This is a genomic window from Hamadaea sp. NPDC050747 (assembly GCF_040654195.1).
Lineage (GTDB): Bacteria > Actinomycetota > Actinomycetes > Mycobacteriales > Micromonosporaceae > Hamadaea.
Genome location: NZ_JBFAHM010000013.1, coordinates 115344 through 171766, shown reverse-complemented (window position 1 = coordinate 171766; position 56423 = coordinate 115344). Strand labels below are relative to the sequence as shown.

Below are 56423 nucleotides of genomic sequence, written 5' to 3'. Positions count from 1 at the left end.
ACGTCTTGTTGTACGACCCGAAATGGGCGACGTAGAAGGCGAACCCGGCGGACACCACGATCCACAGGACCACGGCGAGCAGACTGCCCGGGGTGATCCAGCGGAATCCGCCCTGGCGGGCGTTGGGGCTGGCCCAGTAGAGCAGCGCCAGCATCATCGTCACGCCGAGGATCAACGCGGGCCATTTCACCACGTCGAAGACGCGGACGCTCGCCTCCTCGAAGCCCAGCGCCTTACCGGTCTGCGCGGCCAGCCGGCCGGTGAAGACCACGGCCAGCGCGCTCGCGGCGAGGAACAGCCCGGTCACGGCGGTGATGGCCAGCTGCACCGGCACGGTCTTCCAGAACGGGCGCCCCTCCGGCACGTCGAAGATGCGGTTCGCCGCCCGCATGAACGATCCGATGTAGCCGGTCGCCGACCAGAACGCGATCACCAGACCCGCCACCGCCAGCACCCCGGCCGTCTGGCGGCTCTCCCGCAGGTTGTCGATACTGTCGGCGATGATCTGCTGAGCCGGGCCGGGCGTCAGCTCGCGGATGTTCGTCTCCACCGCGGTCGCGGTCGAGTCGCCCAGCAGGCCCACCCCGGCCACGAGGACGAGCAGACCCGGGAAGATCGACAAGATGCCGTAGTAGGTCAAGGCCGCGGCCATGTCGCCCAGGTCGTCGGAGACGAACTCGGCGACGGTACGCCGGAAGACGCGGACCCAGGCCCGGAAACCCAGGTCGGCGGGGCGTCGCGGCGCCCGTTTGAGCAGCCGGAGGAGGCGGTCGCGATGCAGCCGGCCGGGTTCGGTGCTGCGCGGCGTCTTGGGGGCCATGACCGTAGTTATACCCATGACTGCCCGCTTGCCATGCGCGCCGCGTCGTTGGCGCCGGCTCCTCCGCCGCGTCGTGGGCGCCGGCTCCGCCGCCGCCTCGTTGGCGCTGGATCAGGGTTCTCGGTCGAATCATGCGCCAAGATTCGACCTGGATCCCTGATCCAGCGCGGAAGTGTGCGCGGCGACGGCGGCGTACGTCGGGAGGATGAGGTCGGGACTGAGCGTGCGGTCAGGCGGTGGCGCGGTCGGCCCACGCCGTCCGCAGCGCTGCGACGGTCGCGCCGAGCGCTGGGCGTACCTCGGTGGCCTTGCGCCAGGCGACGACGACCCGCCGCGTCGGCCCGGGCTCGACGGGGACCACGGCCGTGCCCGGGACGGTGTGCGTACGCGCCAGCCGGGGAATCAGCGCGACGCCGAGTCCGGCCGCCACGAGGGTCTGCTGCGTCTCGAACTCGCCGACCAGGAAGTCCGGGCGTACGCCGGGCAGCACCCGCAGCAGCCAGTCGTGGCAGATCGTCCCGGGCGGCGACGCGATCCATCGTTCGCCGGCCGCGCGGGCCAGGGGTCCGGCGGGCGCACCGGCCAGCCGGTGTCCACTAGGGACGATGAGGTCGGCGCGATCGTGGCCAAGGGTCACATGTGCCACACCCTCGGGCAGCACGAGACCGATCTCCGGCCAGTCGTCGGCCACCACCACCTCGGCCCGGCCCCGCGTCAGCGCGTCCATCGCCTCGTACGGGTTGGTCTCGGCGATCCGGGTGGACAGCTGCGGATGCTTCGCCGCCAGCTCGGCCAGCGCGCGGGGGAGCAGCCCGCGGCACGCGGTCGCGAAGGCCGCGATGGTGATCGTGCCCGTGACGTCCTGGTGGTACGCCGCCAGCGCGGATTCGGCCTCGTCGACGGCGGCGAGCACCCGGGCGGCGTGTGCCGCGAGGATGTGCCCGGCATCGGTCAGCCGCAGCCCGCGCCCGTCCCGTTCGAGCAGCCGGGTGCCGGTCTCCCGGTCGAGCTTGGCGAGCTGCTGGCTGACCGCCGACGGGGTGATGTGCAGCGCGTCGGCGGCGGCGAGCACGCTGCCACAGGTCGCCACGGCGTCGAGGGCGCGGAGCCGTCCCAGATCCATGTAGCGAAGCTTAACTCAGCATGAAGAACAATTCGCTGGTGCTACATCGTGCGGTGAGCTGGGATGGGACCATGCGACCGCGCGACATTCTGCTGGCCGTCGGCATCGCCGCCGTCTGGGGCCTGAACTTCATCTCGATCAAACTCGGCCTCGACCGGATGCCCGCACTGCTGTTCTGCGCGCTGCGGTTGCTCGCGGTCGGCCTGCCGCTCCTCGTGCTGCGCCGGGGTCCGGGCGTGCCGTGGCGCTGGGTGGCGGCCTCGGCGCTGACGTTGGGCGTACTCCACTTCTCCCTGTTCTTCTGGGGCATCGCCGAGGGCATGCCGGCCGGGCTGACCTCGCTGGTCCTGCAGAGCCAGGCGATCTTCACCGTCCTGCTGGCCGTGCCGCTGCTCCGGGAGCGGCCGGGTCCCCGGCAGGTCGGCGGGCTCCTGCTGGCGACCGGTGGCATGGCCGTCGTCGCCGTCGGAATGGGCGGTGAACGTCCGCCGCTCGCCTTCGCCTTGGTCCTCGGGTCGGCCGCGTTCTGGGGGTTGAACAACATCGTCATGCGCAAGGCGGCCCCGCCGGACATGGCCCGCTTCATGATGTGGGTGGGCGCCGTCGGCGGGCTGCCGCTGCTCGGGATCTCGGTCGCCGTCGACGGCTTCTCCGCCGACCTCACCGCGATCCGCGGGATCGACGCCACCGCGCTCGGAGCGATCGCGTACACGAGTGCGTTGTCGACCATCGTCGGCTTCGGGCTGTGGGGCGTCCTCATCCGCCGCTACGGCGCGGGCACGGTCGCGCCGTTCTCGATGCTCGTCCCCTTCTTCGGGATGTCCAGCGCCGTGCTCTTCCTCGGCGAGCGCCTCGAAGCCACCGACATCCTCGGCGGTCTGCTTGTCGTGGGCGGCATCCTGCTCGGCGCGCTGCGGCGGGTGACGCGTTCGTCTCAGCGGCCGGACTCGGACCGGGCCGCGACGCCGGAACCTGTACTTTCGAGGACATGACGGTTGCCGTACGGGTCATCCCCTGCCTCGACGTGGACGCCGGCCGGGTGGTGAAGGGCGTCAACTTCGCCGACCTCCGCGACGCCGGGGACCCGGTCGAGCTGGCCGCCGCGTACGACGCGGCCGGGGCCGACGAGGTGACCTTCCTCGACGTCAGCGCCAGCTCCGAAGGGCGCGGCACCATGCTGGAGGTCGTCCGGCGGACGGCGGAGACGGTGTTCATCCCGTTGACCGTCGGCGGCGGCGTCCGCAGCGTCGCCGACGTGGATGTGCTCCTGCGCGCGGGCGCGGACAAGGTCGGCGTGAACACCGCCGCCCTGGCCCGCCCTGACCTGATCAGCGAGATCGCCGAGCGCTTCGGCAACCAGGTGCTGGTGCTGTCCCTCGACGTCCGGCGTACGCTCGACCGCCTGCCGCACGCGCCGAGCGGGTTCGAGGTCACCACCCACGGCGGGCGCAAACCGGCCGGGGTCGACGCCGTCGAGTGGGCGCGCCGGGCCGAGGAGCTGGGCGCGGGGGAGATCCTGCTCAACTCGATGGACGCCGACGGCACCAAGGGCGGGTTCGACCTGGAACTGATCTCCGCCGTCCGGGCGGCGGTCGACATCCCGGTGATCGCCAGCGGTGGCGCCGGACGGGCCGAGGACTTCCCGCCCGCGATCGACGCGGGAGCCGACGCCGTGCTCGCGGCGAGCGTCTTCCACTTCGGCGAGGTCACCATCGCCGAGGTGAAGGGTGCGCTCGCGGCGGCGGGGCACCCCGTCAGAATCTGACGTTCTCCGATCTTTCCTGGTGCGGTAGCGTGCCCGACGTGACCCAGACGAACACCGTGCTGCGGCCACCGGCGCCCGGCCCTCGCCCGCAGACGCTGCTGTGGGTGCTGCTGGGCGCGTTGCCCCTGCTCATCGCGGTCGGGTACGCCTCGGGCGTACTCCTGGCCAAGCGAGCCAACGCGATCGACGCAGCGGCGCGGGCGCGCCCGTCGGCCGCCGCGCTCGCCCCGTCGTCGTCGCCGTCGGGATCGCGTACGCCGAGCCCGCGGCCGGTGCCCGCGCCGACCTGGCTCACCTCGACGAAACCGCCCGCGCTTCGGCAGGTCTCCGGCAAGGCGGTGCTGGGACCGGTCTACGTCGCGCGGGACACCACCTACACGGCCGCCTTCCCGGGGTGGCCCTTCGCGTTCCGCCTGCCCGACGGGTGGAACTGCGTCAACGGCGACACGCTCCCGACCGCCCCGACGGCGTACCGCAAAGTCTGCGTGGACGAGAAGTCCGCGGAGAGCAAGCAGGCCGTGGTCCTGAGTCTGCTGCGCTGTGAGCGCGACTGCACCACGGCCCGGATGCGCGCGTGGGCGCTGAGCTGGCTCGCGCAGGCCGGCACCCCGGTACGCGACGACGCGCGGACCTGGCACGTGGAGACGCCCCAGGACGCGCGGGGGTTGTGGGTGCTGGACCTCGCGCACGTGTTCAGCCGGAACGGCGAGGACTACCTCGTGGTGCTGTACGCCCAGTCCCCGGCCGCCGACCGCGCTGCCCCGTTGAAGATCGCCAACGACATCGTCGCCCAGGCGGGCTGATCATTGCGTCAGGCATGCTGTTTCAACGGACATTCTGCCCCGCGAAACCGCATGGCTGACGCGATGATCACGCCACAGCGGAAGAGGGAGTGGGAGTCGGAGTGGGAGTAGCGGCGACAGGAGGAGTGCTGCGCACGGCGAACAGCGGGATGAACACCTGGGCGAGCGGGCCGATGGCGAGCGCGTAGAGCACCGTTCCGATGCCGAAGGTGCCGCCGAGCAGGAAGCCGATGGCGACGACCACGACCTCGATCGAGGTGCGCGCCACCCGGATGGACAGCCCGCGCTTGGCCAGGCCGGTCATCAGCCCGTCGCGGGGGCCGGGGCCGAAGTGGGCGCCGATGTAGAGGCCGGTCGCGACCGCGTTGAGCAGTACGCCCGCGAGCAGGTAGCCGATGCGCACCCACATCGCGCGGGGTTCGGGGAGCACGAGCGCGGTCAGGTCGACGAACGGCCCGATGAGCAACATGTTCGCGATGGTGCCGAGGCCGGGCTTCTGCCGGAGTGGGATCCAGCACAGCAGCACGACCGCCGCGACGAGGACCACGATGGTCCCGATCGTCAGCCCGGTCTTGGTGTGCAGGCCCTGGTCGAGGACGCTCCACGGCTGGTTGCCGAGGTGGGCCGCGATCATGAGCTGGATGCTCACGCCGTACAGCGCCAAGCCGGTCACGAGGCGGAACAGCCGGCTGACGGTCTTGTCACCAAAGCGCATGCATGCCACTCTAGGGCCAGGTGGCCTGTTGCAAAGCGGCCAATTGGCGGGAGGTGGCCCCATGAGTGGCTTGGTACGCGGTGGCCAGCTGGCCCGCCTGCTCGGCGAATGGCACGCGCTGCCGGCCCGCCGGCGGAGCCCGGACTACCTGGCGCTGGCCGGGGCGGTGCGGGGCCTGCTGACCGACGGCCGCCTGGCCTTGGGCGTACGCCTCCCGGCGGAACGCGAACTCGCCGAGGCGCTCGGGATCTCCCGGACGACGGTGTCGGCCGCGTACCGGGAGCTGCGCGACTCCGGCCACCTGGCGAGCCGCCGCGGCTCCGGGAGCTGGACGACCCTCCCCGAGGGTATGCGCGTCGGCGCGAGCGGCCTGTGGGGACCCTCCCCCCAAGCCGAGCCGGGCGTCATCGACCTGAGCTGCGCCGCCCCGGCCGCCCCGCCCGAGCTGGTGGAGGCCGCGCGGGCCGCCGTCGACGACCTGCCGGCGTACCTGGGGCAGGTGGGCTACTGGCCGTGCGGGCTGGACGTGCTGCGCGAAGTGGTCGCCGATCGCTACACCGCCCGTGGCCTGCCGACCCGGCCCGAGCAGATCCTCATCACCAACGGCACCCAGCACGCGCTGGACCTGGTCGTCCGGCTGCACGTGCATCCAGGCGCGCCGGTGCTGACCGAGTCGCCGACCTACCCGGGGGCGCTCGCCGCGCTCGCCGGAGCGCGGGCGCGGATCGCGACGCACGGGCTCGCCCACGACGGCTGGGACGGCGAGCTGCTGCTCGACACGTTGCGGCAGACCCGGCCGCGGTTGGCGTACCTGGTGCCGGAGTTCCAGAACCCGACCGGCCACCTCATGCCGGTCAAGCTGCGCGAACAGCTCCCGGCGGTGGCGCACAGCGCCGGGGTGGACCTCGTCATCGACGAGTCCTTTGTGGACATGCACTTGTTCGACGACCGCAGCGCGATGCCGCCACCGGTCGCGGCCTTCGACCGGCACAGCCGGGTGATGACGATCGGCGGACTGTCCAAACCGTACTGGGGCGGCATGCGGATCGGCTGGATCCGGGCGGCCGCGCCGCTCGTCCAGCGCCTCGCCGCGGTCCGGGTCGGCGTCGACATGGCCAGCCCCGTGCTCGACCAGCTCGTGGCGGTGCGGCTGCTGGCGTACGGGCCCGAGGTGGTCGACGCCCGCCGGCCAGGCCTGCGGTCGCGCCGCGACACCCTGGTCAAGGCGCTCGCGGACCGGTTGCCCGAGTGGCGGGTCAGCGTCCCGGAAGGCGGGCTGACCCTGTGGGCCGAACTCGACGCGCCCGTCTCCAGCGCATTGGCGCGCGCTGCCGAAAGCCAAGGGGTACGCCTCGCGCCGGGGCCGAGATTCGGCGTGGACGGCACGCTGGAACGCTTCCTGCGCGTCCCGTTCACCCTGCCCGAGGAAGACCTGGTGGACGCGGTCGACCGGATCGCCAGAGCGCGCTTCGACCTCGATCGCGCCCCGGATCAGGCGATCTACGCCACCGAACAAGCCCTCATCGCCTGACCCCCGTTACGTGATCGGCGCTGGATCAGGGACCTCGGTCGAATCTTGGCCCAAGATTCGACCCGGATCCCTGATCCAGCGCCGGTGGCGCGATCAGACCTCGGCGAGGCTGCCGGCGTACATCGCCTCGATCTCGTCCTTGAAATTGGCCTCGATGATCCGGCGCTTGAGCTTCAGCGACGGAGTGATCTCGCCGTCTTCGATGGTGAGGTCGCGCGGCAGAATCGCGAACTTCTTGATGGTCTCCCACCGGTTGAGGCGCCCGTTCAGGTCGGCGACGGCTGCCGCCACGACCTCGTTGGCCTCCTTCGACGCGACGATCTCGGCGTACGACTTGCCTTCCAGCGGGCCGCCGTGCGACCAGGTGGTGACGGCGTCGGCGTCGAGCGTGACGACCATCGTGCAGTAGTTGCGGGACTGGCCGATGACCAGGACCTGCGAGACCAGCGGGCACAGCGCCTTGAAGACGCCCTCGATGTGGCTGGGCGCGATGTACTTGCCGCCGGACGTCTTGACGAGGTCCTTCTTCCGGTCGGTGATCTTCAGGAAGCCGGCGTCGTCGAGTTCGCCGATGTCGCCGGTCCGGAAGTAGCCGTCCTCGGTGAACGCGGCGGCCGTCTCGTCGGGCAGGTTGTGGTAGCCGCGCATGATCGGGGCGCCGCGCAGCAGCACCTCGCCGTCGGTGTCGATCTTGATCTCCAGGTCGCCGAGGGCCGGGCCGACCGTGCCGATCCGCAGTGCGCCGGGCCGGTTGACGCAGTTGCCCGCGCTCGACTCGGTCAGGCCGTAGCCCTCCGAGATGGGCAGACCGGCGGCGGCGAAGAACTCCGCGATCGGGACCGACAGCGGAGCCGAGCCGGAGACGAGGTAGCGGATCCGGCCGCCCAGCCGGGCCTGGAGCTTGCTGAAGACCAGCCGCTCGGCGACCTTGTACTTCAGGGCCAGCCCGCCGGGGACGGGCTTGCCCGCCTGCTCGAGTTCGACCTTCTGCTTGCCGACGCGGACGGCCCAGCCGAAGATCTTCAGCTTCGCGCCGCCGTCCTCCTGCACGCCGGTGACGACCCGGTTGTAGACCTTCTCGAAGATGCGGGGCGCGGCGGCCATCAGCGTCGGGCGGACGATGCCGAGGTTCTCGACGATCTTGTCGACCCGGCCGTCCACATAGGTCTTCACGCCGACGTGGATGATGCCGCAGATCAGCGTCTTGCCGAAGGAGTGCGACAGCGGCAGCCAAAGGAACTGGAGGTCCTCGGGGATGAGGACGCCGACCTCACCCTGGACCACGCCTTCCCAGCACCAGCCCCGGTGCAGCAGCTCGACGCCCTTCGGGCGGCCGGTGGTGCCGGAGGTGTAGATGAGGGTCGCCAGGTGGTCGGGCTCGATGCCCGCGACGATCTCGTCGATCAGGCCGGGGTTCTCGGCGAGCACCTGAGCGCCCTTGAGTTCCAGGTCGGCCAAGGTGAGCTGCGGTACGCCCGCCGCCGGGTCGGCCTCGCCGTCGATCAGCACGACGTGGGTGATCGACGGGACCGGGGCGGCGGTGAGCTTCGCCGCCTGCGCCGGGTTCTCCGCGATCAGCACCTTCGAGCCGGAGTCGGCGATGATGTAGCAGGCGTCCTCCGCCTCCGTGGTGGGGTAGACGGTGGTGGTCGCGCCGCCCGCGCACATGATGCCGAGGTCGGCCAGAATCCACTCCAGCCGGGTGCCGGCGAGGATCGCCACCCGGTCCTCGTGCCCGACGCCGAGCGTGGTCAGGCCGGCGGCGATCTGCCGTGCCTGTTCGCCGACCTCGGCCCAGGTGAGGTAGTGCGGCTCGCCGTCCGGGCCGGGGCCGCCGAAGGCGTCCTTCTCCGGGGTGGCGGCCACCCGGCTCAAGAACATCTCCGGAATCGACCGGTAGGGAACCTGGGTCGTGGTCATGGCCGAGCTGCCCTCCGAAGTTTGGAACGTGTTTATGGGTGACGTGCGCCACGTTTCACTGGTGTTACCGAAGGGTAGCCGCCCGTGCTCGCCATAGCCATACCCGGCCGTCTCGTTTCGGCCGGGCCTAAATCCCTAGGCGCGCACGGCTCAGCCGCTCCGCGCTCCCGGCGTCGCCGCCCAGCTCCACTCGGGCGTACGCCTGGCGGCCGCTCACGAACAGGGACAGCTCGCCCGGATCTCCGGTCACGGTCACCCGCGGTCCGCCGGCGCCGGCCGTGACCGCTCCGAACTCGCCCGCGTCGAGGACGACGGTCGCCGGGAAACGGCGGAGCGCCAGCCGGGCCGTACGGCGTACGCGGTCCCAGAGGGCGGCCTGGTGCGCTGAGGCCAGGACGCGGGGCGACCAGTCCGGCTGGGCACGGCGGGCGTCTTCGTGGTGGATGAACATCTCCGTGACGTTGACCAGCTCGTCGAGCAGCGGGTTGCTGACCGGGCTCCAGATGGGCGGCTCGCGTAACTCGGCGATCAGGTCGGCGAAGTCCCGGGCGGCGAAGCGCTCCTGGACGGCCCGGGTATGCGCGGCGACCGGCTTGAGCACGATGCCGAGCGCCGCGTCTGGGCGGCGTTCCCGGGTCACGAGGTGCGCGGCCAGATCTCGGGTGGCCCATCCGTCGCACAGCGTCGGCGCGTCGGGGCCGACCTCCGACAGAAGGTCGGCGAGCGCCAGGCGTTCGCGTCGTGCGTACCGGCTCATAAGCCGATCGTACGGAGACTGAAGTGTGACGCCACCCACAGCGGATTCCGGATAGCTTCGGCGCGCACTCTCAGTAAGGATGAACACCGGGTTAGGAACTTACGAGGGACAAGCGGGGCGTGGTGGCCGAGAGCGCGGCAGGCAGAGGCACAACGGAAGACGGCCGAAAAGAGATCACCGGACGCGACGTCATCGGTCGTGGCCTGCGAGTTCTCTGGGCCGGCGTCAAGCACGAGCCGAAGATCTTCACGATCGCGACGATCGGGAGCATCCTGTTCGGCCTGCTGACCATCGGGACGGCGTACGCCCTCGGCTACGTGGTGGGACACGTGGTCGAGCCGGCTTTCGCTACGGAGCGTTACGAGTGGGGCACGCTCCTCCTGGCGGCGGGCGTCGTCCTCGCGGTCAGCGCCGGAAAGGTTCTCGGCATCTTCGGCCGGCGGCTGGGCTCCGGCTTCATGCAGTTCCGGCTGCAGGCGACATACCGGCGCAAGGTGACCCGCCGCTACCTGGAGCTGCCGCCGGCCTGGCATGCCCGGCACTCGACCGGTTCGCTGCTGTCCAACGCGAACTCCGACGTCGAGGCGACCTGGTGGCCGATCGCGCCGCTGCCGTTCGCGATCGGCAGCATCGTCATGATGTTCGCCGCCGTCGTGGTGCTCTTCTTCACCGACTGGGTGCTGGCGCTGGTCGGCCTTGCCGTCTTCCCGGCGTTGTTCAGCCTCAACGTGGTCTACTCCCGCCGGATGGCGCCCCGCCAGGCGAAGGCGCAGTCGCTGCGGGCGGCCGTCAGCGGCATCGCCCACGAGAGCTTCGACGGCGCACTCGTCGTCAAGACGATGGGCCGGGAGCAGGCCGAGACCGAGCGGTTCGCGGCCAAGGCCGGTGAGCTGCGCGACGCGTTGATCCGGGTCGGCCGGCTGCGGGGCGTCTTCGACCCGTCGCTGGAGAGCCTGCCGAGCGTCGGCACCCTCGCCGTCCTCGTCGCGGGCGCCTGGCGGGTCCAGTCCGGTGCGATCTCGCTGCAGGACCTCATCTCGGTCACGCTGCTGTTCACCGTCATGGCGTTCCCCGTCCGGTCGATCGGCTGGGTCCTCGGCGAGCTGCCGCGGTCGGTCGCGGGCTGGGACCGCGTCCAGCGCGTGCTGACCGCGACCGGGGAGATGACGTACGGGGAAAGCGGTGTCCCGGGCGAGGGGGCGGCCGAGATCGCCTTCGACCGCGTCGACTTCTCCTACGTGGCCGGCGAGCCTGTCCTGCACGACGTCACCTTCAAGGTGAAGCCGGGCAAGACGGTGGCCCTCGTCGGGCCGACCGGCTCGGGGAAGTCCACCATCGCCACCCTGGCCGCCCGGCTGCTCGACCCCGACTCGGGCGAGGTCCGGCTCGGCGGCGTACCGGCGACCCAGCTGGCGGCGGCCGACCTGGCGCAGACCGTGGCGCTGGTGCCGCAGCTCTCGTTCGCCTTCGACGACACGGTCCGGGCCAACGTCACGCTCGACCGGTCGCACGCCGACGGCACGCCGATCACCGACGAAGAGACCTGGGCGGCGCTCGCCACTGCGCAAGTGAAGCCGTTCGTGGAACGGCTGCCGGATGGACTTGACACAGAGCTCGGCGAACGCGGCACGACGTTGTCCGGCGGCCAGCGCCAGCGGCTCGTGCTGGCCCGCGCCCTGGCCGGGCAGCCGCGCGTACTGATCCTCGACGACGCGACCAGCGCGGTGGACCCCCGCGTCGAGGCGGCCATCCTCCGGTCGCTCCGATCCACCACCGACTCGGGAACGGGCGGGGCCACGATCCTCGTCGTCGCGTACCGGCGGGCGACGATCGCCCTTGCGGATGAAGTCGTCTATCTGGAACAAGGCCGGGTTGTCGCGCACGGCACCCACACGCAACTCTTGGAGAGCGTCCCCGGGTACGCGGGCCTCGTGACCGCGTACGAGAAGGCGGAAGCCGACCGGGACCGGTCCTACGAGGCGGAGGAGCCCGAAGACGACCTCGAGGAACCCGACACAGCGATGGAGATCGTTCGATGAGCGCAGCGGCCGTTCCTGATTCGACCGCGACCGCGACGACCTGGCAGACCCTGAAACGGGGCCTGTCGCTCTCGCCGGAGCTGCGGACCGGCCTGCTCGGCACCCTCGGGCTGGCCATCTTGTCGATGGTGGGCCGCGTCGCCGTGCCGATCGCCATCCAGCAGGGCATCGACGAGGGCTTGCAGGCGCCGGGCGGCCCCGACCTGGGGCGCATCACGATCGGGGCGCTGCTGACGGTGGCCATCCTGGTCTGCACGACCGCCTGCGGCTACCTCATGATGAAGCGCCTGTTCACGGTCTCCGAGACGGCGCTGGCCTCGTTACGCGTACGCACCTTCCGGCACATCCACGATCTGTCGATGCTGCACCAGCAGACGCAGCGCCGAGGTGTCCTGGTCGCCCGGGTCACCTCCGACGTGGACTCCATCACCCAGTTCCTCCAGTGGGGCGGCGTGATCCTGCTGGTCAACAGCGGACAGATTCTCGTCACGACCGCCGTGATGGCGTTCTACTCGTGGGAGCTGACGCTGGTCGTGCTCGCCGCGTTCGTGCCGTCGGCGTACCTGATCAAGAAGTTCCAGCCGATCCTGTCCACCTTCTACGTCGAGGTCCGCAAGCGGGTCGGCGCGCTCTACGGCGCGGTCTCCGAGGCGGTCGTCGGTTCCGCCGTCATCCGGGCCTACGGCGTCGGCGCGCGTACGCAGGAGAAGCTGGACGAGACGATCGGCACCTACGAGAAGGCCCAGAAGCGGGCGCTGCGGATGAGCGTCACCAGCTTCTCCACCGGAGAGCTGGCGGCGGGTCTGGCGATGTCGGCGGTGGTGATCGTCGGCGTGCTGCTGGGCGTCGGCAAGCAGCTGGAGCTGGGCGAACTGGTCGCCTTCCTGTTCCTGGTGACGCTGTTCATCCAGCCGGTGCAGATCGCGACCGAGGTGCTCAACGAGGCGCAGAACGCGATCTCGGGCTGGCGGCGGGTGCTCGACGTCCTCGACGAGAAGCCGGACGTCGCCGACCCGGCGCACGACGGCGTGGACCTGCCGTCCGGCGCCCTCGACCTCACCTTCGAGCACGTGAGCTTCAACTACCCGGAGGGGCCGCGCGTCCTGCACGACGTGCACCTGGAAATCCCGGCCAAGACGAAGGTCGCGGTGGTCGGCGAGACCGGCAGCGGCAAGACCACCTTCGCCAAGCTGCTCACCCGGCTCATGGATCCGACCGAGGGCCGGGTTCTGCTGTCCGGAGTGGACCTGGCGACCGTGCGGTTCGAGTCGCTGCGGTCCCACGTCGTGATGGTGCCGCAGGACGGCTTCCTCTTCGACGACACGATCGGCGCGAACGTGCGGTTCGCCCGGCCGTCGCTGACCGACGACGAGCTGACCGCCGCCTTCGACGAACTCGGCCTCGGCGACTGGCTGGCCGGGCTGCCCGAGGGCCTGGCGACGTCGGTCGGGGAGCGGGGCGAGGCGCTCAGCGTCGGCGAGCGCCAGCTCGTCGCGCTCGCCCGCGCCTACGTGGCCGATCCGGACCTGCTCGTGCTCGACGAGGCGACCAGCGCGGTCGACCCCGCCACCGAGGTCCGCCTCCAGCGCACGCTCGACGCGGTCACCCGCGGCCGGACGACCGTCGCGATCGCGCACCGGTTGTCCACAGCGCAGGCGGCCGACGAGGTGATCGTGGTGGACAAGGGTGTGATCGTCCAGCGTGGACCGCACGAGGACCTCGTGGCCCAGGAGGACTCGGTCTACGCCCGCCTCTACGCGAGTTGGCTCGAACAAACCCGATAGACATTGGTCGGATCTCCGCGGTGGTCCGGACCGTCCCTCCCGTGACGCCGTCACGTCCGCGCGGCGACGTCCGCGCGGGTTGATCATGCTCGTACGGAGGTGATCAGGCCGGTGGGGACACGACATGCCGGTTGATCACGACCGATCATGATCGTGCGGAAAGGCTGGGGCGGGGACGGCGGGCGGGGAGGGCAGCCGAGGGTTAGGCGAGGGGGTCGGCTAGGAGTTGCTCGAAGGCCAACTCGGCCGCGCCGAGCAGGGCCGCGTCGTCGCCGAGTTGGGGCGTACGCAGTCGCACGTGCTCCCGGCAGGCGGCGAGCGCGTTGTGGTTGAGGCGGCTGCGGACCTGGGCCGCTGAGGCGAGGTAGACGTCGCGGAGCGTACCGCCGAAGACGACCAGCTCCGGGTTGAAGATGTTGACGAGGTTGGCGACGCCGAACCCGAGCCAGTCGCCGACGTGGCGGACGGCCGCTTGCGCCTCCGCGTCGCCTCGGGCGGCCGCGTCGACGACGGCCAGGACGGCGTCCCGGCCGAGCTGGCCGGCGCGTCCCGCGTGCCGCAGCAGGGACTCTTCGCCGATCTCGGTCTCCCAGCAGCCCCGGGATCCGCAGCCGCACGGCCGGCCGTTCGGGTTGACGACCATGTGGCCGACCTCGCCGCCGTATCCGCCGTGCCCGGTGACGCGACGGCCACCGGCGATGATCCCGGCGCCGATGCCGACGTCGCTGTAGACGTAGATGATGTTCGAGCAGCCCTGGGCCGAGCCCCGGGTGTGCTCGGCCAGGGCGGACAGGTCCGCCACGTTGCCGACGACCACGCTGGGCAGCAGATCGGGCAGCTTCTCGCGCAGGGCCGCCCCGACCGGCTGGTCGAGCCAGCCCAGGTGGGGTCCGAGCCGGACGACGCCGTCCTCCCGCCGGACGAGGCCGCACACGGCCACGCCCGCGCCGATGCAGCGCGCGCCGGGTCCGACGCTCGCCTCCATCGACTCGATGAACTCCCGCAACGGGGTGACGACGTCCTCGGCGGGTCGTTCGCCTTCCCGGCGATCCATGATGACGCCGCCGAGTCCGATGCGGGCGGCGCTGATCCGGTCGACGCCGATGCTGGCGGCGTACGCGTAGACCTGCTCGGAGGACGCGCGGACCACAAGGGACGGACGGCCCGCGCGCCCGGTCTCCCGAGGCGCCTCTTCGCTGACGAGCCCGACGGCCGCGAGTTCCGCGGTGAGGGCGCCGATGGTGGAGCGGTTGAGACCGAGCTCGGAGGTGAGTTCGGCGCGGGAGATCTGGCCGCGCACATGCACGAAGCGCAGCAGCGCTCCGAGGTTCTGGCGCCGGATCTCCTCCTGGCTCGGTCCCGCCCGCATTCAGCGTCCTTTCCGGACAGTCGTCTCGGTGCTCGTCAGGAGGTCGCCGAGCGACGGCGGAACAACGCGTCCACGCCCGCGGCGGCCAACAGCACCGAGCCGGTGAAAACGTACTTCACCCAGGAGCTGAGGCCCAGTAGCCCCAGCCCGTTGACGATCACGGCCACGACGAGGCCGCCGAGGACGGCGTCGAAGATGCGGCCCCGGCCGCCGAAGAGGCTGGTACCGCCGATGACCGCGGCGCCGACGGCGTACAGGAGGACGTTGGAGCCGCCCGTGTTCGGGTCGACCGACCGCGCTTGGCTGACCGCGACGATGCCGCCGATCGCCGCCATCGACGAGCAGATGACGAAGGCAGCGATGCGGATGGTGTCGACTCGGATGCCGGCTCGGCGGGCCGCCTCCATGTTGCCGCCGACCGCGTAGACGTGGCGGCCGAACCGGGTGCGGCGCAGCACGATCGTCCAGAAGACGAGCAGGACCGAGATGATCGGGACGATGATCGGCAGCCCCTTGAGCGAGCCGAAGATCGCGGGGTTGCGCGACCGCTCCTCGTTCAGCACCGCGACGGCGACGCCCAGCAGGATGGCGAGACTGCCGATCCGCAGCGCGATGATCTCCCACGGGTCGGAGGCGAGGCCCCGGCCGGTGCGCTTGACCTTCGTGACGATCTGGACGGCGGCCAGGCCGAGCACCGCGACGGCCACGAAGGCCCACCCGAGCATCGGCGACAGGTATTCGTTCTCCAGCGCGATGATGACCGTCTGGTTGTCCCGGATGGAGATGTTGGTGCCCTCTTTGAGCAGCCGGAGCACGACGCCCTGGAAGGCGAGGAAGGCCGCGAGAGTCACCACGAAGGACGGGATGCCGACCTTGGCCACGAGGAAGCCGAGCAGCGCCCCGATCGCGGCGCCGGTGACGATCGCGACGCCGCAGGCCGCGTACCAGGGCCAGCCCTCGTTCGTCAGCAGGATCGCGAGGACCGCCGCGCAGACACCCGAGGTGAAACCGGCCGACAGGTCGATCTCCCCCAGGAGCAGGACGAAGACGAGGCCCATCGCGATGACCGTGATCGGCGCGGCCTGGGTGAACAGGTTCGCGATGTTGAGCGGCGCGAGGAACGCCGGGTTCAAGATGGTGAACAGGGCGCAGAGGAAGACCAGGCCGGCCACCGCGGGCAGCGCGCCCAGGTCGCCGCCGCGCAACTTCCGGCCATAGTTCTTCGCGTACGCGATGAGCGGGCTCTCGGCGCGCTCGGGCGTGGCCACCGTCGGGGTGGTCGTCGCGGTGCTCACAGTGCCTCCTCCGGCTGCAGTCCGAGGCTGCCGCTGCGTCCGGCGGTGATCAGCTCTACGACTTGGGCGTGGGTGACGTCGGTCGTCTTGACCTGGGCCGCCATTCGTCCCAAGTAGAGGGCGGCGATCCGGTCGGAGACGGCGAAGACGTCGTTCATGTTGTGCGAGATGAGCACGACCGCCAGGCCGTTGTCGGCCAGGCGGCGTACCAGTTCGAGGACCTGGGCGGTCTGCGCGACGCCGAGCGCGGCGGTGGGTTCGTCGAGGATGACCAGGCGGCTGTTCCACAGCACGGCCTTGGCGATGGCCACGGTCTGGCGCTGCCCGCCGGAGAGGCTGGAGACCAGCTGGCGCACCGATTTCACGGTACGCACCGACAGCCCGGCCAGCGTCTGCTGGGCGAGCTGCTCCATGGTGGGCTCGTCGAGGATGAGGCCGCTGCGCCGTTCCCGGCCGAGGAACATGTTCTGGACGATGTCGAGGTTGTCGCAGAGCGCGAGATCCTGGTAGACGATCTCGATGCCGTGGTGGGCCGCGTCCCGCGGACCGTGGATGTGCACCCGTTCCCCGGCGACCAGGACCTCGCCATGGTCGGTGGTGTAGATGCCGCTGATGCACTTGACCAGGGTGGACTTGCCGGCGCCGTTGTCGCCGACGAGTGCGGTGACCTCGCCGGCCCGCACGGTGAAGTCGACGTCGCGCAGCACGTGCACGGGGCCGAAGCTCTTGTTCACGCCCCGTAGCTCCAGCAGGGGAGGGGCGGTGGTCTCGCTCACGGGTGGTTCTCCTCGGGGTGGGGCGCCGCGACGGGGGACGGGCGGAGGAAAGGCTCGCCGACGTCAGCCGACGCCGGCGAGCCGTCCAGTCTTCCAGCGGAAGATCAGCTGATGCCGGCCTCGGCGCACTTGGCCGCGAACTCGGCCGTGCACAGCTCGGCCTTGGTCACGTAGCCGTCGGCGACGACGTCCTTGACGTTGGCGAAGGTGATCGCCTGGGGGTCGAGGAGAATCGCCGGGACGTCCTTCTGCGTGGTCGGGTCCTTGACCGTCTTGCCGGTCTCCTTCTTCTCCCCCTTGGCCAGCGCGATCGCCAGAGCGGCGGCGTTGTCCGCCTCCTTCTTGACCGCCTTGTAGACCGTCATGCACTGGTCGCCGGCGAGGATGTTCTGCAGGCCCTGCACGGTGGCGTCCTGGCCGGTGACCGGGACCTTCCCGTTCAGCTTGTTCTTCTTCAGGATGGTGATCGCCGCGTTGCCGAGACCGTCGTTCGCCGCGAGGACGCCGTCGATCTTGCCCTTCTGGCGGGTCAGCATCTGCTCGAACATCGTGCCGCCGGTGGCGTTGTCCCAGTCCGGCACCGACTCGTCCGGGCCCTTGACGTACTCGCCGCTGTCGTACTTCGGCTTGAGGATCGAGTCGTAGCCGTTCTTGAAGAGCGTCGCGTTGTTGTCCGTCGGCGAGCCGTTCAGCTCGGCGATGACCGGCTTGGTGACGTTCTTCTTGGTCAGGCAGTCGACCAGGCCCTGGCCCTGGAGCTTGCCGACGGCCTCGTTGTCGAAGCTGACGTAGTACTGCGCGCCGCCGCCGAGGGTCAGGCGGTCGTAGTCGATGGTCGCGACGCCCTGCTGGCGCGCCTTGTCGATGACGGCCTTGCCGGTGCCCGAGTCCAGGTTCACGATCATCAGGACGGTCGCGCCGTTGGTGATCATCTGGTCGGCGATCGTCTGGAACGCGGCCTTGTCGTTCTGGGCGTTCTGGATGTCGGCCTTGATGCCGGCGGCCTTGAACGCCGCCTCGAGGTACTTGCGGTCGGCGGTCTCCCAGCGGGCCGAGGACTTGCTGTCCGGAAGGATGACGCCGATCTTCGGCTCTTTCGTGGTGCCCGAACCGGTTTTGTCGTCGTTGCCGCCACAGGCGGCGAGGCTGCCGACCGTCATGACGCCGACGGCGGTCAGGGCAAGGAGGCTCCTGCGCATCTTCGCTCGGTTTCCTCTCGGGGGATGGGCGGGGCGCGGGTTAGGGACTGGTCCGACCGGGATCCGGAGCCCGGTCGGACCATACGTGCGACCGGTCACACGATGGTTTGTTGTGCCCGGCAACGTATGTTGTCGCGAGGCGTCCGCGCAAGGGCGAGGTTTGTTGCTGGCGATAACAATTCAGTCACGCAGTTTTAACCTGCGAAGAAACGCAGCTGGATCAGGGTTCTCGGTCGAATCTTCTGCCATGATTCGGCCGGGAACCCTGATCCAGCGCCCAAAAAGCGGCGGCTAAGCCGAGCCGGCGAGGGCGTCGCCGAGGGGCGTACGCCCATAAAGGACAGACCGCCCGTCCCGGGCGCGCCGGACGAGCCCGGCCCGCAGCAGGACGGCGAGGTGATCGCCGACGGCTCCGGTGGCCAGGCCGAGGCTGCGGGCGAGCTGGGTGGTGCTGGCCGGATCGTCGAGGGCCAGCAGCAACCGGGCCCGGGACCGTCCTAAGAGGTCGGCCAACGCTTCCGGGGCGGCCGGAGGCTGCCGCTCCCACAGCGCGGCCACGCCGCGGGCCGGGTAGATGATCGCCTTGGGCCACGGCGAGTCGGAGTACGCCGCCAGCCCCGGCCAGATATGTGCGCTCGGGATCAGGAGGAGGCCTTCGCCGTTGAGGTCCACACGGCCGCCACTGCGCAGCGCCCGGACGTCGATTCCGCCGTCGCGCCAGCTGACCTCGGGATGCAGCCCGTCGAGGGCGGCCGCCCAGCCTCGGCGGGCCAGCAGCCCGGCCCGGTGGACGACGTCTCGTTCGCAGATCGCCCGGAGCTGCGGCCAGTCCGGCGCGATCAGTTCGTGCCAGGCCGCGTCCAGGGCGACGGCGACCCGTTCGACGACGTCGGGGCTGTGCAGGATGGCCGCCGCCCGGGGATCGGTGGAGGTGCCCCGGTTCAGGCAGTCGGCGATGTCGGCGCGCGCGACGGACAGCGGGGTGGCCCGGGTGGCGGCGAGATCGTCGGCCCAGGTCTGTGCCAGCCCCAGTGGTGGCCAGGCGGTGAAGTTCGGCCCGCCCTTCTCGTAGTTCAAGGCCAGGACGGCGTCGATCTCCGTCTCCCGGCGCAGGCGTTCGAAGCCCGGCCGGAACCGGTCCAGTGGAGGGCCGGCACCGAGGTGGCGGTCGAAGCCGGTGAGCCGCCGCAGCACCTGAGCCAGCTCCATCGCCGGGGACAGGGCGAATCGGCTGTGCAGCAGGTCGTCCGGGCCGACCACGAAACGGAGCATCCGTCGACCTTACGTCCATCGGCGAATCATTCGAACCGGGCCGCCGCGCCCAGCAGGCTGTCCGCGTGACCACACTGCTCGAACCCGCGGTCCGGCGGGCCACCTATCGCGAGGTCCTCGCCGACCCCCTCTACCGCCTGCTGTTCGTGACGCGCTCGCTCGCGATCGCGGCCGACTCGCTGCGCATCCTCGCGCTGTCCGTGCTCATCTACACGACCACGTCGTCACCCCTGCTCGGCGCGCTTGCGTTCGGCGCGGGGTTCCTGCCCCAGCTCGTCGGCTCCACGCTGTTCGGGTCGCTCGCGGACCGCGTCCGCCCCCGCTTCGTGATCTTCCTCGGGTACGCCGTGGAATGCGTGTCGGCGGTGCTCCTGGCGACGGTGCCGCTCCCGGCGTGGGCCTGCCTCGTGCTGGTGGCGGTGATCGCGACGTTCGTGCCGGTGTTCGGCGGCGCTTCGGCGCGGGTCATCGCCGAGACGCTGACGGGCGACGCGTACGTGCTGGGCCGGGCGCTGTCGTCGATGTCGTCCTCGGCGGCGCAGCTCGTCGGCCTGGCCGGGGGTGGGGCGGCGATCGCCGCGTTGGGCAGCCCGCAGCACGCGCTCGGAGTCAGCGCGGTGCTCCACGCGATCTCCGCGATCATCATCCGCCTGCGGATGCCGAACCTGCCCGCCGTCCCCGCGGCCGAAGGGTCGACGGGTAACAGCGTGATGAAGCACAGCTGGCGGGCCAACCGGACGCTGCTCGCCGATTGGGCGGTACGCCGGCTGATGTTCGCGCAGTGGCTCCCGCCCGCGTTCTCCGTCGGCGCCGAGGGACTGCTCGTCGCGTACGCGGGGGAGCGGGGGTTCCCGGCGGGCGCGGCCGGCTATCTCATGGCCTGCCTGCCGGTGGGGATGTTCGCCGGAGACCTCGTCGTCGGGCGGTTCGTCGCTCCGCGTACGCGGGAACGGCTGGCCGCGCCGCTCGTGGTGCTGCTCGGACTGCCCCTGGCGCTGCTCGGCTTCGCGGTACCCGTGCCGGTCGCCGCAGCCTTGCTCTTCTTGTCCGGCGCCGGTTTCGCGTACACCTTGGGATTGCAGCGGAGCTTCGTCGACGCGTTGCCGGAAGCGATGCGCGGCCAGGCGTTCGGGGTGCTGGGCTCGGGAATGATGACCGCGCAGGGGCTGGGGCCGGCGGTCTTCGGCGCGATCGCGCTGGCCACCGGCGCGACCGCGGCCGTCGCGCTGGCGGGCGCGGCCGCCGCGGGCTGTGCGGTGATCGTCAGCGTGAGGAGAACTCGGCCACCAGCTGCTCGTCGCAGTTCGCGTTATCCGGGATAACGCGGGCTCGCACAGTGTTCGAGACAGCGTTATCCCGCATAACTCATGGCCGCTCCCGGTGTACGCCTGGGCGCTACGCGGGGAGCGGACCGGTGATGTAGCGCTGGATCGTCGGCCCGATCATCGCCACCAACTCCTCGACCGAGGCGCTCGCGATCGGTTCGAGTTTGATGATGTAGCGCATCATCGCGAGCCCGGCGAGCTGCGTCGCGACCAGCGCCGCCCGGGTCGGCGCCTCGGCCGGGTCGAGGCCCAGCTGCTTGATGACGCGCCGCAGGATTTGGGTGACCAGGAATTCGCGCAGCATCCGCGCGCCCAGTTCGTTGCTCATCCCCGAGCGGATCAGGGCCGCGCCGACGCTGCCGGCGGGCGAGTCCCACACTTTGACGAACATCCGGATCAGGGTCGCGCCCGCGTGCTCGACGCCGTTGCCCGCGATCCCGTCGATGATGGTCCGCGGGTCGATCGGGACCTTCATGGTGTCGAGGAACAGCTGTTCTTTGGAGCCGAAGTAGTGGTGCACCAGGGCCGGATCGACCTCCGCGCCGGCGGCGATCTGGCGTACGGTCGCGCCGTCGAAGCCGCGCTCGGCGAACGCCTGCCGCGCCGACGCCAGAATGGCCTCGCGCGTGTCCGGGCTGCCCGGGCGGCGGCCGGTTCTCTTCGCCATGATGATCCACCTTAGGTCGGGCCGTGCGGCCACCCACGTCGGGCGGCCGCGCGGCCGAACCGGTCAGGGCGTACGCCGTCGCAGGGTCAGCGAGGCGAGCACCAGGGCCAGCACCACGACCCCGGCGACGATGCCGAGGTCACGCCACATCGTCGCGGTGGCGTCGGCGTGCGCTCCGACTTCCTGGAGCGCCTCGACGGCGTACGTCAGCGGCATGACGTCGCTGATCGCCTGCAGCCAGCCCGCCATCTGGTCCCGGGGGACGAACAGTCCACACAGGAGGATCTGGGGCAGGGCGACGACCGGCATGAACTGCACCGCCTGGAACTCCGTCTGGGCGAACGCGCTGGCCAGCAGGCCCAGAGCCACGCCCAGGACGGCGTTGGTGACGGCGATGAGGATCACCAGCGCCGGGCTGCCCGCCGTGTCGAGATCCAACAGCCAGTACGCCAACGCACTGGCGATGGTCGCCTGGATCGCGGCGGCCACGCCGAACGCGATGCCGTAGCCGAACAGCAGGTCGGTCCGGCGTAGTGGGGTCGTGAGCAGTCGTTCCAGCGTCCCGGTGGTCCGTTCGCGGAGCATCGCGATGCTGGTGACCAGGAACATGATGATGAACGGGAACAGTCCCAGCATGATCAGGGCGACCCGGTCGAAGATCATCTCCTGGTTGTCGTACATGAAGTAGAGCAGCGTCAGCAGCAACGTCGGCACCACGACGAGCAGCGCGATCGTGCGCTTGTCGTGCCGCAGCTGGCGGAGGATCCGGGCGGTGGTGTGCAGCAGCGTCATCGGTCGCCCCCTTCCGAACGTCCGTCCGGGCGAGCTTCCGAACGAGGGCGGGCGCCCTGCTCCGTGCCGTTGCCGGCGGCGTCGCCGTGGCGGCGGATGAGCGTCAGGAACGCCTGGTCGAGGTCTTCCGTTCCGGCGGAGGCCTTGACCGCCGCCGGAGTGTCGTCGGCGATGAGCTCGCCCCGGCGGATCAACAGCAGGCGGTCGCACCGGTTGGCCTCGTCCATCACGTGGCTGGAGACCAGCACGGTCGCCCCGTCGGCGGCCAGCTGCCGGAAGCGCGCCCACAACTCGTCGCGCAGGACCGGGTCCTGCCCGACCGTCGGCTCGTCGAGGACCAGGATCTCCGGCTTGCCGACCAGCGCACACGCCAGCGAGGCGCGGCTGCGCTGGCCGCCGGAGAGGTCGCCGACCAGCTGGGTCGCCGCGCCGCCGAGGCCGACGTCGACGACGACCTGATCGGCGTGCGCGCTGTCGAGCCCGTGGAGGGCTGCGAAGTATCGCGCGTTCTCCCGGACCGTCAGGTCGGCGTACACGCTGGGGGCCTGGGTCAGGTAGCCGATCTTGTGGCGCAAGGCGGCCGACCCGGCGGGCTGCCCGAGCACGGTCACCGTGCCGCTCCGCACGACCTGTACGCCGACGACGGCCCGCATCAGCGTGGTCTTCCCCGAACCGCTCGGGCCGAGCAGCCCGGTGATGCTCCCGGTCGGGACCGAGCAGGTGAAGCCGTCCAGCACTCGCAGTTTGCCCCGATCCACCACGAGATCCTTGACCTCGATCATCGTTCCTCCCAGATTTCATTGTCCGTTGAATTCAACGCTAGATGAGTTCCGGAGAGTGGTCAAGCGAACCCCTGTTTCGGGTTCGCGACACGGCGCGGGAGAATCGTGGGATGCCCGACTCGACCCTCGACCCCGCCATCGCACAGCAGCTCAAACGCGACGAACACGGCCTGATCGCCGCGATCGCCCGGCGGCACGACACCGGCGAGGTTCTGATGCTGGCCTGGATGGACGACGAGGCGTTGGCGCGTACGCTCCGGACGGGCCGGGCCACTTACTGGTCCCGCAGCCGCCAGGCGTACTGGGTCAAGGGGGAGACCTCCGGGCACGTGCAGCACGTCAAGGCGGTGCGGCTCGACTGCGACGGCGACGCCCTGCTGCTCGACGTCGACCAGGTCGGGGCGGCCTGCCACACGGGCGAGCCCACGTGTTTCTTCACCGAACTGCCGTTGGGGGCCTGATGCTGTCTGGTGCCGTTACCCCGGACCTCGACGACTTCGAGAAGCGGGCGCAGGGACGGCGGGTGCTGCCCGTCGCCCGGCGGTTGCTCGCCGACGGCGAGACTCCCGTCGGCGTCTATCAGAAGCTCGGCGGCGGTCCCGGCACGTTCCTGCTCGAATCGGCCGAACCCGCTGCCGGTGCCGCTTGGTCGCGGTACAGCTTCATCGGCGTACGCTCGCTGGCCACGCTGACCGAACGGGACGGTCAGGCGGTCTGGCTCGGGGCGCCGCCGGCCGACTTGCCCAGCGAAGGGGATCCGCTCGAAGTCCTCCGTGCGACCCTCGACGCGTTGTCGCACGACCACCTCGACGACGACCTCCCGCCGCTGACCGGCGGACTCGTCGGGTTCCTCGGCTACGACTTCGTCCGGCGGCTCGAACGGCTGCCCAGCCTCGCCGAGGACGATCTCCACCTGCCCGAGGTGGGCCTCATGCTCGCGACCGACCTGGTCGTGCTCGACCATTACGCCGGAGCCGCGATCCTCATCGCGAACGCGGTTCTCCCCGCGGACGGTACTGACGCGGATGTTCGGGCGGCGTACCACATGGCCGTGGGCCGGCTGGACGCGATGACGACGGCCTTGTCGCGGCCGACACCACCCCTGGTCTCGACCGTGCGCGGCGTGGGCGCGCCCGCGTTGCGCAGCCGGACGCCCGACGGCGAGTTCCCGAAGGCCGTCGAGGCGGCCAAGGAGGCGATCCGCGCGGGCGACTGTTTCCAGATCGTCGTGGCGCAACGGTTCGAGGCCGAATGCGAGGCTGACGCGCTGGACGTCTACCGGGTGTTGCGGACGACGAACCCTAGCCCCTACATGTACCTGCTGCGCTACGACGGTTTCGACATCGTCGGCTCGTCGCCCGAGGCGCACCTGAAGGTCAACGCGTCGGGCAAGGCGTTGCTGCACCCGATCGCGGGCACGCGCCCGCGGGGCGTGAGCGCCGAGGACGACGCGCGCCTGGCGAACGAGCTGATCGCCGACCCCAAGGAGCGGTCCGAGCACGTCATGCTCGTCGACCTCGGCCGCAACGACCTGGGGCGGGTCTGCCGGCCGGGCACGGTCGAGGTGCCGGAGTTCGCCACGATCGAGTTCTACAGCCACGTCATGCACATCGTCTCGACCGTCACCGGCGAGCTGCGCCCCGAGCAGTCGGCTTTCGACGCGCTCTGCGCGACCTTCCCGGCCGGCACACTGTCCGGCGCGCCGAAGGTCCGCGCGATGGAGATCATCGAGGACCTCGAACCGACCCGGCGCGGCCTCTACGGCGGCACGGTCGGCTACTTCGGCTTCGGCGGCGACCTCGACATGGCCATCGCCATCCGCACCGCGCTCATCCGAGATCAGCGAGCCTATGTGCAGGCGGGGGCGGGCATCGTGGCCGACTCCGACCCGGCCGCGGAAGAGCAGGAGACCCGCAACAAGGCCATGGCGGTCCTGTCGGCCATCGCCGCCGCGCAAACCCTGCGGGCCGCGCGATGAAAAACCGCATCCTGCTCGTGCTGGTGGTGGCCGCGGGCGTGGTCTGGCTCGCCGGGGACAAGATCGCCTCATGGGTACGCCCAGTGGCGCTGGCGGTGTTCGCCGGTTCGCTGGCCCTCCTGCTGTGGCCCCGGATCCGAGGTTCGGCGCCGAAGCCGCCCGCTTCCCCGGACGCGCCGGAGTCCTCCAAGGACTTGTGGGACGCCATCGATCGCGGCGACGACCCGACCGCCCGCTGACCCGCGCTTCCTCCGCCCCATCCGACCGCCCCTGTCGCGACCGCCCCTGTCGCGTTGATCATGAACTATGTCCTGATCGACCGGCGTGTCGTGTGCGCGGCCCCCTGATCAACTCCCCGAGGTCATGATCGAGTACCCGTGGTCAGCGATCGCCGGGCCGTTGTCGAGATCAAGATCCGCTGGTATGCGGAATTGGGCCTCGTGGCGCACATGACGGGAACATGATCTCCGATTCAGGCTGCCCAGCGCAGACGCCGGGCACTGGATCAAGCTCAGCCCGATGGCCGGTCCGACCGCCTGTCGATCAGGGAGCCGGGGGAACGATCAGGGCGCCGGGGGAACGATCAGGGCGCTGCGGACACGACGCGCCGGTCGATCACGACCGATAGCTCATGATCGCGCGGAAAGCGGCGGGGGAGCCGGCCGGGGAGCTGCGGGGGCGCGGCGGCGGCGCAGGGGCGCGGTGGAGTGCCGCGGGGGCGAGGGTGCTACGGGCGGCGGAGGCGGGCGCGCAGGTCGGCCCGTTCGGCGGCGCGAGCGCGGTCGGCGCAGACCGCGTCCCACGCGTTGCTCTGCGCGGTCGCGATGCCCTTCTCGTCGACGAGGGCGCGCTGCAGTTGGCCGAAGATCCGGGCGCTGAACGTGATGACGGCGCGCGGAACTGCGGTGATGTCCCGTTCGGGTGCGATTGTGGACATGACGACCGCCTCCTGACGAATGCCCGTCGACCATTCTGGTCATCCGAGGCCATGAACGCATCTCAACGTGCCGGGCGTCTCAAGTGTTCTGGGACATACCTTCTAGGCTGCGGATTTCCGATTCGTGTCACCGCCGTGACAAGTGGCTCACTCGATCGGCCGAGCGCTGGCGTCGCACTCAAGTAGTTAAGTTTCTTTCCATGAGAAGGTTCCTCGCATTTTTCCTGGCCTTGGCCGTCGCGATGGTGGCCGCTCCGGCACCGGCGCAGGCGGCCGGCACCCCACCGCAGATCTACGGGGCTTGGCACTGTAGTGACGACGCCTGCATCTGGGGCACCGTCCGCACGGTGGCCGAGTTCGATTCGAAGAACCACTGGCTGATCGACCGGGGTGATGGCCGGCCGAGCGTCAACCTGGTGATCCTGAGCTTCGTCGAGCCGCTGAAGCTGCTGCATCAGACGACGGACAGCACGACGCTGAACGGCGTACCCCGGGGGATGACGCCGGAGATCGTCAACTACTTCACCTCGCGGGGCGTACGCGTGATGCTGTCCATCGGCGGGATCACCTACACCGACGAGTGGGACGCGGCTCTGGCCGAAAGCGGGACCCTGCTCGGGCAGCGGGCGGCGGCGGTCGCGACCCAGCTCGGCGTCGGCATCGAGATCGACTACGAGCAGAACTCCAACCCGAACCTCGTCCAGCTGCAGAACTTCATCACGGCCTACCGGGCGGCGCACCCCTACAACGCGGCCGGCACGGACCCGACGGCGCGGCTGACCATCGACACCGCCGCCGGGGACCGGTGGCTCATCGACATCAACCGCAAGGCGACCGCCGACTGGCTGCGGACGGACACCCCGGTGCTCGACTACGCGAACGCGATGGTCCCGGCCCGGCAGCCGTCGACGTCCAGCGCGATCGCCAACTGGCAGGAGCACCTCGATGGCAAGCCGACCTACTCGCCGCCGGTGCTGCCGCTGGCTCCGGCGAAGTTCACCGGCGGGCTGTACGTCGCCGAGGGCAGCAAGGTCCGGCCGGAGTGCACCAACTTCGCCGCCTCCCTGCAGAGCAGCACCGGATCGTGGCTGACCACGGCCGCTCCGAACGGCGCGGGGACGAGCTCCGGTCTGCTCGGCTACATGTTCTGGGCGGCGGAGCGGCCGTCGACCCGGGGCGTCACGACTCAGCCCCCGAACACCTGCGAGGGCGGTATGGGCGTCGGAGCGACCTATTACAACATTCCGATCCCGATGCCGGCGTTGCGACAGAGTTGAGCTGGGAGTTCTCGCCGGGCCGTCACGGGGGCGGCCCGGCATTATGCACCATTCCATTCGGTGGCGCGCGCCATACCCCCGAGTCCGAGGCCGACATCTCGCCGCCTAGCATCCACCCATGGCACCTGGAGATGGGAAAACGCAGGTGACGGGGAGCGTTCTCGACGAGATCATCGCCGGCGTCCGGGAGGACGTCGAGGCACGTCAGCGTGAGGTTCCGCTGGAGGAGATCCGGCGGAGGGCCGAGGCGGCGACGGCGCCGCTCGACGCGTACGCCGCACTCCGGCGACCGGGCGTGGGCGTCATCGCTGAGGTGAAGCGGTCGTCGCCGTCGAAGGGGGCGCTCGCTGAGATCCCCGACCCGGCCGAGCTGGCCGGGGAGTACGCCGCGGGCGGCGCCCGCTGTGTCAGTGTGCTCACCGAGGGCCGCTGGTTCGGTGGTTCGCTGGACGATCTGGCGGCCGTCCGGGCCACGATCGACATCCCGGTGCTCCGCAAGGACTTCATCGTCTCCACGTACCAGGTGCACGAGGCACGGGCGTTCGGCGCCGACCTCGTCCTGCTGATCGTGGCCGCGCTGGACCAGAAGGTGCTGGTCGGGCTGCTGGAGCGGATCGAGTCGCTCGGGATGACCGCCCTCGTGGAGGTGCACACCGAGGAGGAGGCCGACCGCGCGCTGGAGGCCGGCGCCCGCGTCATCGGCGTCAACGCCCGCGACCTGCGTACGCTGGAAGTCGACCGGTCCGTCTTCGAGCGGATCGCGCCCGGCCTGCCGAACCACGTCGTCAAGATCGCCGAGTCGGGCGTACGCGGCCCGCTGGACCTGATCCGCTATGCGAGTGCCGGCGCCGACGCCGTCCTCGTGGGGGAGGGCCTCGTCACGCAGAAGAGCCCGCGGGAGGCGGTCGCCGAACTGGTCAACGCCGGCAACCACCCGGCGACCCCGCGACCGGCCCGCTGAGCAACGAGGCCGCGACCCGCCCGCTGAGGACCGCGCAGAACACAGGAGGAGCGCCGATGCAGCCCGACGCCCGGGGCCACTTCGGCCCGTACGGCGGCCGCTTCGTGCCGGAGGCGCTGATCGCCGCCCTGGACGAGCTGGACGCGCACTATCGCAAGGCGATGGACGATCCGGAGTTCACCGGTGAGTTCGACCGGATGCTCCGCGAGTACGCCGGCACGCCGTCGTTGCTGTTCGACGCCACCCGGCTGTCGGCGCAGGCGGGCGCGCGGATTCTGCTGAAGCGCGAGGATCTCAACCACACCGGCGCGCACAAGGTACGCAACGTGCTCGGTCAGGCGCTGTTGACCAAGCGCATGGGCAAGCCTCGGGTGATCGCCGAGACGGGCGCGGGCCAGCACGGCGTCGCGAGCGCCACCGCGGCGGCGTACCTCGATCTCGAGTGCGTCGTGTACATGGGCGAGGTCGACACCGAGCGGCAGGCGCTGAACGTGGCGCGGATGAAGATGCTCGGCGCCACCGTCGTCCCGGTCACCCATGGCTCGCGCACTCTCAAGGACGCGATCAACGAGGCGCTGCGCGACTGGGTGACCAATGTGGACACCACGCACTACCTGCTCGGCACGGCCGCCGGACCGCATCCGTTCCCGGCGATGGTCCGCGACTTCGTCCGCGGCATCGGCGTCGAGGCCCGGGAGCAGTGTCTGGCGCTGACCGGCGCACTCCCCGACGCGGTCGCGGCCTGCATCGGCGGCGGCTCGAACGCCATCGGCGCGTTCCACGCCTTCGTCCCGGACGAGTCGGTCCGGCTCTACGGGTTCGAGGCCGGCGGTGACGGGTTCGAGACCGGGCGGCACGCCGCCAGCATCACCGCGGGGGAGACCGGCGTCCTGCACGGCGCCCGGACCTACCTGCTGCAGGACTCCGACGGGCAGACCATCGAGTCGCACTCGATCTCGGCCGGGCTGGACTACCCGGCGGTCGGCCCGGAGCACGCCTGGCTCCACGACACCGGCCGGGCGACCTACGAGCCGGTGACCGACGCCGAGGCGATGGACGCGTTCGCGCTGCTCTGCCGGACCGAGGGGATCATCCCGGCGATCGAGAGCGCCCATGCGCTCGCCGGCGCGCTGCGGATCGCCCCGACCCTGTCCGCGGAACTCGGCCGGCCCGCCACCATCGTGGTCAACCTCTCCGGACGCGGGGACAAGGACATGCACACCGCCGGGGCGTACTTCGGGCTGTTCGGGAACGGGGACAAGCTGTGAGTCTCTTCGACAAGACCCTGAGCGAAGGGCGTCCGGCGCTCGTCGGCTACCTTCCGGCCGGCTTCCCGACGGTGCAGGGCGGCATCGACGCCATCGACGCCCTGATCGACTCCGGCGTCGACCTCGTCGAGGTCGGCCTGCCCTACTCCGATCCGGTCATGGACGGACCGGTGATCCAGCGGGCCACCGAGCGAGCGCTGGCGAGCGGTGTGCGTACCAAAGATGTGCTGGCGACCGTCGAAGCCGTGAGCGGCAAGGGCGTGCCGGTGGTCGTGATGACCTACTGGAACCCCGTGGATCGCTACGGCGTGGACGCGTTCGCGCGCGACCTGGCCGCGGCGGGCGGCGCGGGCCTGATCACCCCGGACCTGATCCCGGACGAGGCGGACGACTGGCTGGCGGCCTCGGACGAGCACAAGCTCGACCGGATCTTCCTGGTCTCGCCCTCGTCGACCGACGAGCGCATCGCCATGACCGTCGCCCACTGCCGTGGGTTCGTCTACGCCACCGCGGTCATGGGCGTCACCGGGGCGCGCGACGCCGTCTCGGACGCGGCGCCCGACCTGGTCGCGAGGGTCAAGGCGGCCAACTCTCCGGTGCCGGTCGGGGTGGGTCTAGGGGTACGCGACGGAGCACAGGCCGCGCAGGTCGGCCGGTACGCAGATGGCGTCATCGTGGGCAGCGCCCTGGTGAAGTCCGTGGCCGACGATCCGACCCTGGCCTCGCTCCGGGCTCTGACCGCGGAACTCGCCGACGGCGTCCGCCGGGCTCGGTGATGCTTCGCGGGCTCGGTGAGCCGCTGCCGGTCCACGACCTGGCCGACCGGTACGCCAAATGGCACACCGAGAAGGTGTACGAGTGGGAGGCGGGTCGGCCGACCTACCGGTTGACCAGCCCCGACGGCTCCGTTCGGTACGTCAAACTCACCCCGTCGACGGGCCGTCTGCACGACGAGGCGCTGCGTACGCGATGGGCTGCGCCCTTCGTCCGAGTGCCCGAGGTGGTGGAGTTCGGCAGCGACGGCGACCACGACTGGCTCATGACAGCCTCACTGTCGGGAGTGGACGCCGCTACGCATCCGCTGCGGGCGGCGGACCCGGTCGCGCTGGTGACAGCGTTCGCCCAAGGGCTGCGGTTCTTCCACGACACCGTGCCGGTGGACGAGTGCCCGTTCTGGTTCACCGGTCTGCCGGCCGACGCCGACCTCGTCGTCTGCCACGGGGACTACGTGCTGCCGAACGCGTTCCTCACCGGCGACGTCGTCACGGGGTACATCGACCTGGGTGACCTCGGCGTCGCCGACCGGTGGCTCGACCTGGCCGTCGCGCTGCGAAGCCTGGAACAGCCGTACAACCTCGGCCCTGGGTATTCCGACGTGTTCCTCTCGGCGTACGGCGTCGCGGCCGACCCGGCGAAGGCCGCTCGGTATCTCGCGATTTACGACGCCCGCTGACCCGCTCGCCCGCCCGCCCGGTTTTCGCGCGATCATGAACGGTCGGCCATGATCGACCGGCGTGTCGTGTCCCCACGGCCCTGATCGACTCCGTCCGGCCCTGATCGGCTCGGGTGCGGGGCGGCGAGGCCGTGATCGGCTCGGGTGCGGGGCGGGGAGTTCGTCCGGCCGTGATCGACCCGGGTGCGGCCCGGCGACGACGTCCGGCCGTGATCGGCTCGGGTGCCGGAGCGGCGGGCGAGATGGCAGGCTGAGGGCGTGGCCCGTCTGCTCGTCGTGCACCACACGACCTCGCCCGTCCTGCAGGAGATGCTCGAATCCGTGCTGGGCGGTGCGCGTACGGACGAGATCGAGGGGGTCGAGGTGGTGACCCGGCCGGCGCTCGCCGCGACCGTTCCCGATGTGCTGGCCGCCGACGCGGTGCTGCTCGGCACTCCGGCGAACATCGGGTACATGTCGGGCGCGCTCAAGCACTTCTTCGACACCGTCTACTACCCGTGCCTCACCGACACCGCCGGGCTGGCGTACGGGCTCTATGTGCACGGGAACAACGACACCGCCGGAGCGGTGCGGGCGGTCGAGACGATCGCGGGCGGGATGTCCTGGGTGCGTACGCGGGAACCGGTCGCGATCGTGGGAGCGCCCGGCCCGGCCGACCGGGAGGCGTTGTGGGATCTCGGCGCGGTCACGGCGTACGCCGCGAGTGAACGAGCTTGACCTCAACCGCACTTGAAGTGGTGTGATCGGCCCATGCGGTTCGAGGGGATGCGGGTGGTGGTCACCGGGGGTGGCCGCGGCCTGGGGCTACGACTCGCGGGGGAGTTCGCACGACGGGGTGCGCACGTGTTCGTCTCCGCCCGCGACGAGGCGGCGGCGAAGGAGGCTGTCCGCGCGATCGAGTGGGAGTCGGCGGGCACGGCGTCGGCGTACGCCTGTGATCTGGCCCGGCCGGCGTCGGTCGCCGAGTTCGCCCAGGCGGTGGCGGATCAGACCGAGCACGTCGACGTCCTGATCAACAACGGGGCGGCGTATCTGCAGGGGCCGGCCGCCGACGACCTCGTCGCCGACACCGTGCAAGGGGCGGTGACCGGGACCATCCTGCTCACCGAGAGGCTGCTGCCGTTGCTTCGGCGGTCGGCGCGGCCGGACGTCGTGAACATCGTGTCCAGTGCCGGGGAGCCGGGCAACCACCGATCGACGGCGCATCCCGCGTTCTACGCGGCCAAGCATGCCCAGGCCGGGTACGCCGACATCCTGTCCCATCGGCTGCGCCCCGAGGGGATTCGGGTCATCTCGTTGTTCCCGCCCGATTTCGTGCAGGACGGCCCGCGGACGGCGGGTTCGCCGTTGACCGCGGCGTCGGTGGCCGACTGCGTCCTGTTCGCGGTGGGCCAACCGAGGGACTGCTTCCTGCGCGAGTTGCGCTTCGAGCAACTCTGAGCGCGTTGATCATGGAGTTTCCGGCCGCTGACAGCCGCTAGGTATTTCGGCGCACGGACGGTAGCGTGTGTGCCCGTGAACCTCGCCGCTGAGCTGACCCAGAGCCTGTCAAGTCAGGTGCTGGCGTCGATCCCGAGCCCTTCCGTCGCCGTGTGGAAGGTCGGGCCGATCCCGATCCGGGCCTACGCGCTCTGCATCATCGTCGGCATCATCGCCGCCGCGGTCATCTCCGACTACCGGATGCGCCGCCGGGGCGCCCCGCGCTGGGCGATTCTCGACATCGCGGTCTACGCCGTCCCGTTCGGCATCATCGGCGGCCGGATCTATCACGTGATCACCTCGCCGGAGGCGTACTTCGGGGAGGGCGGCGAGCCCATCAAGGCGCTCTACATCTGGGAGGGCGGCCTCGGCATCTGGGGCGCGATCGCGCTCGGCGCCCTCGGCGCCTGGCTGGCCTGCAAGCAGATGGGTCTGCCGCTGCCCCTGGTCGCCGACGCGATGGCGGTGGGTCTGCCGGTCGGGCAGGCGATCGGCCGGCTCGGCAACTGGTTCAACAACGAGCTGTACGGCGGTCCGACCTCCGCGCCCTGGGGCCTGGAAGTCCACAAGATGGACCCGAACAACCAGGGCCACGCCCTCGTGGGGCCGGACGGCAAGCCGGTCCTGCTGGAAGGGCTCTACCAGCCCACCTTCCTCTACGAGCTGGTCTGGAACCTGCTCGTCGCGGTCTTCGTCTACCTGGCCGACCGCCGGTTCAAGTTCGGCCGCGGCCGGGCGTTCGCCCTCTACGTGATGGCCTACACGGCGGGCCGGGGAGTCATCGAGACGATTCGCACCGACGAGGCCAACCACTTCTTCGGCGTCCGGCTCAACGTCTGGACCTCGGCCGTCGTCTTCCTCGCCGCGCTCGTCTTCTTCCTGCTCCGCAAGGGCCCGCAGGAGTTCGTGATCCCGGCAGCGGAGGGTGGCAAGGGCTTCCAGGTCGTGACCGAGGCCGAATACGACGAGTTCGTCGCCTCCGGCGCCCGCCCCGACGCCGGCTCCCCGGCCGACCCGCCGAACGCGACTGAAGCCGACGAAAGCCCGGACGACACCGCGAGCCCGGATGACGCCGTGAGCCCGGATGACGCGGAGCAAGCGAAGGAACAGGACGCGAAGCAGGAAGAAGAGCAGAAGGGCTGAGTCCGCATGGGGCAGGCGGTGGTGGTCGGAGCCGGCGTCGGCGGGCTCGCCGCCGCCGGGGCGCTGGCCCGCAACGGGTGGCGCGTCACCCTCCTGGAACGCAATGATCGGCTGCGCGCCGATCCGGCGGCGGTGCTGTTGTGGCCCAACGGCGTACGGGCGCTGCGTGCGCTCGGCCTCGCCGACGGGCTCGACTCGATCACGACGGCGGTCCCGCCCAGCGGCATCCGGCGCGCCGACGGCAGCTGGCTCGTCCAGCCCGGTGCGGCGGCGGCCCTCTCACCCCGGTCGGCGCCGGTCGTGGTGCACAGTGAAGACCTGCACGACGCGCTGATCGCGCGGCTCACCGCGACGGTCGACGTGCGTACGGGGATCTCGGTGCGCCAGGCCCGCGTGACGCCGCGGGACCGGCCCAGCGTCACCGACGGGCGCGCCACGTGGGAGGCCGACCTGCTCGTCGGGGCCGACGGGGTCCAGTCCGCGGTCCGGCGTGCGGTCTCGCCGGAGTCCGGCGTGATCAGCAGCGGGTACGCCGCCTGGCGGGCCGTCATCCCCTGGTACCGAGCGCCGCATCTGACCACGGACGTGACCCTGGGGACGGAGATCCTCGGCGGTGACTACCGGTTCTTCGCGGCGTCGCTCGGCGAACGCGGTTCGGCCGGGGCGTCCACCCGAGGCGGCATCTACTGGCAGGCCACCGTCGCCGGGGCGGCCCGGCCGGAGGCCCCGGCCACTCAGCTGGCTCTGCTGCGACGGTGGTTCGAGCGCTGGCCCGCGCCGGTCGGCGACCTGCTCGGCGCGACCGAGCCCGACGATCTCGTCCAGCACGACGTACGCGAGATCACCCCGCCGCTGACCGAGTTCGGTACGCCGGCCGGATCCGGTGGCGTGGCGCTCATCGGCGACGCCGCCCACGGCATGGCTCACCACCTGGCGCAGGGTGCCTGTCTGGCCTTCGAGGATGTGGCGACGCTGGTGTCCTTGGCCAACCAGACGCAACCCGGTGACGGCCTGCGGGCCGCCGTGACCGCGTACTCGAAGGCCCGGGTGCCGCGGTCGGCGGCGGTGGCCCGGCAGACCAAGCGGGTCGGCGCCGTGCTCGCTCCCCGCGGCCGCATCGGCACCCGGGCTCGGGACGCCGCGTTCGGCGTGCTGTCGACCCGGGTGCTCGATCGCGCCCGGGCCGAGGCCGCCAACTGGTTCCCGCCCAACTGACCGATCCGCTGGGCAGCGGGCCGATCACGCGTACTGGGTCAGGTGGTGGGTGGGAGCGGGCGGGTGGCGTCGGCGCCCGGCGCCGGGGGCTCTCCCTTGAGGTGCGTCGAGACCTTCGTCATCTCGGCTTCCCCCTTGGTGAGCATCCGCTCCCAGCGTTCCCGCATGGGCTGGATGAGACCGCCGCCGACGCCCACGATCAGGATGCCGCCGATTGTGGCCAAAATCGTGACGAGCACCGGCATCGTGACGGTGGTCGCGACGCCGATCTGGTTGAGCGCGGCGATCGCGCCGAGGACGATGATCGCGATCTGCGCCGCCCGGCCGAGGCCCTTGCCGTAGGAGAACTGCGACAGGGCATTGCGGATGATGTCGAAGACCGCGCCCGCGATGGCGATCGCGACGACCAGGATCACACAGGCCACGATGAGGCGCGGGATCCACGCGATGATCGCGTCGATCAGATCACTGATCGCGTTCGGCCCGAAGACGCCGAAGGCGAGTTGCAGCGTGATCAGCAGGATGATGTAGCGCACGATGCGGCCGACGAGCGCGCTGGGCGCGTACCGGCCGGTCCATCGGCGCAGCCCGGTCCGTTCGGCCAGCCGGTCGAAGCCGACCTTGGCCAGCAACCGGCTCACCGCGGAGTCCACCGCGCGGGCGATCAGCCAGCCGACGAAGAAGATGATCAGGAACACGATGCACTTGAGCGCCGCGTTGCCGACCGTCGCCAGCCAGTTCTGCAAGGTGTCGGAGATGTCGTTCGCAGCCCCGGCGACGCCGCTCAGCGGTGCACCGGCGCGGATGATGCTCCCCATCGCGTCCTGCCTTCCTCCAGTTGGACAGTGGACGGCAATGACGCACCACAGCTGCCGTCAATCGCACATTAATCCGGAATACGGTATTTGTTCGGCGAAAGACGTGAATACCCGCCATCTCAGCTTGTGGACATGTGATCTATCTGTGTCTGGCGGAATGACGGGGGAGTTAACGTAGACTCACTTTCACTCCCCGTACGGGGCGAGCAACACTTGCCATAGGTGGCAATCTTGCCGCGCGGCGGACCGGCGATCCCGGTCGGCGACGTAAACGGGATTCTTCCCCCAGGGCCGATGTCGTCCCGATGACCCACATGAGCGAGCCGGCGTTTCACGCACCCAGCTCTCGCGACGACGACAGGAGGCCGGTGTGGCATACCCGTACCCCCAGGGCCTTTACGATCCGGCCCACGAGAAGGACGCTTGCGGCGTCGCCTTCGTGGCCGACCTCCACGGCCGCCGCGCACACGACGTCGTGGCCAAGGGACTGGCCGCGTTGTGCCGGCTGGATCATCGAGGAGCCCGCGGCGCCGAGCCGGAGACGGGGGACGGCGCCGGGATCATGATCCAGATCCCGGACGAGTTCTACCGGGCGGTGCTGGCCGACGAGGGCGCGGCGTTCGAGCTGCCGCCGGCCGGGCAGTACGTCACCGGTCTCGTCTTCCTCCCGACCAACGGCGCGGACGAGGCGCGTGCGCTCACCGTGCTGGAGAAGTACGCCCTCGTCGAGGGCGCGGAGATCATCGGCTGGCGCGACGTCCCGGTACGCCCGAGGGGCCTGGGCGCGACCGCCGAGCGGGCCCGTCCCCGGATCCGGCAGGTATTCCTGAAGGCGCACAGCCTCGCCGCCCCGAACCGGCCGCTGGACGGGCTGGAGCTGGAGCGCGTCGCGTACTGCGTGCGCAAGCAGACCGAGCGGGAGACCCGCGAGCGCGGCGTTCCGTTGTACTTCCCGTCGCTGTCCGGCCGGACGGTGGTCTACAAGGGCATGCTCACCCCGGAGCAGCTGACCACGTTCTTCCCCGACCTCGCCGACGAGCGCGTGATCAGCGCGATCGCCCTGGTGCACTCGCGGTTCTCGACGAACACCTTCCCGAGCTGGCCGCTGGCGCACCCGTACCGGTTCATCGCGCACAACGGCGAGATCAACACCATCCGGGGCAACAAGAACTGGATGCAGGCCCGGGAGTCGCTCCTGGCCAGCCCGCTGGTGCCCGGCAACATCAAGCGCCTGTTCCCGATCTGCACGCCCGACGGCTCGGACTCGGCGAACTTCGACGAGGTGCTGGAGCTGCTGCACCTGACCGGGCGCAGCCTGCCGCACGCCGTGCTGATGATGATCCCGGAGGCGTGGGAGAACGACGCGACGCTCGCGGCCACTCCCGAAGGCGCTGCCCGGAAGGCGTTCTACCAGTTCCACGCCAGCTTGATGGAGCCGTGGGACGGCCCGGCCGACGTCGCGTTCTGCGACGGCACCGTGGTCGGCTCGGTGCTCGACCGCAACGGCCTGCGGCCCGGCCGCTGGTCGCTGACCAGTGACGGCCTGGTCGTGCTGGGCAGCGAGTCCGGCATGCTCGACCTCGACCCGGCGACGGTGGTCGCCAAGGGCCGGGTGCAGCCGGGCCGGATGTTCCTGGTCGACACCGCCGCCGGGCGCATCATCGGCGACGAGGAGATCAAGAGCGAGCTGGCCGCCGCCGCCCCGTACGCCGACTGGCTGCACGGCGGCCTGATCCACCTCGAGTCGCTGCCCGAGCGGGAGCACATCGTCTACACGCACGACTCCGTGCAGCGGCGTCAGCAGACCTTCGGCTATACCGAGGAGGAGCTGAAGATCCTGATCGGGCCGATGGCGCGGGCCGGCGCCGAGCCGCTGGGCTCGATGGGCACCGACACCCCCATCTCGCCGCTGTCGACCCGTCCGCGGCTGCTCTACGACTACTTCCACCAGCTCTTCGCGCAGGTGACGAACCCGCCGCTGGACGCCATCCGGGAGGAGATGGTGACCAGCCTGGCCGGCACCATCGGGCCGGAGGGCAACCTGCTGGACCCGGGCCCGGCGAGCTGCCGCCAGATCGTGCTGCCGTTCCCGGTCATCGACAACGACGAGCTGGCCAAGATCCTGTCCATCGACGAGGACGGGGACATGCCGGGCTACAAGGCCGTCCGGGTGTCCGGCCTCTATCCGCTGCGCGACGGCGCGGCCGGGCTCAAGGCGCGGCTGACCGAGATCTGCCGCCACGTCTCGGAGGCGATCGAGGACGGCGTACGCATCCTGGTGCTGTCCGACCGGGACTCCACCGCCGATCTCGCACCCATCCCGTCGCTGCTGCTCACGGCGGCCGTGCATCAGCACCTGATCCGGGAGCAGACGCGTACGCAGGTCGCGTTGATCATCGAGTCGGGCGACTGCCGCGAGGTCCACCACGCCGCGGTGCTCATCGGGTACGGCGCGGCGGCGGTCAACCCGTACCTCGCGTTCGAGAGCGCGGAGGACCTGATCCGCGAGGGTGCGCTGCCCGGCGTCACGCCGGAGAAGGCGATCCGCAACTACGTCAAGGCGCTCGGCAAGGGCGTCCAGAAGATCATGTCGAAGATGGGCATCTCGACGGTGTCGTCCTACTGCGGCGCCCAGGTCTTCGAGGCGGTCGGCCTGGATCCCCGGTTGGTCGAGCGGTATTTCACCAGCACGTCGTCGAAGATCGGCGGCATCGGGCTCGCCGAGATCCACGCGGAGGTGGCGGCTCGCCACTCGGTCGCCTGGCCGCCCTCGCTTGCAGGGCGGCCCCAGTCGGCTCAGCCCGTGAATGTCGCGGAGCGGGCGCATCGCCGACTGGAGGTGGGCGGCGAGTATCAGTGGCGGCGCGAGGGTGAGCTGCACCTGTTCAACCCGGAGACCGTGTTCTTACTTCAACATGCCACCCGCTCGAAGCAAGAAAACGTCTTCCGTGACTACACCCGCAAAGTGGACGAGCTCGCGACTCAAGGCGGCTCGTTGCGCGGGCTGTTCGCCTTCGCCGAGCGGCAGCCGATCCCGGTCGAGGAGGTCGAGCCGGTCGAGGCGATCGTGAAGCGGTTCGCCACCGGCGCGATGAGCTACGGCTCGATCTCGGCCGAGGCGCACGAGACGCTCGCCATCGCGATGAACAACCTCGGCGCGAAGTCGAACACGGGCGAGGGCGGCGAGGACGTCGAGCGGCTCTACGACCCGGCCCGGCGGTCGTCGGTCAAGCAGATCGCCTCCGGCCGGTTCGGTGTGACCACCGAATACCTGGTGAACGCGGACGACCTGCAGATCAAGATGGCGCAGGGAGCCAAGCCCGGCGAGGGCGGTCAGCTGCCCGGCAACAAGGTCTGGCCGTGGATCGCCAAGACCCGGCACGCCACCGCGGGTGTCGGGCTGATCTCGCCGCCGCCGCACCACGACATCTACTCGATCGAAGACCTCGCGCAGCTCGTCTTCGACCTCAAGAGCGTCAACCCGGCCTCGCGCGTCCACGTCAAGCTGGTCAGCGAGAGCGGCGTCGGCACGGTCGCCGCGGGTGTCGCGAAGCTCAAGGCCGACGTCATCCTCATCTCGGGCCACGACGGCGGCACCGGCGCCTCGCCCCTCAACAGCCTCAAACACGCTGGTACGCCGTGGGAGCTGGGCCTCGCCGAGACCCAGCAGACGCTGCTCCTGAACGGGCTGCGCGACCGGGTGACGGTGCAGGTCGACGGCCAGCTGAAGACCGGTCGCGACGTGGTCGTCGCCGCGCTGCTCGGCGCGGAGGAGTTCGGCTTCGCGACCGCGCCGCTGATCGTCGCGGGCTGTGTGATGATGCGCGTCTGCCACCTGGACACCTGCCCGGTCGGCATCGCGACGCAGAACCCGCGGCTGCGGGAGCGGTTCACCGGCAAGCCCGAGTTCGTCGAGAACTTCTTCCTGTTCCTGGCCCAGGAGGTGCGTGAATACCTGGCCGCCCTGGGGCTGCGCAGCATCGACGAGGCCGTCGGCCGGGTCGACCTGCTGAACTTCGCCCCGGCGGTGGACCACTGGAAGGGGCACGGTCTCGACCTGACCGCCGTCCTCCACCAGCCGACGCTGCCGGTGGGCTCGGCGCTCCGCAAGACCCGTGACCAGGACCACGAGCTGCACAAGTCGCTCGACAACCGGCTGCTGGAGCTGGCCGCCCCGGCGCTCGCCACCGGCTCGCCGGTCGCGGCGACGGTCCCCGTACGCAACGAGCACCGCAGTGTCGGTGCGATGCTGGGCGGCGAGGTGGTCCGGCGGTACCGGGGCAAGGGGCTGCCCGACGGCACGATCGACTTCACCCTCGTCGGCACGGCCGGGCAGTCGTTCGGCGCCTTCGTTCCCCGGGGTGTGACGCTGCGGCTGCTCGGCGACGCCAACGACTACGTCGGCAAGGGCCTGTCCGGCGGTCGCCTGATCGTCCGGCCGCACTCGTCGGCGCCGTTCGCCGCCGAGGCCAACGTCATCGCGGGCAACACCGTGCTCTACGGCGCGACCTCGGGCGAAGTGTTCCTGCGCGGGCAGGCCGGGCAGCGGTTCGCCGTACGCAACTCCGGCGCGACCGCCGTCGTGGAGGGCATCGGCGACCACGGCTGCGAGTACATGACCGGCGGCACCGTCGTCGTGCTCGGCCCGACCGGGCGCAACTTCGCCGCCGGCATGAGCGGCGGGCAGGCGTACCTGCTCGATCTGGACACCGACCTGGTCAACCGGGATCTCGTCGACCTCGACCCGGTGACGGATTCGGCCGCCGCGGCCTTGCGTGAGGTGGTGGAGCGTTACTACGCCGAGACCGGGTCGACGGTGGCCGAGAAGCTGCTGGCCGACTGGGATGCGGCGCTGACCCGGTTCACCGCGGTGATCCCCCGGGACTACAAGAAGGTACTGGAAGTCATGCGGGCCGCCGAAGCCGCCGGTCGCGACGTAGACGCCGCGGTGATGGAGGTTTCTCGTGCCTGATCCCAATGGATTCCTGCGCTACGGCCGGCGGCTGCCGGCCCGCCGCCCCGTCCCGGTACGCATCATGGACTGGCAGGAGGTCTACCCGCCGGCCGGTCAGGAGCTCGTCCGCGAGCAGGCCACCCGGTGCATGGACTGCGGCATCCCGTTCTGCCACGACGGCTGCCCGCTCGGCAACCGGATCCCCGACTGGAACGACCTCGTGCGTACGGGGTCGTGGGCGTCGGCGATCGAGTCCCTGCACGCCACCAACAACTTCCCGGAGTTCACCGGGCGGCTGTGCCCCGCGCCATGCGAGGCTGCGTGCGTACTCGGGATCGGTGATGACGCGGTGGCGATCAAGCAGGTCGAGGTGTCCATCATCGACCAGGCCTTCGCCGACGGGACGGTCGTCGCCCAGCCCGCGCCGACATCGTCGGGCAAGTCGGTGGCGGTCGTCGGCTCCGGCCCCGCCGGGCTGGCCGCGGCTCAGCAGCTGGCCCGCGCCGGGCACCAGGTCACCGTCTACGAGCGGGACGAGAAGGTCGGCGGCCTGCTGCGCTTCGGCATCCCCGACTTCAAGCTGGAGAAGCACCACATCGACCGCCGGGTCGCCCAGCTCGAAGCGGAGGGCGTGCGGTTCCGGACCGGTGTGAACGTCGGTGTGGACGTCTCGGCCGCCGAGCTGCGGGCGTCGCACGACGCGGTCCTCCTGGCCACGGGCGCGCTGGCCGGCCGGGACACGCCGGACACTCCGGGGCGCTCGCTGCGCGGCGTACACCTGGCGATGGACCACCTCGTGCAGGCCAACCGGTTCGTCGAGGGCGGCCGGACGCCGGAGATCACCGCCGAGGGCAAGCACGTGATCATCATCGGCGGCGGCGACACGGGCGCGGACTGCCTCGGCGTCGCGCACCGGCAGGGCGCCGCCTCGGTGACCCAGCTCGACCGCTATCCGCTGCCGCCTTCGTCGCGAGACGGCGACCGGGATCCGTGGCCGACCTGGCCGTGGATCCTGCGGAACTACCCGGCCCACGAGGAGGGCGGCGAGCGCGTCTTCTCCGTCGCGGTCCAGCGGTTCGTCGACGACGGGCAGGGCAATGTGCGGGCCATCGTGCTCGCCGACGTGACGGTTCAGCGGATCAACGGCCGCGGCGTCGTGACCGTCGTCCCCGGCAGCGAGCGGGAGATCCCGGCCGACCTGGTGCTGCTGGCGATCGGCTTCGAGGGCACCGACGCGTACGCCGCGCTGGAGCAGTTGGAGCTGCCGTCGAAGGGGACCGTCGCGGTCGACGCCGCCTGGCAGACCAGTACGCCCGGCGTCTTCGCCGCCGGTGACGTGCACAAGGGAGCGTCGCTGATCGTCTGGGCCATCGCGGAAGGGCGCTCGGCCGCCGCCGCGATCCACGCCTACCTGGGGGCGGAAGGCGCCTTGCCGGCCCCGGTACGCCCGTCGTCCCGCCCGCTCACCGCCATCAGCTCAGCGTGATCATCGCGTCAGCCATGCTGTTTCAGCGGACATTTCGTCGCGCGAAACAGCATGGCTGACGCGATGATCGAGGCTAAAGCAGGGCGGGCCAGTCGATCGTCTTGTCTCCGGCGCCGACGGCTGGTCGGACGACGTGCTCGCCGACGGTCGGCTCGATGATCGTCTTCTTGATCACCCAGTTGGTGGCGACCAGCTGGTAGCCCGCGCTGGTGGCGAACCGGGCCTTCGTCCAGTTGCCCACGCCGGTCTTCATGATCTTCGTCAGCTTGTACGCCTTCGCGAAGTCGCTCATCTTCTTGAGGAACGACTCGGCCGCCCGCAGCAGCTTGGCCAGCTTGGCGGCGACCGTGGCGCAGCGCCCGGCGGCGACCGCGGACTCGGCCCAACCGGCCGCGGTGCCGGCCGCGACCGACGCGCCCAGGGTGATCCACGACGAGGCCAGCGCCACGATGATCGTGACGATCAGCCAGGCGATCAGCTCTTTGATGATGTCGACGACCAGTTCCTCAGCCTGCTCGGCGCCGATCGCGCACTGCTCGAGCATCTCGGCCGTGCCGTTGAAGTGCTCGACGATCTGGGCGAGGCTGGTCGCCAGCTCACCGATCTCCCGGTTGAACGCGGTCGCGGCGTCGCCCTCCCAGGCGGCCATCAGCTTGGCCCGGGCGTCGACCTCCTGCGTGATGAGCCCGTCGACCGCGGTCGCGGCCTGCTTCCAGGCCTGAGCCTTGGCCCGCAGCCCCTCGGGGTCGCCGGTGACCTGGTCGAGCGGGTGCGACAGGAAGTCCACGATCGGCTTGACGATGTGCAACGCCGCGCCGGCCGGCGCCAGCCAGCCGTCGATGCGCATCGCACCGGATTCGGCACGCGCCATGATCACTTACCTCCGTATCGCTGTGCGGCGGCCAGGTCGGCCGAGCGATAGGCGTCGCGAATGGCCTCCATCGCGTCGGCCAGCGCGTCGAAGACCGTCCGGCCGTCGGTGAGCACCTGGAGACCGTCCTCGCAGCGCTCGCTGTACTTCCCGGCGATGCCTTGCGACTCCTGGAGCAGGCCGAAGCTGTCACCGCTCACGTCGGCGTCGGTCAGTCCCTGCTTGGCACGGTCGAAGCCGTCGGCGATCTGAGTCGCCGCCTGCCGATAGCCGTCCAGCGCCTGTAAGGCGATCTTGGTGGTATCCACTTTCCGCGTTCCCTCCCCATGGAACCCCGCCGGCGGCGCGTCACCCTCCCAGCGCGCGCAGCACGACGGACGATTGTTTCTTCAGCAGGTTGACGACGCCGGTGGAGCCGTCGGCGTAACGCAGCTCCAGGCGGCCCCGCCGCATCAGGCCCTTCGGCGCCGGTCGGGCGCCCACGACGGCGGTGCGTGGCAACGATCCGACCAGGTCGAACTTGTAGCTGCCGGGGCCGAGCAACTCACCGCGCGCGATGATGACGCGCCGGTCGGTCAGCACCAGCTTGGCCCAGCTCGCCTCGTGGATCAGGTCGTGCAGCGTGTGCGCCAGCGAGTCGGGCGGTCCGGAGACCGCGCGCCCCCAGAACGCTCGCCGCATCAGCTGGGTGTTCTCGCCGACCAGCCCGAGGGTGAGCAGCCGGAGGACGAAGTTGCCGAGTTCGGGGCCGACCCGGACCGGGCCGGTGGCGCCGGGATCGGCGGACGTGATGATCGCGGCCACCGACAACTCCTCGCCCGGAGCGAGGATCGGCGCCACGTCACGGGCCATCGTCGCGGTGATGTCGTCGGGCACATCGAGAATCTTGGCATGGTTCGGCCGAGGTGGCTATGGTGCCTGCGCGCCCTGTGGATAACTTATGGGCCTTGGACACACCGGGGAGGCGGCCATGGCCGGAATGAACAATTTGGATGACCTCGCTCATTACGCGCTCGACCAGGTGGACCGGCTGCGCCGGGCCCAGGAACGGCTCGAGCACGCGAGTGCCGAGGGCAGGTCGCCCGACGGCCTCGTCGTCGCGCGTACGGGAGCGGGCGGGCTGCTGAAGGATCTGCGGATCGACGAGGCCGTCCTGCGCAGCGGAGCCGATCGGGTGTCGCAGGCGGTCACCGCGGCGATCACGGCCGCGCAGGCGGCGTACAACGAGCAGGCCGACGACATCATGGGCGGCGAGATGGGGATGCGGCCCAGCGAGTCGGCCAGCGAGTTCGACCGCGGGATCGCCCGCATCGACGCGCTGACCGACCAGCTCGAGGACCTGACTCGCCGGATGGAGCGTTGACGGCCGTCGGCGTACGCCCGGCGACCGAGGCCGACGGGGACGCCCTGGCGGATCTGCGGCGCGAGTGGACCGAGGAACAGGCCGGCGGACCCATCGACGACCCTGGCTACGAGCAGCGCATGGCCGATTGGCTGACCCGGACCGCCGCCGACTCGCGTACGTGGGTCGCGGTGCTCGGCGGGAAGCCGATCGGCCTGCTCCACGTCGCGCTCCTCGAACGCATGCCACGGCCCGGCCACCCGCCGTCGCGGTGGGGCTACGTGACCAGCCTCTACGTCCGGCCGCCGCACCGCGACGGGGGCGTCGGCCGGCGGCTCCTGGACGAGCTGCTCGCGTACGCCCGCGAAGCCGGGTTGCGCCGGGTGGTCCTGCACCCCAGCGACCGGGCCGTGCCGTTCTACGAACGCGCCGGGTTCGCCCCGGCGGCGGCGCTCATGATGCGGGGACCGGTGGCTTGAGCGTGTGCTCGTGCCCGACGATCTCGAAACCGGCCGCCCGGTACACGCCGACGGCCGGTTCGTTGTCGGCGGGCGGCAGCACGGCGACGGCGCTCGCGCCCAGCTTGCGCAGTTCCTCGGCGGTGGCAAGGACGACGGCCCGCCCGTACCCCCGGCGGCGGTAGCGGGGATGGGTGCCGACCGGTTCGAGCACCGCGCACCGGCCGGGCCCGGCGAACCAGCCCACTGCGGCGGCCGCGGCGAAGCCGCCCGGCGTACGCACCAGGACGTCGACGGCGTAGCGACCGGCGGGGGAGGCGTGCATCTGCCGCCAGCGGGCGACCGTGAAGGTCGACCGCTGGAACGCCGACCGCTGCACGTCCACCCGGGCCGCGGCGTCGGCCTCGCCGACGAGGACATAGGGGAACTCGACGTCGATCGGGGCGGTCAGCGGCAGCACGAAGTGCGCCGCCGGTGACGGGTCCTCCGTCCAGCCCGCCTGCAACAGTGCGGTACGCACCCCCGACTCGGGCGCGAGCTCGACCGGCCCGCCGTCGCGGACGATCTCGCCGACCACGGCGGTCAGCAGCACAGGGTCGGCTTCCACCCGCGGCGCGAGCGTGATCCGGCGTACCGGATCGTCGAACAGCTCGACGGCGACCGGGCCGGTGGCGTCCGACCAGAGCGCCAGCGCGGATCGGACGGTCTCCTCCTCGAAGCGCAGGAACCAGCCGACGTCGCCGACGTGCAGGGAACTGGTGGACCGGCCGGGCTTGGCCCACGCGCGCAGCGCGTCGAGCGCGAGGCCGCAGTCGTCGCGGCCCAGGGGTGTGCGCATCATGGGGCCGACGCTAGAAGGCCAGGGCAACGGACCGCATGCGAATTTTCGATCTCTCTGCCCGGTTAGGCGCAGCGGACAACTAAGAATGCCGCAGGTGAACCAGCGTTAAAGGGTGCATCCCGGCTTCGTGGTTCGAGGGGTCGAGGGCTAGGCTCAGTCAACGTGACACGCCGCGCGAAAATCGTCTGCACCCTCGGCCCCGCCACCAGTAGCCCCGAGCGGCTCAAGGGCCTCATCGACGCGGGCATGAACGTCGCCCGCCTCAACTTCAGCCACGGCGACCACGCCGATCACGAGGCCGTCTACGAGCAGGTACGCCGCCAGGCGCGGGCGGCCGGCGCGGCGGTGGCGATCCTCGCCGACCTTCAGGGACCCAAGATCCGGCTCGGCCGGTTCATCGACGGCCCGCACGAGTGGCGTACCGGTGACACGGTCACGATCACCAGCGAGGAGATCGAGGGCACCGCTGACCGGGTCTCGTGCACCTACAAGAAGCTGCCCGAGGAGGTCCGCCCGAGCGACAAGCTGCTCATCGACGACGGCAAGGTGGCCGTCGAGGTGATCGGCGTCGACGGGCCCGACATCAAGTGCCGCGTCGTCGAGGGCGGCATGGTCTCGAACAACAAGGGCGTGTCCCTGCCGAACGTCGCGATCAGCGTCCCGGCGCTGTCCGAGAAGGACACCGAGGACCTGCGGTTCGCGCTGCGGCTCGGCGTCGACTGGATCGCGCTGTCGTTCGTGCGGTCGCCCGAGGACATCAAGCTCGTCCACCAGATCATGGCGGAGGAGGACATCCACCGCCCGGTCATCGCGAAGGTGGAGAAGCCGGAGGCGGTCGCCAACCTCGAGGCGATCGTGGACGCGTTCGACGGCGTGATGGTGGCGCGTGGCGATCTCGGCGTGGAGATGCCGCTCGACCAGGTCCCGCTGGTGCAGAAGAAGGCCGTCCAGTTGTGCCGGGAGTTCGCCAAGCCGGTCATCGTGGCGACGCAGATGCTCGACTCGATGATCGAGAACTCGCGCCCGACCCGGGCCGAGGCCAGCGACGTCGCCAACGCCGTCCTCGACGGCGCCGACGCGGTGATGCTGTCCGGCGAGACGAGCGTCGGAAAGTACCCGGTGCTCACGGTCAGCACGATGGCGAAGATCATCACGACCACCGAGTCCGGTCAGGTCGGTGTGCCCCGGCTCCAGCACGACCCGCGTACGCGGGGTGGCGCGCTCACCGTGGCGGCGTCCAACATCGCCACCGCCGTCGGGGCCCGCGCCCTGGTCGCGTTCACACAGACCGGCGACACCGTACGCCGTCTCGCCCGCCTCCACTGCACGCTGCCGCTGCTGGCGTTCACGCCGGAGGAGCACGTCCGCAACCAGATGGCGCTGTCCTGGGGCGTCGAGACCTTCCTCGTGCCGTTCGTGCACCACACCGACGACATGTTCCGCCAGGTCGACCAGGCGCTGCTGGGCCTCGGCCGGGCCAAGCCGGGCGACATCGTCGTGATCGTGGCGGGCAGCCCGCCCGGCACGCCGGGCTCCACCAACACCCTGCGGGTGCACGAGCTGGGCTCCCTCACGCCCGCGCTGGCCGGTTACCGGTGACCTCGGACGCCGACGGCGGCCCGCTCGTGGGGCAGGCCGCCGTCGACGACCTGATCCGGCTCCTCGACCTGGAGCACCTGGACGAGCTGCGCTTCCGTGGGCACAGCACGTCGCAGCTGCCGATGCGGGTCTACGGCGGTCAGGTCGCCGCGCAGGCGCTCGCCGCCGCGGGGCGTACCGTCGATCCGGCCCGCCATGTGCACTCGCTGCACGGCTACTTCGTCCGCCCGGGCGATCCGCAGGAGCCGATCGACTACGCCGTGGAGGTCATCCGCGACGGCCGGTCCTTCTCCGTCCGGCGTTCGGTCGCCTTCCAAGGCGGCAAGCCGATCTTCCTCATGTCGGCCTCGTTCCAGATCGAGGAGCAGGGGCTCGACCATCACGCGCCCGGGCCGTCGGACGTGCCCGGCCCGGACGAGCTGCCGACGATGCTCGACCGGCTGGCGAAATATCCCGAGCGCGTGGCGATCTGGTCGCAGATCCCGCGCCCGCTCGACGTCCGCTACGTCGGCGAGCCCGGCTGGGTCCGCCCCGGCGACCGCACCCCCGATCCGCATCAGCGGGTGTGGATGCGGATCGACGGGAAGCTGCCGGCCGACCCGCTCGTCCACGCCTGCGCGCTGACCTACGCGTCCGACCTGACGCTGCTCGACTCGGTGCTGTCCTACCACGGCGAGGTCTGGGGTCCCGGCGGCGTCATCGGCGCCAGTCTCGACCACGCGTTGTGGTTCCACCGGCCGTTCCGTGCCGACGAGTGGTTCCTCTACGACTCGTGGAGCCCGTCCGCGTCCGGCGCCCGAGGCCTGGCCACCGGCCGGATGCTCGACGCGTCCGGCCGCCACATCGCGACCGCGGTGCAGGAAGGCCTGCTCCGCAAGGTCTGACCGCTCGGGAAGATCCTGTCCCGGGTCCGCCGGGCGGCCGACCGTCGGTCCCGCCGGGCACCGGCCGGCCCGGGATGATCTCCGCGCGCGTTTGGCCGTCGCCCGGCCCGGCCTGCCAGGTCCGCGGGCCGTGCCGCACGCCTCGCGGGTCCCCGCCCGGCGACGCCCATGCCAAGATTGTCGGGTGCCGACGTTCATCGGGGGGCACGGTGGGCACCGGCCCGTGGCGAACTATGCCGCGGGTTCCAGTTCCGGCTCGGCGACCGGCGACGGTTGCTGCGTTGTGCGTACCCGTCGGTGAATCCGGACCGCGACGGTGATGGCGCCGAGCCACACGAGTCCGATCAGCGGATAGAGCCATCGGCCCGCGGAGCTTTCGAGGTCGAACGCACGCAGGAGCGTGCGGGTGTTCGTGAGGATGATGAGCCCGCCGACCGCGGCCCCGATGACCTGGGCCGGGACCGCGCGGACGAGCCAGGCGGCCAGTGGCGCGCCGACGACGCCGCCCGCGAGCAGCGCGATCACGGTCGGCAGCACGAAGCCTGAGGTGCCGAGGCCGAGCAGGAAGCCGGCGCTCGCCGCCGCCGCGACCAGGAACTCCGCGGTGTTGACCGAGCCGATCACCTTGCGCGGTTCCATGCGGCCCGAGGCCAGCAGCGTGGGTGTGGCGATCGGACCCCAGCCACCACCGCCGGTGGCGTCGACGAAGCCCGCGACCAGCCCGAGCGGGGCCAGGAACCGGGTACGCACCGGCCGGGGCCGGGCCGGACGAAGCGGGCGGGTGAACCGGGTGACCAGGAAGACGCCCAGCGCGAGCAGTACGCCCGACGTCCACGGCGCGGCGGCCGACGTCGAGATCGCGCTCAACAGCGTCGCGCCGAGGAACGAGCCGATCGCGCCGGGGACCGCGATCCGCGTGACGACCCGCCAGTCCACATTGCCGAAGCGCCAGTGCGCGACGCCGGAGGCGAGGGTCGTGCCGATCTCGGAGAGGTGGACCGACGCGCTGGCCGAGGCGGGCGCCACCCCGGCGAGCAGCAGCAACGTCGTCGACGTGACGCCGTACGCCATGCCGAGCGCGCCGTCGACGAGCTGCGCCGCCAGGCCGACGAGGGCGAGCAGGACGAGCCGGGTCATGGTCACCTCCAATTCCGGTCAAGAAGATTTAACCTATCGGCATAGTAGGATAATGACAATGGCCTGGTCGAGCTCTGCCCCTGGCGTCCCAAGGACCGGACGAGGAGTGTGATAATTACTCGCATGCGCCTCTCAGCCCGTGTCGACTATGCGATCCGCGCCGTCATCGAACTGGCGACGATCGAACCTGTCGTAGCGGGGAAACCTCCGGCCGAGTTCCCGATCACCTCGGAACGGATCGCGAAGGCGCAGGAGATCCCGCCGAAGTTCCTGGAAAGCATCCTTCTCCAGCTCCGGCGCGGGGGAGTGGTGAACGCCCAGCGCGGCCCCGAAGGCGGCTACTGGCTGGCCCGCCCAGCCGACCAGATCACCCTCGCCCAGGTCATCGAGATCATCGACGGCCCGCTGTCGCAGGTGCGCGGCCAGATCCCCGCCGACCTGGACTACCAGGGCCCGGCGCGGACGCTCCAAGACGTCTGGGTGGCCGTCGAGGCCCAGGAGCGGCGGATGCTGGAGCAGGTCACGTTCGCCCACCTCGCTGGCGGCAAGCTCCCCTTCTGAGCCCCTCCCGCCGCACCCGCACCCTGCGGCGCGCCCCTGAGTCCGGCGCCGCGCTCCGGGCGCGTGGCCTTCCGCGTCATCCCGGATGACGTCCCCTTGATTTCGCGAATAGCCGCGTTATCCAGGGATATCGCGCCCGGGCGGGCCGCTTGTCCGCAGGCCGGGGCGGGCCGCTTGTCCGCAGGCCGGGGCGGGCCGCTTGTCCGCGGGCGGGCCGGTAGGGGTGAGGGTCGCCGCTGGGCGGCTGCCTCGGTGACCGGGGTCACCGGAAAGTGCCTCTTCCCATCGAACCGGGACTCGTGGCAGACTCAAAACCCATTAAGCCAGTAGGAAAACTATGGATGGTGGGATTAGTAGGAATGGTCACCAGAAGGATCCTCGCCGGGCTCGCCGCGACCGCACTGGCGACGGCGGCCCTCGCGGCGTGCGGCGACGACACCTCCGGCGGCGGCGGTGACAAGGCGGAGGTGACGCTCTCGCTGGTCGCGTACTCCACTCCGCAGGCGGCCTATGAGGCGCTGATCAAGGCGTTCCAGAAGACGGACGCCGGCAAGAACATCAAGTTCAAGACGTCCTTCGGGGCCTCCGGCGACCAGAGCCGGGCGGTCGCGGCCGGCCTCAAAGCCGACATCGTGGCGCTGTCGCTGGAGCCCGATCTGACCCGTCTCGTCACGGCCGGCCTCGTCGCCGAGGACTGGAACAGCGGGCCGACCAAGGGCTTCATCACCGACTCCGTCGTCGTGATCGCCACCCGCAAGGGCAATCCCAAGGGCCTGAAGACCTGGGACGACCTGATCAAGCCGGGTGTCGAGGTCATCACGCCGAACCCGTTCACCTCCGGCGGCGCCCGGTGGAACATCCTGGCGGCGTACGGGGCGAAGGCGAACAAGGGCGCGGACAAGGCGGCCGGGCTGGCGTACATCGACAGTCTGATCGGCAACGTGCCGGTGCAGGACGCCTCGGCCCGCGCCTCGCTGCAGACCTTCACCGGCGGCAAGGGCGACGCCATTCTCTCCTACGAGAACGAGGCGATCTTCGCCCAGCAGCACAACCAGGAGCTGGACTACACCGTGCCGGACTCGACCATCCTGATCGAGAACCCGATCGCGGTCGCCAAGAACTCCGAGCACCCAGCGGAGGCGAAGGCGTTCCTCGACTTCCTCTCCTCCGAGGCGGGGCAGAAGATCTTCGCCCAGAACGGCTACCGGCCCACCGTGTCCGGCGCGAACACCGGCGTGACCTTCCCGACCCCGCCCGGCCTGTTCACCATCAAGGACCTCGGCGGCTGGTCCGCAGTCAACAAGGAGTTCTTCGACGCCAAGACCGGCTCGATCGCCCTCATCGAGGCCAAGCACGGGGTCGCCACCGTCGCGGCCAGCCCGAGCGCGAGCCCGAGTAAGTGATGTCCGCCCCGGTTCTGACCGAGGCCGGCGCTCCCGCTCCCGCGGGCGTGCCGGCCTCGGCCCGCCGCCGACCGCGGGTCGGTCCCGGTCTCGGGCTGGGCCTCGCGGTGCTCTACCTCAGCCTGATCGTGCTGTTCCCGCTCACGGCCGTCGCCTGGAAAGGCGTCGAGGGCGGCGCCGGCGCCTTCTGGTCCGCGGTCACCACGCCCGACTCCTGGGCGGCGCTCAAGCTCACCCTCGGCGCGTCGGCGCTGGTCGCGGTCATCAATGTGATCATGGGTACGCTGATCGCCTGGGTCCTCGTCCGCGACCGGTTCCCCGGCAAGGCGATCGTCGACACCCTGATCGATCTGCCGTTCGCGCTGCCCACCATCGTCGCCGGGCTCGTCCTGCTCGTCCTGTACGGCGTGAAGAGTCCCCTGCACCTGAACCTGGCGTACACCCGGGCCGGGGTGGTCATCGCGCTGCTGTTCGTCACCCTGCCCTTCGTCGTACGCACAGTGCAGCCGGTCCTCCAGGAACTGGACCGGGACATGGAGCAGGCGGCGTTCTCCCTCGGGGCCGGCCCGTGGCTGACCTTCCGCCGCATCATCCTGCCGAACCTCGTCCCGGCGATGCTGTCCGGCGCGGGCCTGGCGTTCACGCGGGCGATCGCCGAGTTCGGCTCGACTGTGCTGCTGTCGGGCAACCTGCCGTTCAAGACGCAGGTCGCCGCGGTCAACATCTTCGGCCGCATCGAGAGCGACGACACCGCGTCGGCCGCCGCCGTCTCGACCGCGCTGCTGATCGTCGCGTTCGTCGTCCTCATCGGACTGGATCTCGTCCAGCGCTGGGGGTCCCGCCGTGGCTAAGTACCTGCTCCGCGCAGTCGCGCTGCTGTACCTGCTGTTCCTGCTGATCCTGCCGGTCGGGCTGATCGTCTGGCAGACCTTCGGCGACGGCCTCCAGAACATCGTCGACGCGTTGACCAGTGAGGAGGCGATCCACGCCTTCCAGGTGACGATCCAGGTCGCGGTGTGGGCCGTCGTGCTCAACACGGTCTTCGGCGTCGTCGTGGCGCTGCTGCTGACCCGGACGACCTTCCCGGGCAAGCGGCTGCTCAACGCCCTCATCGACCTGCCGCTGGCGGTCTCCCCGGTCGTCGTCGGACTCGCCCTGATCCTGGCGTACGGGCGGTATTCGACGGTCGGCGGCTGGCTGGAGAGCGCCGGCGTCCAGGTCATCTTCTCGATCCCGGGCATGGTCCTCGCCACCGTCTTCGTCTCGCTGCCGCTGGTCGTCCGGGCGATCGTCCCGGTGCTCGAGGAGATGGGCGACGACCAGGAGCAGGCGGCCCGCACCCTCGGCGCCGGCCCGTGGCAGACCTTCCGCCGGATCACCCTGCCCGGCATTCGCAGCGCGCTCGGCTACGGCATCGTGCTCTGCCTCGCCCGGGCCCTCGGCGAGTACGGCGCGGTCGCGGTCGTCTCCGGCAAGGTCGTCGGCGAGACCCAGACCCTGACCCTGTTCGTCGAGGAGCGCTACCTCAACTACGAGGTGCCGGCGGCCTTCGCCGCGGCCACCGTGCTGGCCCTGCTCGCGGTCGGCTCCCTGCTCCTGACCACCCTCCTGCGCCCCAAGGACGGCAACTGATGGCCATCGAAGTACGCGGCGTCTCGAAGTCGTTCGGCCGCACCCCCGTCCTGAAGGACGTCTCGGTCGACATCGCCTCCGGCTCGCTCACCGCCCTGCTCGGGCCGAGCGGCGGCGGCAAGTCGACCCTCCTCCGGGTGATCGCCGGGCTGGAGACGCCGGACGCCGGAACCGTGCTCATCTCCGGAGTGGACGCCACCCGCCTGTCACCCCAGCGGCGCAACGTCGGCTTCGTGTTCCAGCACTACGCGGCGTTCAAGCACATGAGCGTACGCCGCAACGTCGCCTTCGGGCTGGAGATCCGCAAGCGGCCCAAGGACGAGATCCGCGCCCGGGTCGACGAACTGCTGCAGCTGGTCCACCTCGAACAGTTCGCCGACCGCTATCCGGCGCAGCTGTCCGGCGGTCAGCGGCAGCGCATGGCGCTCGCCCGCGCGCTCGCGGTCGAACCGCAGGTGCTGCTGCTCGACGAGCCGTTCGGCGCCCTCGACGCCCAGGTACGCAAAGAACTCCGCACCTGGCTCCGGCGACTGCACGACGAGGTGCACGTGACGACCGTCTTCGTGACGCACGACCAGGAGGAGGCGATGGACGTCGCCGACGAGATCGTCGTGCTCGCCGACGGCGAGGTGCGGCAGGCCGGGCGCCCGCAGGACCTCTACGACAACCCGGCCAGCCCGTTCGTCATGAGTTTCCTCGGCCCGGTGACCGAGCTGGACGGGCGGCTCGTCCGGCCGCACGACATCGACGTCACCGCCGAACCGGCCGACGGCTCGACCGCGGCGGTCGTCAACCGCGTCGTGCACCTCGGCTTCGAGGTACGCGTCGAGCTGACCGCGGGCGGCCGCGACGTCTGGGCGCAGATCACCCGGGGCGCGGCCGGCCGGCTCGGGCTCACCCCCGGCGACACCGTCCACCTCCGACCCGTCCCGGCGGCGAAGTCACTGGCGGCCGCCGACGCCTGACCGGGCCGCCGCGACGGGAGAACGGCTGACACAATCGCGGCGTGGAACAGTTGGCCCGGCGGCTCGGCCCCCGCGACGCGGTCGTCATCGGGCTCGGCTCGATGATCGGAGCCGGCGTCTTCGCCGCGTTCGCCCCCGCCGCGCGGGCCGCCGGGAGCCTGCTGCTCGCCGGGCTGGCGGTGGCCGCCGTGGTGGCGTACTGCAACGCGACGGCGTCGGCCCAGCTCGCCGCCCAGTATCCGACCTCCGGCGGCACCTACGTCTACGGCCGCGAACGGCTGGGGGAGTGGTGGGGCTACCTGGCCGGCTGGGGATTCGTCGTCGGCAAGACCGCCTCGTGCGCCGCCATGGCGTTGACGTTCGCGGCCTACGCCGTACCCGCCGCTTGGCAGCGCCCGACCGCCGTCGTCGCGGTCCTCGCCCTGGCCGCGGTCAACTACCGCGGCGTCACGCGTACCGCCCGGCTTGCGATGATCATCGTGGTCGCGGTCCTGGCCGTGCTCGCGGTCGTCGCGGCCGCGGGCCTGCTCGGCCCCGCGGGCCCGGAAGCGGCCCGCGGCGCGTCACCCTACGGGGTCCTGCAATCGGCCGGTCTGCTGTTCTTCGCCTTCGCCGGGTACGCCCGCATCGCGACCATGGGCGAAGAGGTACGCGAGCCGCAGCGCACCATCCCCCGGGCGATCCTCACCGCGCTGGCGCTGGCCGTCGCCGTGTACGCCGTCATCGGCGTCGCGCTCCTGCACGTCCTCGGGCCGCAGCGGCTGGCCGCGTCGGTCGCGCCGCTGGCCGACGCCGTCCACGCGGCCGGGTGGGACTGGGCCGCGCCCCTGGTCCGAGCCGGAGCCGCCCTCGCCAGCCTCGGCGCGCTCCTGGCCCTCATCGCCGGGATCGGCCGGACCGCGTTGGCCATGGCCCGCCACGACGACCTGCCCCGCTGGCTGTCGGCGGTGCATCCCCGGTACGCCGTGCCCCACCGCGCCGAAGTCACGCTCGCCGCACTGGTCTGCGTCCTCGTCCTCACCGTGGACCTGCGCGGCGCCATCGGCTTCTCGTCCTTCGGCGTCCTGGTGTACTACCTGATCGCCAACCTGGCCGCCTGGACCCAGACCGGAGACGACCGGCGCTACCCCCGGATCCTCCAAGCCCTCGGCGCGGTCGGATGCGTCGCGCTGGTCGCCACGCTGCCCTGGCCGGCCGTCGTCGGCGGGATCGCCGTCTTCGCCGTCGGGCTGCTCTACCGCGCCCTCCGCCTCCGCCTGACCCGCTCGCCGTGACCCGCTCGCTGTGACCCGCTCGCTGTGACCCGCTTGCCGTGACCCGCTTGCTGTGACCCGCTTGCTGTGATCATTGCGCCAGCCACGCTGTTTCGCGCGCCGGAATGCCCGAATTAACAGCTTGGCTGACGCAATGATCTTCCTCCGCGACGCGGCGCGGGCGCAGCCGGGCAGGACGGGTCAGGCTGGGCGGATCTCCTCGGCGAGGCGTACGGCTGCCTCCCCGACCGGCACCTCGACGGTGTCGCCGGTCGACCGGCGCGTCACCTCGACGATGCCCCGGGCCAGCCCACGAGCCCCGACAGTCACCCGCAACGGGATGCCCACCAACTCGGCGTCGCTGAACTTCACGCCGGGCCGCTCCTCGCGGTCGTCCCACACGACCTCGACACCGTTGTTGCCGAGCCGCTCGTACAGCTCACGGGCCGCCGACGCGGTCGCCTCGTCCGTACCGAGCTGCACGATGACGACCTGGAACGGCGCCACCGCCATCGGCCAGACGATGCCCTTGTCGTCGTGATGCGTCTCGACGATCGCCGCGATCGCCCGCTCGACGCCGATGCCGTACGAACCCATGATCGGCGCGACGCGACTCCCGTCCGCCGTCAGCACGCTGACCCCCATCGACTCGCTGTATTTGCGGCCCAGCTTGAAGATGTGCCCGACCTCGACCGTCTTCGTCGCCTCCAGCAGCGTCCCGCAGCGTACGCACGGCTCCCCGGCCACGACCTCCCGCAGATCGGCCCAGCGCCCCACCACGATGTCCCGCTCCACATCGACACCACGCAAGTGCACGTCGTCCACGTTCGCGCCGGTCGCCATCCCACGCCGACCACGCAACGCCTCGTCCGCCACGATCGGCAACTCCGCGACACCGACCGCGCCGAGACTGCCCGGCAGCGCACCGAGCGCCCCACGGATCTCCTCCGGCTGCGCCGGCCGGACGGCGATCGCCCCCAGCGCGTCCAGCAACTTCTGCTCCACCAACGCGTGATCGCCCCGCAGCAACACCAGCGTCAGCTGATCGTCCACCACGTACACCAGCGTCTTGACCTGACGATCACCCGCGAAGCCGTATCCGACCGCCAAGTCCTCGATGGTGCGTACGCCTGGAGTGGCGAACCGCTCCGGCGCGTCCAGGAACTCCCGATCCTCGACCGGTGTGAGCGCCGCCTGCGCCGCCTCCACATTCGCCGCATACCCACACCCCGGGCAGACGATCGTGATGTCCTCCCCGGCGGCCGAGGGGCACATGAACTCCCGCGAGTCACTGCCGCCCATCGTCCCGTTCGACGCCTCGACCGCGACGACCGGAATCCCCAGCCGCTCGAAGATCCGCCGATACGCCGCGTAATGCCGATCGAACGCGGTGTCCAACCCCGCCTCGTCCACGTCGAACGTGTACGAATCCTTCATCGTGAACTCGCGTACGCGCATCAAGCCGCTCTTCGGCCGAGGCTCGTCCCGGAACTTCGTCTGGAACTGGTACCACGCCTGCGGCAGCTCCCGATACGACCGCAACTCCGACGCCACCGTGGCGAAGATCTCCTCATGCGTCATCCCCAACGCCAGATCAGCGCCCCGCCGGTCACGCAGCCGGAACATCTCCTGACCCATGACCTCCCAGCGACCCGACTTGTGCCAGATCTCGGCCGGATGCATCGCCGGCAGCAGGAACTCCTGCGCCCCGATCCGATCCATCTCCTCCCGGATCACCGTCATGACCTTCGCGCGTACGCGAATCGCCAACGGC

Annotated in this window: 52 protein-coding genes (2 of these 52 cut by a window edge); 31 read left to right on the top strand and 21 right to left on the bottom strand. The window is 70.7% G+C overall.

Annotated features, from left to right (window positions below; translation table 11 throughout):
* Positions 1 to 820, bottom strand: the 5' portion of a protein-coding gene (locus AB0H43_RS29580) for a YihY/virulence factor BrkB family protein (protein WP_360004628.1). 227 nt of this gene lie to the left of the window's left edge; the window shows 820 of its 1047 coding nt (coding positions 1–820); the start codon lies at positions 818 to 820; the stop codon falls past the left edge of the window.
* A 229-nt stretch (positions 821 to 1049) separates the two neighbouring features.
* A complete protein-coding gene (locus AB0H43_RS29575; RefSeq protein ID WP_360004626.1) occupies positions 1050 to 1943 on the bottom strand; it encodes a LysR family transcriptional regulator in 894 nt (297 codons plus the stop codon).
* A 71-nt stretch (positions 1944 to 2014) separates the two neighbouring features.
* Here AB0H43_RS29575 and AB0H43_RS29570 point away from each other — a divergent pair, with 71 nt between their 5' ends.
* From AB0H43_RS29570 to AB0H43_RS29560, 3 genes are read left to right on the top strand one after another with little or no spacing between them, the layout of a single operon-like run.
* A complete protein-coding gene (locus AB0H43_RS29570; RefSeq protein WP_360004624.1) occupies positions 2015 to 2935 on the top strand; it encodes an EamA family transporter in 921 nt (306 codons plus the stop codon).
* Positions 2932 to 3708 (top strand): imidazole glycerol phosphate synthase subunit HisF, encoded by a 777-nt coding sequence (gene hisF, locus AB0H43_RS29565; protein ID WP_360004622.1) that lies wholly within the window; start codon positions 2932 to 2934, stop codon positions 3706 to 3708. The genes AB0H43_RS29570 and hisF overlap by 4 nt, the downstream gene beginning before the upstream one ends.
* Before the next feature lie 38 nt (positions 3709 to 3746).
* Positions 3747 to 4511, top strand: coding sequence for a hypothetical protein (locus tag AB0H43_RS29560; RefSeq protein ID WP_360004621.1), 765 nt, complete (start codon positions 3747 to 3749; stop codon positions 4509 to 4511).
* 67 nt (positions 4512 to 4578) lie between these two features.
* On the opposite strand, the gene AB0H43_RS29555 is transcribed toward AB0H43_RS29560, so the two are convergent.
* Positions 4579 to 5226 (bottom strand): hypothetical protein, encoded by a 648-nt coding sequence (locus AB0H43_RS29555; protein WP_360004619.1) that lies wholly within the window; start codon positions 5224 to 5226, stop codon positions 4579 to 4581.
* A 61-nt stretch (positions 5227 to 5287) separates the two neighbouring features.
* On the opposite strand from AB0H43_RS29555, the gene AB0H43_RS29550 reads away from it, so the two are divergent.
* The gene (locus tag AB0H43_RS29550) at positions 5288 to 6757 is read left to right on the top strand and encodes a PLP-dependent aminotransferase family protein (RefSeq protein ID WP_360004617.1); all 1470 of its coding nucleotides are present in this window, start codon (positions 5288 to 5290) and stop codon (positions 6755 to 6757) included.
* A gap of 93 nt (positions 6758 to 6850) precedes the next feature.
* On the opposite strand, the gene AB0H43_RS29545 is transcribed toward AB0H43_RS29550, so the two are convergent.
* Both AB0H43_RS29545 and AB0H43_RS29540 read right to left on the bottom strand, forming a co-directional pair.
* Positions 6851 to 8677 carry a long-chain fatty acid--CoA ligase gene (locus AB0H43_RS29545; RefSeq protein WP_360004615.1) on the bottom strand — a complete coding sequence of 609 codons (1827 nt, stop codon included), beginning with the start codon at positions 8675 to 8677 and terminating at the stop codon, positions 6851 to 6853.
* Between the two features lie 127 nt (positions 8678 to 8804).
* Complete coding sequence (locus AB0H43_RS29540) at positions 8805 to 9434, bottom strand: TIGR03085 family metal-binding protein (protein ID WP_360004613.1); 630 nt, start codon at positions 9432 to 9434, stop codon at positions 8805 to 8807.
* A gap of 173 nt (positions 9435 to 9607) precedes the next feature.
* Between AB0H43_RS29540 and AB0H43_RS29535 the strand changes: the two genes are divergently transcribed.
* Together AB0H43_RS29535 and AB0H43_RS29530 are read left to right on the top strand one after the other, a co-directional pair.
* Positions 9608 to 11473, top strand: a complete 1866-nt coding sequence (locus tag AB0H43_RS29535; RefSeq protein WP_360004810.1) for an ABC transporter ATP-binding protein — start codon at positions 9608 to 9610, stop codon at positions 11471 to 11473.
* Positions 11470 to 13257, top strand: a complete 1788-nt coding sequence (locus AB0H43_RS29530) for an ABC transporter ATP-binding protein (RefSeq protein ID WP_360004612.1) — start codon at positions 11470 to 11472, stop codon at positions 13255 to 13257. Before AB0H43_RS29535 ends, AB0H43_RS29530 begins: the two co-directional genes overlap by 4 nt.
* Positions 13258 to 13459: 202 nt before the next feature.
* Here the strand turns inward: AB0H43_RS29530 and AB0H43_RS29525 are convergent, their stop codons facing one another.
* From AB0H43_RS29525 to AB0H43_RS29505, 5 genes are all read right to left on the bottom strand, one after another.
* A complete protein-coding gene (locus AB0H43_RS29525) occupies positions 13460 to 14626 on the bottom strand; it encodes an ROK family transcriptional regulator (protein ID WP_360004610.1) in 1167 nt (388 codons plus the stop codon).
* A gap of 35 nt (positions 14627 to 14661) precedes the next feature.
* A complete protein-coding gene (locus AB0H43_RS29520; protein ID WP_360004608.1) occupies positions 14662 to 15921 on the bottom strand; it encodes an ABC transporter permease in 1260 nt (419 codons plus the stop codon).
* A complete protein-coding gene (locus AB0H43_RS29515) occupies positions 15918 to 16697 on the bottom strand; it encodes an ATP-binding cassette domain-containing protein (RefSeq protein WP_360004607.1) in 780 nt (259 codons plus the stop codon). The genes AB0H43_RS29520 and AB0H43_RS29515 overlap by 4 nt, the downstream gene beginning before the upstream one ends.
* Positions 16698 to 16801: 104 nt before the next feature.
* Positions 16802 to 17896 carry a substrate-binding domain-containing protein gene (locus tag AB0H43_RS29510; RefSeq protein ID WP_360004605.1) on the bottom strand — a complete coding sequence of 365 codons (1095 nt, stop codon included), beginning with the start codon at positions 17894 to 17896 and terminating at the stop codon, positions 16802 to 16804.
* 291 nt (positions 17897 to 18187) lie between these two features.
* Positions 18188 to 19168, bottom strand: a complete 981-nt coding sequence (locus AB0H43_RS29505) for a DUF5937 family protein (RefSeq protein WP_360004604.1) — start codon at positions 19166 to 19168, stop codon at positions 18188 to 18190.
* A gap of 65 nt (positions 19169 to 19233) precedes the next feature.
* Between AB0H43_RS29505 and AB0H43_RS29500 the strand changes: the two genes are divergently transcribed.
* Positions 19234 to 20490, top strand: a complete 1257-nt coding sequence (locus AB0H43_RS29500) for an MFS transporter (protein ID WP_360004602.1) — start codon at positions 19234 to 19236, stop codon at positions 20488 to 20490.
* 73 nt (positions 20491 to 20563) lie between these two features.
* Here the strand turns inward: AB0H43_RS29500 and AB0H43_RS29495 are convergent, their stop codons facing one another.
* From AB0H43_RS29495 to AB0H43_RS29485, 3 genes are all read right to left on the bottom strand, one after another.
* Positions 20564 to 21160: a TetR family transcriptional regulator gene (locus tag AB0H43_RS29495; RefSeq protein ID WP_360004600.1), complete on the bottom strand. Its 597-nt coding sequence runs from the start codon at positions 21158 to 21160 to the stop codon at positions 20564 to 20566.
* Positions 21161 to 21223: 63 nt separating this feature from the next.
* Positions 21224 to 21952 carry an ABC transporter permease gene (locus AB0H43_RS29490; RefSeq protein WP_360004598.1) on the bottom strand — a complete coding sequence of 243 codons (729 nt, stop codon included), beginning with the start codon at positions 21950 to 21952 and terminating at the stop codon, positions 21224 to 21226.
* Positions 21949 to 22734, bottom strand: a complete 786-nt coding sequence (locus AB0H43_RS29485) for an ABC transporter ATP-binding protein (RefSeq protein ID WP_360004597.1) — start codon at positions 22732 to 22734, stop codon at positions 21949 to 21951. Before AB0H43_RS29485 ends, AB0H43_RS29490 begins: the two co-directional genes overlap by 4 nt.
* A gap of 110 nt (positions 22735 to 22844) precedes the next feature.
* Here AB0H43_RS29485 and hisI point away from each other — a divergent pair, with 110 nt between their 5' ends.
* Genes hisI through AB0H43_RS29470 form a run of 3 tightly spaced genes read left to right on the top strand, consistent with a single transcriptional unit; the run spans position 22845 to position 24951 of the window.
* Positions 22845 to 23195 carry a phosphoribosyl-AMP cyclohydrolase gene (gene hisI / locus AB0H43_RS29480; RefSeq protein WP_360004595.1) on the top strand — a complete coding sequence of 117 codons (351 nt, stop codon included), beginning with the start codon at positions 22845 to 22847 and terminating at the stop codon, positions 23193 to 23195.
* Positions 23195 to 24712 (top strand): anthranilate synthase component I, encoded by a 1518-nt coding sequence (locus AB0H43_RS29475; RefSeq protein ID WP_360004594.1) that lies wholly within the window; start codon positions 23195 to 23197, stop codon positions 24710 to 24712. Before hisI ends, AB0H43_RS29475 begins: the two co-directional genes overlap by 1 nt.
* Positions 24709 to 24951 (top strand): hypothetical protein, encoded by a 243-nt coding sequence (locus AB0H43_RS29470; protein WP_360004592.1) that lies wholly within the window; start codon positions 24709 to 24711, stop codon positions 24949 to 24951. The genes AB0H43_RS29475 and AB0H43_RS29470 overlap by 4 nt, the downstream gene beginning before the upstream one ends.
* A 488-nt stretch (positions 24952 to 25439) precedes the next feature.
* Here the strand turns inward: AB0H43_RS29470 and AB0H43_RS29465 are convergent, their stop codons facing one another.
* Positions 25440 to 25649, bottom strand: coding sequence for a hypothetical protein (locus tag AB0H43_RS29465; protein WP_360004590.1), 210 nt, complete (start codon positions 25647 to 25649; stop codon positions 25440 to 25442).
* Positions 25650 to 25849: 200 nt separating this feature from the next.
* Between AB0H43_RS29465 and AB0H43_RS29460 the strand changes: the two genes are divergently transcribed.
* From AB0H43_RS29460 to AB0H43_RS29420, 9 genes are all read left to right on the top strand, one after another.
* Positions 25850 to 26926 (top strand): hypothetical protein, encoded by a 1077-nt coding sequence (locus AB0H43_RS29460; RefSeq protein WP_360004589.1) that lies wholly within the window; start codon positions 25850 to 25852, stop codon positions 26924 to 26926.
* A 118-nt stretch (positions 26927 to 27044) separates the two neighbouring features.
* The gene (trpC, locus tag AB0H43_RS29455; protein ID WP_360004587.1) at positions 27045 to 27887 is read left to right on the top strand and encodes an indole-3-glycerol phosphate synthase TrpC; all 843 of its coding nucleotides are present in this window, start codon (positions 27045 to 27047) and stop codon (positions 27885 to 27887) included.
* 56 nt (positions 27888 to 27943) lie between these two features.
* Positions 27944 to 29155, top strand: a complete 1212-nt coding sequence (gene trpB, locus AB0H43_RS29450) for a tryptophan synthase subunit beta (protein ID WP_360004585.1) — start codon at positions 27944 to 27946, stop codon at positions 29153 to 29155.
* Positions 29152 to 29931: a tryptophan synthase subunit alpha gene (gene trpA, locus AB0H43_RS29445; protein WP_360004584.1), complete on the top strand. Its 780-nt coding sequence runs from the start codon at positions 29152 to 29154 to the stop codon at positions 29929 to 29931. The genes trpB and trpA overlap by 4 nt, the downstream gene beginning before the upstream one ends.
* Positions 29931 to 30608, top strand: coding sequence for a phosphotransferase (locus tag AB0H43_RS29440; protein WP_360004582.1), 678 nt, complete (start codon positions 29931 to 29933; stop codon positions 30606 to 30608). Before trpA ends, AB0H43_RS29440 begins: the two co-directional genes overlap by 1 nt.
* 258 nt (positions 30609 to 30866) lie before the next feature.
* Positions 30867 to 31325 (top strand): NAD(P)H-dependent oxidoreductase, encoded by a 459-nt coding sequence (locus tag AB0H43_RS29435; protein WP_360004580.1) that lies wholly within the window; start codon positions 30867 to 30869, stop codon positions 31323 to 31325.
* A 33-nt stretch (positions 31326 to 31358) separates the two neighbouring features.
* The gene (locus AB0H43_RS29430) at positions 31359 to 32048 is read left to right on the top strand and encodes an SDR family oxidoreductase (RefSeq protein WP_360004578.1); all 690 of its coding nucleotides are present in this window, start codon (positions 31359 to 31361) and stop codon (positions 32046 to 32048) included.
* Between the two features lie 75 nt (positions 32049 to 32123).
* On the top strand, positions 32124 to 33230 hold the full coding sequence (lgt, locus tag AB0H43_RS29425; protein WP_360004576.1) for a prolipoprotein diacylglyceryl transferase: 1107 nt from the start codon (positions 32124 to 32126) through the stop codon (positions 33228 to 33230).
* 6 nt (positions 33231 to 33236) lie between these two features.
* A complete protein-coding gene (locus AB0H43_RS29420) occupies positions 33237 to 34445 on the top strand; it encodes an NAD(P)/FAD-dependent oxidoreductase (RefSeq protein WP_360004574.1) in 1209 nt (402 codons plus the stop codon).
* Between the two features lie 38 nt (positions 34446 to 34483).
* Here AB0H43_RS29420 and AB0H43_RS29415 read toward each other — a convergent pair whose 3' ends face one another.
* Positions 34484 to 35263 carry a hypothetical protein gene (locus AB0H43_RS29415; protein WP_360004572.1) on the bottom strand — a complete coding sequence of 260 codons (780 nt, stop codon included), beginning with the start codon at positions 35261 to 35263 and terminating at the stop codon, positions 34484 to 34486.
* A gap of 370 nt (positions 35264 to 35633) precedes the next feature.
* Between AB0H43_RS29415 and gltB the strand changes: the two genes are divergently transcribed.
* Together gltB and AB0H43_RS29405 are read left to right on the top strand one after the other, a co-directional pair.
* A complete protein-coding gene (gene gltB / locus AB0H43_RS29410; protein ID WP_360004571.1) occupies positions 35634 to 40235 on the top strand; it encodes a glutamate synthase large subunit in 4602 nt (1533 codons plus the stop codon).
* Positions 40228 to 41703: a glutamate synthase subunit beta gene (locus AB0H43_RS29405; protein ID WP_360004569.1), complete on the top strand. Its 1476-nt coding sequence runs from the start codon at positions 40228 to 40230 to the stop codon at positions 41701 to 41703. Before gltB ends, AB0H43_RS29405 begins: the two co-directional genes overlap by 8 nt.
* A gap of 73 nt (positions 41704 to 41776) precedes the next feature.
* Here AB0H43_RS29405 and AB0H43_RS29400 read toward each other — a convergent pair whose 3' ends face one another.
* From AB0H43_RS29400 to AB0H43_RS29390, 3 genes are read right to left on the bottom strand one after another with little or no spacing between them, the layout of a single operon-like run.
* Complete coding sequence (locus AB0H43_RS29400) at positions 41777 to 42574, bottom strand: WXG100 family type VII secretion target (protein ID WP_360004567.1); 798 nt, start codon at positions 42572 to 42574, stop codon at positions 41777 to 41779.
* A 2-nt stretch (positions 42575 to 42576) separates the two neighbouring features.
* Entirely contained in the window at positions 42577 to 42882 is a 306-nt protein-coding gene (locus tag AB0H43_RS29395) for a hypothetical protein (protein ID WP_360004565.1), read from the bottom strand.
* A 40-nt stretch (positions 42883 to 42922) separates the two neighbouring features.
* Positions 42923 to 43450: a hypothetical protein gene (locus AB0H43_RS29390; protein WP_360004563.1), complete on the bottom strand. Its 528-nt coding sequence runs from the start codon at positions 43448 to 43450 to the stop codon at positions 42923 to 42925.
* Positions 43451 to 43553: 103 nt separating this feature from the next.
* Here AB0H43_RS29390 and AB0H43_RS29385 point away from each other — a divergent pair, with 103 nt between their 5' ends.
* Positions 43554 to 43937, top strand: coding sequence for a YbaB/EbfC family nucleoid-associated protein (locus AB0H43_RS29385; RefSeq protein WP_360004561.1), 384 nt, complete (start codon positions 43554 to 43556; stop codon positions 43935 to 43937).
* A complete protein-coding gene (locus AB0H43_RS29380) occupies positions 43934 to 44395 on the top strand; it encodes a GNAT family N-acetyltransferase (RefSeq protein ID WP_360004560.1) in 462 nt (153 codons plus the stop codon). The genes AB0H43_RS29385 and AB0H43_RS29380 overlap by 4 nt, the downstream gene beginning before the upstream one ends.
* Here the strand turns inward: AB0H43_RS29380 and AB0H43_RS29375 are convergent.
* Entirely contained in the window at positions 44370 to 45215 is an 846-nt protein-coding gene (locus AB0H43_RS29375) for a GNAT family N-acetyltransferase (RefSeq protein WP_360004558.1), read from the bottom strand. The genes AB0H43_RS29380 and AB0H43_RS29375 overlap by 26 nt on opposite strands.
* Before the next feature lie 162 nt (positions 45216 to 45377).
* On the opposite strand from AB0H43_RS29375, the gene pyk reads away from it, so the two are divergent.
* Both pyk and AB0H43_RS29365 read left to right on the top strand, forming a co-directional pair.
* The gene (gene pyk / locus AB0H43_RS29370) at positions 45378 to 46814 is read left to right on the top strand and encodes a pyruvate kinase (RefSeq protein ID WP_360004556.1); all 1437 of its coding nucleotides are present in this window, start codon (positions 45378 to 45380) and stop codon (positions 46812 to 46814) included.
* Entirely contained in the window at positions 46811 to 47698 is an 888-nt protein-coding gene (locus tag AB0H43_RS29365; RefSeq protein ID WP_360004554.1) for an acyl-CoA thioesterase II, read from the top strand. Before pyk ends, AB0H43_RS29365 begins: the two co-directional genes overlap by 4 nt.
* Before the next feature lie 231 nt (positions 47699 to 47929).
* On the opposite strand, the gene AB0H43_RS29360 is transcribed toward AB0H43_RS29365, so the two are convergent.
* Positions 47930 to 48835, bottom strand: coding sequence for a sulfite exporter TauE/SafE family protein (locus tag AB0H43_RS29360; RefSeq protein ID WP_360004552.1), 906 nt, complete (start codon positions 48833 to 48835; stop codon positions 47930 to 47932).
* Between the two features lie 123 nt (positions 48836 to 48958).
* Here AB0H43_RS29360 and AB0H43_RS29355 point away from each other — a divergent pair, with 123 nt between their 5' ends.
* From AB0H43_RS29355 to AB0H43_RS29330, 6 genes are all read left to right on the top strand, one after another.
* Positions 48959 to 49396, top strand: coding sequence for an Rrf2 family transcriptional regulator (locus tag AB0H43_RS29355; RefSeq protein ID WP_360004550.1), 438 nt, complete (start codon positions 48959 to 48961; stop codon positions 49394 to 49396).
* Positions 49397 to 49755: 359 nt separating this feature from the next.
* On the top strand, positions 49756 to 50799 hold the full coding sequence (locus AB0H43_RS29350) for a sulfate ABC transporter substrate-binding protein (RefSeq protein ID WP_360004548.1): 1044 nt from the start codon (positions 49756 to 49758) through the stop codon (positions 50797 to 50799).
* Complete coding sequence (gene cysT, locus AB0H43_RS29345; RefSeq protein ID WP_360004546.1) at positions 50799 to 51650, top strand: sulfate ABC transporter permease subunit CysT; 852 nt, start codon at positions 50799 to 50801, stop codon at positions 51648 to 51650. The genes AB0H43_RS29350 and cysT overlap by 1 nt, the downstream gene beginning before the upstream one ends.
* Positions 51643 to 52431: a sulfate ABC transporter permease subunit gene (locus tag AB0H43_RS29340; protein WP_360004544.1), complete on the top strand. Its 789-nt coding sequence runs from the start codon at positions 51643 to 51645 to the stop codon at positions 52429 to 52431. Before cysT ends, AB0H43_RS29340 begins: the two co-directional genes overlap by 8 nt.
* A complete protein-coding gene (locus AB0H43_RS29335; protein WP_360004542.1) occupies positions 52431 to 53396 on the top strand; it encodes a sulfate ABC transporter ATP-binding protein in 966 nt (321 codons plus the stop codon). Before AB0H43_RS29340 ends, AB0H43_RS29335 begins: the two co-directional genes overlap by 1 nt.
* 41 nt (positions 53397 to 53437) lie before the next feature.
* On the top strand, positions 53438 to 54670 hold the full coding sequence (locus AB0H43_RS29330) for an APC family permease (protein WP_360004541.1): 1233 nt from the start codon (positions 53438 to 53440) through the stop codon (positions 54668 to 54670).
* A 180-nt stretch (positions 54671 to 54850) separates the two neighbouring features.
* On the opposite strand, the gene AB0H43_RS29325 is transcribed toward AB0H43_RS29330, so the two are convergent.
* Positions 54851 to 56423: the 3' portion of a proline--tRNA ligase gene (locus tag AB0H43_RS29325; protein ID WP_360004539.1), read on the bottom strand. Its footprint extends 128 nt past the window's final position; the window shows 1573 of its 1701 coding nt (coding positions 129–1701); its start codon lies off the right edge, out of view; it ends in the stop codon at positions 54851 to 54853.

Bases quoted from the DNA above. Each gene is read 5' to 3' on its own strand.
- AB0H43_RS29575 (WP_360004626.1), bottom strand. From the start codon at position 1,943: ATGGATCTGGGACGGCTCCGCGCCCTCGACGCCGTGGCGACCTGTGGC.
- AB0H43_RS29570 (WP_360004624.1), top strand. From the start codon at position 2,015: ATGCGACCGCGCGACATTCTGCTGGCCGTCGGCATCGCCGCCGTCTGG.
- hisF (WP_360004622.1), top strand. From the start codon at position 2,932: ATGACGGTTGCCGTACGGGTCATCCCCTGCCTCGACGTGGACGCCGGC.
- AB0H43_RS29555 (WP_360004619.1), bottom strand. From the start codon at position 5,226: ATGCGCTTTGGTGACAAGACCGTCAGCCGGCTGTTCCGCCTCGTGACC.
- AB0H43_RS29550 (WP_360004617.1), top strand. From the start codon at position 5,288: ATGAGTGGCTTGGTACGCGGTGGCCAGCTGGCCCGCCTGCTCGGCGAA.
- AB0H43_RS29545 (WP_360004615.1), bottom strand. From the start codon at position 8,677: ATGACCACGACCCAGGTTCCCTACCGGTCGATTCCGGAGATGTTCTTG.
- AB0H43_RS29540 (WP_360004613.1), bottom strand. From the start codon at position 9,434: ATGAGCCGGTACGCACGACGCGAACGCCTGGCGCTCGCCGACCTTCTG.
- AB0H43_RS29530 (WP_360004612.1), top strand. From the start codon at position 11,470: ATGAGCGCAGCGGCCGTTCCTGATTCGACCGCGACCGCGACGACCTGG.
- AB0H43_RS29525 (WP_360004610.1), bottom strand. From the start codon at position 14,626: ATGCGGGCGGGACCGAGCCAGGAGGAGATCCGGCGCCAGAACCTCGGA.
- AB0H43_RS29510 (WP_360004605.1), bottom strand. From the start codon at position 17,896: ATGCGCAGGAGCCTCCTTGCCCTGACCGCCGTCGGCGTCATGACGGTC.
- AB0H43_RS29505 (WP_360004604.1), bottom strand. From the start codon at position 19,168: ATGCTCCGTTTCGTGGTCGGCCCGGACGACCTGCTGCACAGCCGATTC.
- AB0H43_RS29495 (WP_360004600.1), bottom strand. From the start codon at position 21,160: ATGGCGAAGAGAACCGGCCGCCGCCCGGGCAGCCCGGACACGCGCGAG.
- AB0H43_RS29490 (WP_360004598.1), bottom strand. From the start codon at position 21,952: ATGACGCTGCTGCACACCACCGCCCGGATCCTCCGCCAGCTGCGGCAC.
- AB0H43_RS29485 (WP_360004597.1), bottom strand. From the start codon at position 22,734: ATGATCGAGGTCAAGGATCTCGTGGTGGATCGGGGCAAACTGCGAGTG.
- hisI (WP_360004595.1), top strand. From the start codon at position 22,845: ATGCCCGACTCGACCCTCGACCCCGCCATCGCACAGCAGCTCAAACGC.
- AB0H43_RS29475 (WP_360004594.1), top strand. From the start codon at position 23,195: ATGCTGTCTGGTGCCGTTACCCCGGACCTCGACGACTTCGAGAAGCGG.
- AB0H43_RS29470 (WP_360004592.1), top strand. From the start codon at position 24,709: ATGAAAAACCGCATCCTGCTCGTGCTGGTGGTGGCCGCGGGCGTGGTC.
- AB0H43_RS29465 (WP_360004590.1), bottom strand. From the start codon at position 25,649: ATGTCCACAATCGCACCCGAACGGGACATCACCGCAGTTCCGCGCGCC.
- AB0H43_RS29460 (WP_360004589.1), top strand. From the start codon at position 25,850: ATGAGAAGGTTCCTCGCATTTTTCCTGGCCTTGGCCGTCGCGATGGTG.
- trpC (WP_360004587.1), top strand. From the start codon at position 27,045: ATGGCACCTGGAGATGGGAAAACGCAGGTGACGGGGAGCGTTCTCGAC.
- trpB (WP_360004585.1), top strand. From the start codon at position 27,944: ATGCAGCCCGACGCCCGGGGCCACTTCGGCCCGTACGGCGGCCGCTTC.
- AB0H43_RS29440 (WP_360004582.1), top strand. From the start codon at position 29,931: ATGCTTCGCGGGCTCGGTGAGCCGCTGCCGGTCCACGACCTGGCCGAC.
- AB0H43_RS29430 (WP_360004578.1), top strand. From the start codon at position 31,359: ATGCGGTTCGAGGGGATGCGGGTGGTGGTCACCGGGGGTGGCCGCGGC.
- AB0H43_RS29420 (WP_360004574.1), top strand. From the start codon at position 33,237: ATGGGGCAGGCGGTGGTGGTCGGAGCCGGCGTCGGCGGGCTCGCCGCC.
- AB0H43_RS29415 (WP_360004572.1), bottom strand. From the start codon at position 35,263: ATGGGGAGCATCATCCGCGCCGGTGCACCGCTGAGCGGCGTCGCCGGG.
- AB0H43_RS29400 (WP_360004567.1), bottom strand. From the start codon at position 42,574: ATGGCGCGTGCCGAATCCGGTGCGATGCGCATCGACGGCTGGCTGGCG.
- AB0H43_RS29385 (WP_360004561.1), top strand. From the start codon at position 43,554: ATGAACAATTTGGATGACCTCGCTCATTACGCGCTCGACCAGGTGGAC.
- AB0H43_RS29375 (WP_360004558.1), bottom strand. From the start codon at position 45,215: ATGATGCGCACACCCCTGGGCCGCGACGACTGCGGCCTCGCGCTCGAC.
- AB0H43_RS29360 (WP_360004552.1), bottom strand. From the start codon at position 48,835: ATGACCCGGCTCGTCCTGCTCGCCCTCGTCGGCCTGGCGGCGCAGCTC.
- AB0H43_RS29355 (WP_360004550.1), top strand. From the start codon at position 48,959: ATGCGCCTCTCAGCCCGTGTCGACTATGCGATCCGCGCCGTCATCGAA.
- AB0H43_RS29350 (WP_360004548.1), top strand. From the start codon at position 49,756: ATGGTCACCAGAAGGATCCTCGCCGGGCTCGCCGCGACCGCACTGGCG.
- cysT (WP_360004546.1), top strand. From the start codon at position 50,799: ATGTCCGCCCCGGTTCTGACCGAGGCCGGCGCTCCCGCTCCCGCGGGC.
- AB0H43_RS29335 (WP_360004542.1), top strand. From the start codon at position 52,431: ATGGCCATCGAAGTACGCGGCGTCTCGAAGTCGTTCGGCCGCACCCCC.